Here is a 55,159-nt window from a genome sequence, read left to right as displayed (position 1 = left end):
GTTTTTCACGCCATTCCTGTGAATGGCGTGATCTGTCCTATCTTTGTCCGGCATCTACCTTTCGATCCGGTTTGTAAGGCGTAAATTCTCTCCTATATTCACACTGTAGGAGAACAAAAATGTCCGCTCAAGATACCGTTCTGCTTGTCGTCGATGCGCAGGAATCATTCCGGCACCAGCCTTACTATCGCGAGGCGGATGTGGCCGCCTATGTCGAACGCCAGCAAAAGCTGATTGATGGCGCAAAGCAGGCGGGCATTCCGGTTGTGCAGATTTTCCATACGGCGGATAGCGGCAACTTCGCTGAAGCGTCAGGCTATGTCCGCACGCTCGCACCGCTTTCCTTCACGCCAGACGCCGTATTTCGCAAGCGCCGTCACAGCGCGCTGGTCGGCACCGGTCTCGATGTCTGGCTGGTGGCAAACGGTATTCGCCATGTGATTGTCTCCGGCATTCGCACGGAACAGTGCTGCGAAACCACCACACGTCAGGCTTCGGACCTTGGCTATGCGGTTGATTTCGTGGGCGAGGCGACCCTGACCTTCCCGATGACCGACGCGACGGGTCGTGAATGGAGCGCCACTGAGATTCGGGCGCGCACCGAACTCGTGCTCGCCAATCGTTTCGCCCGTATCGCCACGGTGGAAGAAGCACTGGCTGGCCAAGCAGAACGGAAGGCCGCATGACCCAACCGACGGACGGCAAGCAAATCATTCCCGTCTATGTCATCGTTCCGCCACGTCTGCTTTTGCTGGACGTGGCGGGGCCGCTTGAAGTGTTGCGCAAGGCAAATCTCGATCAGGACAAGGTCGAGTTTGCGGTGCATTATGTCGGGCCGCTTGGCACGGTTCACAGTTCCATCGGTCTGGCGGTGACGGGTGTTAAGCCGTTGCCGGACGTGGTGCCGCAGGGATCGTTGGTGATTGTGTCCGGTTCCACGGATATGCCGCTTGGCGGGCTGGTCGCCAGCCGCGATGAAGATGCCGTCTTCGAGCATGAAATTATAGGCTGGCTGAAGCGCGTCGTCTGCCCCGGTGTCCGGCTGGTCACGATCTGTTCCGGCGCCTTGCTGGCGGCGCGCGCGGGGCTGCTCGACGGCTATGTGTGCACGACGCATCATCTGGCCATCGCAGAACTGGAGAAGTCTGCTCCCACTGCGAAAGTGCTGCAAAACCGACTTTTCGTCGAAGATGGCGAACGGCTGACCAGTGCGGGTATTACTGCCGGGATAGACCTGATGCTGCAAATTGTGGCCGATATTATCGGTCACGGGGTCGCCTTGTCGGTGGCGCGCTATCTGGTCGTTTATCTGAGACGCAGCGGTGGCGATCCGCAGCTTTCGCCCTGGCTGGAAGGGCGCAATCATATGAACCCCGTCGTGCATCGTGCGCAGGATGCCATTGCGGCAGACCCCGCCGGAGCGTGGCCTGTCGAAAAGCTGGCCGATGTCAGCGGGGCAAGTCCGCGCAATCTTTCGCGCTTGTTCAATGAACATGCGGGCATGAGCGTGACCGATTATGTCAACCGGCTGAAAGTCGGTCTGGCCCGTGAGATGCTGCTCAATTCTGGTCTCGATATCGAGAATGTGGCCGAAAGATCGGGCTTCGCCTCGGCGCGGCAGTTTCGCCGTGCCTGGCAACGCATCTATGATCAACCGCCAAGCCATGCGCGTGGGGCCGTTGGGTGATTACTCTCCGGCGGTGAAAAAGCGCCAGCTTCCATCGGGTGCAATGCCGATGCTGTAGAAAATATAACCGCCCGCCTTTTTCATATCCTCAAAGTCGCTGGCGGTGACGATCTGGAACAGTTCAACGGTCTGCGATGGCGTCAGCCTGTCGAGCGGCATGGCGTAGAAATAGGGCCAGACATAGACCTCGTCATCTGTTCCGGCATTCATATGCACATAGCCCGTACCGAGCAGATCGGCGATGATGGCGAGAATTTCGCGGCCTTCCACATCGCCAGCGAGCGATTTCAGAAACTCGATGACATCTTCTTCATGGTCTTCGAGCGAAAGCTGCGTGCTGTTGTCGGCTTCGCCCAATAGCGGGCGCAATTGCTCAATGTCGCCGGATTGTGCGGCAGCAAGCATTTTCTCGCGCATTTGCCGGACAGGCGGCGGCAGCCTGTCAAAATCGCGCAGCACTTCCGGCATGGGTTTGGCGGCGGGTGCAGGCATGATCGTTGACGGATTTTGCGGTGTTGCAGATGGCACCCGATGTGGCAGCGCATTGGGAAGCGGAATCGGCGACGATACCGGGTGCTCATCCGGTGCGGTGCGATAGGCCGGTAAAGTCAGGAATTCGGAGCGATCCACAAGCGCCAGTTGGTCCGCTGCCGCAAAGGCGGGCAGCGAAGCCAGCATCATGCCCGCGACGAGCGCGAGCGGTCGAACGGAATTCCAGATTGCAGGATGCATCGGTGTTGCCGGAGGACGACTGGTGGGAACGGCCGGTTCTTGCCCCGCAACCGGCGACGTTATGGTTCGGCTCGAGCATTTCCAGCAAAAGTGCGAAGCGGTTTTGCGTAGGATAATGCGTGAAAACAATTGGATAGAGCGGTTCCGACGATTCCGTTAAAATAGAAACCGCTCTATTGCAGAATACGTGCAGGAAGGAAGGCGCCAGCTTCGATCTGTTCGCGCATCTTTTCGAGCAGCTCAAGCGCGCAATCGTCACCAGCCTCACGGATAAGTTCCGTCAGTGCGGTTGTGAACGCGGCTTCTGCGAGTATTTCAGGCTCGATGCCTTCGGAAATACCGTCCGCCCAGGCCTCGTTCTGATATTCGATTGCCACGAGTTTCTTCTCGCGTGCGATCATCTCGTCCAGATCGGTCGGTGCATGTTCCATAGACTTCATCCTGGCTTTCGCCTTTCTGCCGTTTTGCGGATGTCTCACCGTGTTCCGGGAGCTCGATCCATTTGCGGCCTGCCTGCCTTCTTAAGACAGTGTTAACAGATTATAACGGATTTGAACGAGACTATTGTCCGCAATCCGCACAAGAGTGAATGATTGGTTAATTTCCATAGCGCGAGATGATTTCGTTCGACAAGCCTTCGCCTTCCTTCATGTAGCGGTCTATCGCCGCAAGTGCGGAAGGGGTGCAGCGGGTATAGTTGTCGCTGAAGACGCGATATCCGTGGTTGAAGCTCGAAACGATCCTCACCCTTTCGCCTTCCGATGGCTTCTCGGCGGCGATAATCGCATCCATGCGGTCGCGCCACTCGCTGCCTGCTTCTCCGCATAGGTTGCGCAGATAGTGCAGCGAACCAAGAACCTCGGCAAGCCGCAACATCTTGCCCTCATAAGGCGCATCCTGCGCAAAAGCCGGATTGGCTGCGCCTGCCCACATGAACAATGCGAACCGGAACAGTTTCATGCCTTTCAATCGGAAACCCTCTCACATGAAATGCACTTGTTGCGTGAAATAGGGGCTGCTTCAAGGCAGATTGTCAAATAGGTTTAATCGCCAATAGGTTTAATATCCCAAGGCATCTTCGCTTTCCGCGACAGAGCGGGCAACGTCCAGCGTGCTGTCCGTCACGCGCGCTTGCACCATTTCCTCAATCGTCAGCCAGTGGATCGCCGCAGCGTCATCGCCGGGTTGTTCGCGGCCTGAAACATCCAGCGCGCGAAAGACAGAGAGGAAATAGCTCTTCTCATAAGCTTTGCCTTCCAGCGCCAAATCCACGGTGATGACATGGGAGAGGGCGCTGACATCGAGCGCGGTTTCTTCCTTCAGCTCACGAATAGCAGCCTGTTCCGGCGTTTCCCCTGCTTCGATGCCCCCGCCGGGAAAAGCAAGCCAGCCCTTCCATGGCTCCTTGCCGCGCTGAACCAGCAGAAAGCGGCTTTCGCGGCGGCAGATCAGCGAAACGCCATGAACATGGAGCGGAACGGGAACAACAGGGATCGTAGGCATGGAATAGCTATGATCGGCTTGCAGCGATTTGGCAATCGCAAACCGGTCTTGACCGCCCGCACAAAAACCTGAACATGGCTGTCATGTGCGGACGCTTTTCATTGACGGCAAGCCGGGAAGAAATCGAGACCTTTCTGGCTGCCATGATCACGGAGGACTTTCCTCCTCGCTATAATATTGCCCCGACCCAGCCGATCCTCACCATAGTGGCCGGGGAGACTCCGCCTGTAGGCAGTAACCGCCCGGACCGGGTAGGTACGCTGGTGCGCTGGGGTTTTGTGCCATCCTGGGTGAAAGACCCGAATGACTGGCCCATGATGTTCAACATCCGTTCGGAAACAGCCGCCGAAAAGAACTCGTTTCGCGCTGCGCTGAACCATCGACGCGCGCTGGTTCCGGCTTCCGGTTTTTACGAATGGCGTCGCGAGGGGAAGAACAAGGCGCAAGCCTATTGGGTGCGCCCGCGCAATGGCGGTGTGGTGGCCTTTGGCGCACTGATTGAAACCTGGAGTAGTTCTGACGGATCGCAGATCGATACGGGCGGCATATTGACGACAAGCGCCAATGCGCTGCTGCGTCCGATCCACGAGCGCATGCCGGTGGTGGTACATCCGGAGGACTTTGCGCGCTGGCTGAACTGCAAGCGTTATTTGCCGCGCGAAGTGGCCGACATCATGCGACCGGTGCAGGAGGATTTTTTTGAGGCGATACCCGTCTCGGACAAGGTCAACAAGGTGAGCAACGCCACGCCAGACCTGCAAATGCGCGTCGAAGAAACGGTTGAAGCGCAGATAACACCACAAAAGCGCAAGGGTAAAACCGAACTGGATGACGGTTCCGGCGGTCAGCTTTCAATGTTCTGACCGCATGCGCGATTTGTACCGGTTGATACCGCTTACTTGGCGAGTTTTTTGGCGGCCAGAATCGAATGACGACGATTGTCGTTGCGGCCTGCGCTGCTGCGCTTTGCGGCTGTCATCAAGGCGGCGACGAGCGCTGCGGGGCCAATTTCACGATACTTGTCGACCAGACGGTCCTGACGCGGTTGCAGTTCACTCTTAGACATTTTTACTTCCTTTCCCCGAAGCGCCCGATTTCGAATGCTTCCAAAACCAACCGATCTCCGGTTACGCCTAAGTAAGCCATGCTCACTATTTTGTGATGGATTGAGACCGAATGAAGGCTGTTTGGGGCCGGTTTTGCGGTATTCCGGTTAATGCCCGTCAAGGATTGTCCGGGTTGCAGAAATGCAACATTTTGGCGGATGCCATGGTGTGAGACCTAGGTAGACGGTAGTTCGAAGCCGTTTGGCAGGGAAATCCAGATGACGGTTTGCGCTTCGGGGGAGTGACGCGACAGGTGACCCTTGCCGTGCGTATCCGCAACCAGCATAAAGCTGCCAGCCGAAACATGGCGGACTTCTCCATCGCTCGTTTCATATTCCACCGAACCATCCAGCCTGACAGTCAATACCGGTTCAGGCACGGTATGCCAGGCCACGGGCCGCATTCCTGCCGGGATATGGGTGAGGCGGACGCGTGATGCCGGATAGCTGGCCGTTACGTCGAATGGCACGGCATCGGGGTGTACGGACCTTTTTGTCGTCGGCAACTCGATTTCATCGAAATGCGATTCTCCATCCGCAGAGGCGTAGATGCGCAGGCATTTCATAGGGTCCGCTCCGCTGGTTGCTTGTATGAAGCCAAGCCTCACTACCATCATGATATGACCAAACTTCCGGTTTGCGCTCAAGACCCACAAAATGGCGCTCGGCGGAGTTGTGCGTCCTCCCGGCAAAATAATCGGTAACAAGCAAAAGCGCTTGACTGTGGTTCACGGGATAGGGATAAGTGCAACCATGAAAACGCCGACCACGAACATTTGTATTTGTGCGATCATTATTGGCTAGCAGCCTGCTGGCCCGGCCGTTTTCGTCTCCATTCCATAAAACAGGATGATAACGCCCCGGCCAGATGGCTGCGATCCGTCGTGCACTGAATTCATTTGGATTTCGCCGTCTTTCTGGAATGTTATTTTGGGGAATGGTTACAATGGCTGATGCGCCGCAATTGCGTCTTTACAATACGCTGACCCGCACGAAGGAGGATTTTTCCCCCATCGATGCCGACAATGTGCGCATGTATGTCTGTGGACCCACCGTCTATGATTTTGCCCATATCGGCAATGCACGCCCGGTCATCGTTTTCGACATTCTGTTCCGGCTTTTGCGCGAGGTTTATGGTGCCGAACACGTCACCTATGCGCGCAACATCACCGACGTTGACGACAAGATCAATGCGCGCGCCGTCCGCGATTATCCGGATTTGGCCTTCAACGAGGCCATCCGCCGCGTGACCGAAAGCACCAATGCGCAGTTTCAGGCCGATGTGACGGCACTGGGCAATCTGGCGCCGAGCTTTCAGCCGCGTGCGACCGAGCATTTGGACGAGATGCGTGCGATGATCGACCGTCTGGTTGCTATCGGCGTCGCTTATGTGGCCGAAGATCATGTGCTGTTTTCGCCCTCGGCTATGAACGAGCGCGTCAAGACATTTGGCGGCCCGCGCTATGGCGCGCTGGCGCGCCGTTCGCTCGACGAAATGCTGGCGGGGGCGCGTGTTGACGTTGCCTCCTACAAGCGCGACGAGATGGATTTCGTGCTGTGGAAGCCTTCGAAGGAAGGTGAGCCGGGCTGGCCGTCGCCGTCAGGCATCGAGACGCTTGGCCGTCCGGGCTGGCACATCGAATGCTCGGCCATGTCTATGGCCAAGCTTCTGGAGCCGTTTGGCGGCGGACTGAAATGCGATGATCCGGAAAAGAACCGCTTTGATATTCATGGCGGCGGCATTGATCTGGTCTTCCCGCACCACGAGAACGAAATCGCGCAGTCCTGCTGCGCATTCGGCACCGAGCGGATGGCCAATATCTGGATGCATAATGGCTTCCTGCAAGTCGAAGGGCAGAAAATGTCGAAATCGCTCGGCAATTTCATCACCATTCGTGACGTGCTGAATGAAGGCTTGCCGCAGCTGGGTGAGTGGGACGACAACGCAGCCCGTGACCGTTGGGTCGGTCTGGCTGCGCGTCTGTCGATGCTGCAAACCCATTATCGCGAGCCGATCAACTGGACGGCACAACGTCTGGCGGAATCGTCTGACGAACTGCGCCGCTGGTATGGTCTGCTGCGCGACGCCAAGTTTGTCGTGCCGGAAAAGCTGTCGGCAATTGGTGAAGTGACAGAGGCTCTGTCCGACGATCTGAACAGCTGGGTTGCGATTACCGCGTTGCGCAAGGCGTTCAAGAACAAGGATATTGCGACGCTGGGCGAGGGCATGGCGCTGATGGGCCTGCTCGATCCTTACTTCGTGACGGCTGAGGATGTGCCGGTATTTGCCAAGGCGAATGTCGATACGGATGCCATCGAGGCCCGTATTGCGGAACGCCTGCGCTTCATCAAGGAGAAGAACTTTGCGGAAGCCGATCGCATTCGCGATGCGCTTCTCTCTGAAGGCGTGCAGCTCAAGGACGGCAAGGATCCTGCCACCGGCGAGCGCATGACGACGTGGGATGTGGTAGGCTGACGACGATTTAAGCAGCGGTCGTTGATAAGGGAGGACGGCATGACGCTCGATAACAAGCCGATTTATACCGGGGGCTGCCAATGCGGCGCGGTGCGCTTCCGCATTGACGGCGCGTTGGGCTCGGCTTCCATCTGTCATTGTCGCATGTGCCAGAAGGCCTTCGGCAATTTCTATGCGCCGCTGGTTTCCGTCGACGAGGCGAAACTGGAATGGACGCGTGGCGAGCCGAAGCGTTTTCGCTCCTCCAACCATGTCCAGCGCGGGTTCTGCCCGGAATGCGGAACCCCGCTGACCTATGAAGCGCCCGATGGCGTTGCGCTCGCCATCGGTGCGTTCGACGCGCCGGAGGAAGTTGAGCCGACGGTTCAATGGGGGATTGAGAAGCAGCTTCCCTATGTGAGCGGACTTGCAGATCTTCCCGGCTATGCAACCGAACGCGATCCGGAGAGCATCGAATTCGTCAGAACGATGATCTCCTACCAGCATCCAGACTACGACACAGATAATTGGCCGCAACGGCAACGTTGAACCAACAGCAGACCCACCGACAGGCAGGCACTTATGGCACGCGAACGCATCTACATCTACGACACGACCTTGCGGGATGGACAACAAACCCCCGGCATTGATTTTTCTGTCGAAGACAAGAAGTCGATTGTCGCACTGCTTGAAGAATTGGGCGTCGATTATGTCGAGGGTGGTTATCCGGGCGCGAATCCGACCGATACGACTTTCTTCAAACGCCGTCAGACCGCGCGGTCCAAGTTCACCGCCTTCGGCATGACGAAACGCGCCGGTATCTCCGCGTCGAACGATCCGGGCCTGTCGAGCCTGTTGCAGGCGTCAGCCGATGCCGTCTGTTTCGTGGCCAAAAGCTGGGATTATCATGTGCGTCTGGCCCTTGGCTGCACCAATGAGGAAAATCTGGAATCGATCACCGCGTCGGTGACGGCTGCGCGCATGGCCGGCCGTGAAGCGTTGGTCGATTGCGAACACTTCTTCGACGGCTACAAGGCAAATCCCGATTATGCGCTGGAATGCGCCAAGGCGGCTTACACCGCTGGCGCACGCTGGGTTGTCCTGTGTGACACCAATGGCGGCACGCAGCCGCATGAGATTGCCGAAATCGTCAATGCGGTGAAAGCCGTAGTGCCCGGCGAGAGCCTTGGCATCCACGCCCATAATGATACCGAACAGGCTGTTGCGGTTTCGCTTGCCGCCATTGATGCCGGCGTGCGGCATGTGCAAGGCACGTTGAACGGTATTGGCGAACGCTGTGGCAATGCCAATCTGGTTTCGCTGATCCCGACGCTGCTGCTCAAGCCCTATTGGTCCGAGCGTTTCGAACTGGGCATCAAGCCTGCCTCGCTGAAGGCAATCACCCGCATCTCGCGCGCCTTCGACGACATTTTGAACCGGCCGCCGACCGAGCAGGCGCCTTATACCGGTACATCGGCTTTTGCGACGAAGGCGGGCATTCACGCTTCGGCCTTGCTCAAGGAACCGCAGACCTATGAACATGTGCCGCCGGAAACGGTCGGCAACAGCCGTCGTGTCATGGTGTCGGATCAGGGCGGCAAGTCGAATTTCATCGCCGAACTGGAGCGTCGCGGTATTCGCGTTGCCAAGGATGATGTGCGCCTCGATACGTTGATTACGCTGGTGAAGGAGCGCGAGGCCGAAGGCTATGCCTATGAGGGTGCGGATGCGAGCTTTGAGCTTTTGGCGCGCAACATGCTCAATCCGCAGCCGGAATTCTTCAAGGTCGACTCGTTCCGGTGCCTCGTTGAACGCCGGTTCGACGCCAACGGTATGCTGAAGACGGTGTCGGAAGCGGTGGTCAAGGTGGAAGTCGATGGCGAAGTGCGCATGTCCGTTGCCGAAGGCCACGGCCCTGTCAACGCGCTCGATATTGCACTGCGCAAGGATCTCGGCCGCTTTCAGGCGGAAATCGAAGATCTTGAACTGGTGGATTTCAAGGTGCGTATCCTCAATGGTGGTACGGCGGCTATCACCCGCGTGCTGATCGAGTCCGGTGATGCGACCGGTGCCCGCTGGCGTACGGTCGGGGTTTCGGACAATATCATCGATGCATCGTTTCAGGCTTTGATGGATTCCGTGAATTTCAAGCTCATGAAAAACCGCTCCATGGCCGGGCTCGCCGCTGCGGAATAAGACGCATCATTCACCAGGATTGATGCTTCAATCATTTTAATTGAATGGATTTTATGAGTTGAGAAGCGCATAGCAGTGGCTGATCAAGCCATCTGCTATGCGATTTACTCAAAAAGCGGCTGTGCTTTCGAGCGGAGAGAGACAATGACCGACCAGACCTTGTCCGACGCCCGTCTTTCGGATGGGGCCAAAGGTTTTCTCATGGCGTTCGGCGCTTATGCGCTTTGGGGCGCGCTGCCGTTTTATCTGAAAGCAGTAGCCCATATTCCGGCCATGGAAGTCGTGTCTCACCGCGTCATCTGGTCGGTGCCGGTGGCACTGTTGTTGCTGGTGGCGCTGGGGCAGTTCAAGGACATCCTCAATGCTGTTCGCCAGCCACGCATGCTTGCGATGGCGGGGCTGACTGCAGCACTGATCACGATCAACTGGACAATCTATGTCTGGGCAGTCGCGCATGATCAGGTCATGGGCGCGGCCCTCGGCTATTATATCAATCCGCTGTTCAATGTGGTGCTCGGTGGTCTTTTCCTTGGCGAGAGGTTGAGCAAAGTCCAGTATATTGCTGTTGGCTTTGCTGCGGCTGCCGTTCTGCTACTCACCTTCAATGCCGGTGGCTTGCCATGGGTATCGCTTGCTCTGCCAGTGTCCTTCGGTCTCTACGGGTTCTTCCGCAAGTCACTGCCGATGCCGCCTTTGCAGGGCTTCACGCTTGAAGTGCTGATCCTGTGCGTTCCCGCGCTCGCTTATCTGGCCTTCCTGAGTTCGCAAGGGCAGGGTCATTTCTTTGCTGGGCCGGTTTCTAATGTCTGGCTTCTGATGCTTGCCGGGCCGTTCACCGCCATCCCGCTGATCCTCTACGCGGGCGGTGCCAAGCTGCTGCGCTACACAACGCTCGGGCTGATGCAGTATATGACGCCCACCATGTTGTTTTTCTTTGCGATTTTCATCTTCAACGAACCGTTTTCGACCGTGCAGCTTGCCGCTTTCGTGCTGATTTGGGCAGGGCTCGCGCTCTACACCTGGTCGACACTTTTACAGCATCGCCGCAATCGGGCACGTGCCTGATAGGTAAATCGTAAATAATTTGTGATTCACCTCCGGTGGATAACCCGCCGGAGGTCTTATTTTAGCCGCTGTGTCAGCATCATTTCCGCCAATATTTATAAAGAACCTAGAGAATTGTCGGAATGGCCCCCAGGGCAGGATACTCCCATCGCAAGCGTGCGGTTGTGGCAACGGCCCCATCTGGGTCAAGTTTCGCATCCGCCGGCGCAAATTTGAAGACGGAACCACTCTCGCATCGTAGCCTTGGGCCCGTGCGCTGGGTCCGTTTTTCCTTGCGCACGCATTTGCGTTTCTGTCTGGCGCTTGCCTCTGCCACCGTCATTGCGGGTGGCGGTTTGGTACTGGCTACCGGCGGGCTGGTACGCCACGGCCATGCCGCACAGCCAGCCTTCACCAACCCGACAGCTTTGGTTCGCCAGCACCATGCCGCGGCCAAAGACGCGCGGCTGGTGCCTGCCGTGAACAATGATGTGAGCCATCGTGTGTCGCGTCGTATCGATATTGCGGAAGGCGTCGAGGATGGCGATCCGCGCCTCTACACCTACCAGCATGTGGTGCTGGACGTGAAAGGCCACGACACCAGACGACCCGCCATCGACGATGCAATGGACGCATCGACAATGGCGGCGAAATCTGTTGCGGTGGGGGAACCGACGCAGTCGCTATCCGAGCTGGAGCGGGGCGTTCCGGTCAATGTCAGCCTGGCCAAGCCCGCAGTCCACGAAAAGGCGGATGTGCATGAAATCATCGTCGCGCCGCAATCACGGGAACGCATAGAAGCGCTTCTGCAAGCAGCCGGTATCGCAGCCGAAGACAGTCAAAGGCTTGAAGAAGCACTGGCCCGTACCGAGCTGTTGCCCGGTGACAATCTGGAATTGCTGGTTGATAAGAAAGATGGCAGCGATGCCGCCGCCCATGTTTCGCTTGCCCGCTTCAACCACGGCAATGCCAACAAGGCCGTCTATGGACGAGCGGATGATGGTGTGTTTCACGCCACCGGTAATGAGCGCTTGTTCGCGCGTCTGTCCCGCGATGCGATGCTAAGCGCTTATCATCCGTCGGCTCCGGCCGTCAGCAGTGATGGCAGCATCGAAACGAGGCTGGTTCAGGCTGGTGCACCGCGCGATATCGTGCGCGATGTCGAGAAGCTTGCCGAGCAGAACGGCGTCGTGCTGGAGAAGGGCGCCAATTCTCCCGATCTGATCGATCTGCTTTTCAGGAAAAGTTCGGAGACGGACCCCGAGCTGGTATTCGTGGAATTTACCACGAATGGCAAAAGCAAGCGCCTCTACCGCCATGAGGGTGCGGGCGGAGCTACAGATTACTTCAACGAGGATGGCTCCTCGATGACCAAATATCTGATGCACAAGCCTTTGCCGAATGGACGTCTCAATGACGGTTTCGGCTGGCGTATCCACCCGGTTCTGCATGTCCGCAAGCATCACAACGGCGTCGACTATGACGCGCCGATCGGCTCGCCGATCGTGGCTGCGGGCGATGGTGTGGTCGAGGTGATCTCGTCCGAAAAGGGATATGGCAAATATGTCCGTATTCGCCATCAGGGCGGATACAGCACCACCTATGCCCATCTTTCTTCCGCCAAGTCGGGGCTACGCATCGGCCAGCATGTGAAGCAGGGCGAAGTCATAGCCTATGTCGGCTCAACCGGTTATTCGACAGGCCCGCATCTCTATTACGAGCTGAAGGTCGGTGATCAGTATGTCGATCCGCTGACCGCGCGCCTCAATGCCGGTGAAAAGCTCTCCGGTTCGTCACTGTCGAGTTTCCGCGAGGAAATCGACCATGTCGGTCAGATCGTCGATGAAATGGCGCTGCCTATCCTGAAAGATGGCTCAGACGCCAAGGATAAAGCTGAATCGCATGACCGGCTCGGTGGCCATCAGGGGGCAGGCCCAGCTGGTGGTGGCCACGGCCGCCATTAGTTAGACAGATTACGGACGATAGGCATTCGCCAGAGCGACAAATTCCTCGACGCTCAGCGTTTCGGCGCGGCGCGTTCCGTCAATGCCGGTCTTTTCAAGCAGGGTAGCGCCGCCGATTGGCTTCAGGCTTTGGCGCAGCATTTTCCGCCTTTGGCCGAAAGCAGCCTGAGTCACCTGACCGAGCGCTGCCGCGTTGCAGGGCAGCGGATTTTCCAACGGTACGATATGAACCACCGATGACATGACTTTCGGCGGCGGCGTAAAGGCCTGCGGGGGCACGTCGAAAGCGATCTTCGATTTTGTCCGCCAGCCTGCAAGCACGCCGAGACGGCCATAATGATCGCTGTCAGGCGCTGCCACGATGCGTTCCGCCACTTCGCGCTGGAACATCAGCGTCATGGAGGAATAGAAGGGCGGCCATGGCTCAGACAGAAGCCAGTTCAGCAGCAATTGCGTGCCGACATTATAGGGCAGATTGGCGACGATGCGTGGCTTTGGCCCGTCGGGAAACAGTGTCTTGAAATCCTGCTCCAGCGCATCGCCGGAAATAATCCGCAGGCGGCCTGGATAATGTGCTTCAATCTCCGCCAGTGCCTCAAGGCAGCGTTCGTCCCGCTCAATTGCTGTTACATGGGCGCCTTGCGCCAGAAGGGCGCGGGTCAGCCCACCGGGTCCGGGACCGACCTCGATGACGGGCTGGTCTTTAAGGTCACCTGCCTGACGAGCGATCTTGGACGTCAGATTGAGATCGAACAGAAAATTCTGCCCGAGCGACTTCTTCGGCATCAGATCATGCCGTTCGATGACTTCGCGAAGCGGGGGCAGGTTGTCGATGCTCATGCCTTGGTACCTGTTGTATTTTCTGCCAGCTCGTGGGCAAGCCGGATCGCCGCAATCAGGCTGTCCGGTCGCGCAATGCCCTGACCTGCAATGTCGAACGCTGTGCCGTGGTCCGGCGAGGTGCGGATAAAGGGCAGGCCGAGCGTCACATTGACGGTTTCGTCGAACGCCAGTGCCTTGGCCGGAATCAGCGCCTGATCGTGATACATGCAGATTGCAGCATCGTAAGCAGCCCGCGCTTGGCGGTGGAACATCGTATCGGCGGGCAGGGGGCCGCGCACATCAATGCCGTCGTGCAGCAGCTGTTCGACTGCCGGGCGAATGATGTCATCATCTTCCTTGCCGAGTGCTCCGCCTTCGCCCGCATGAGGGTTGAGGCCGGAAAGCGCCAGACGCGGCTTGGCAATGCCGAACCGCTCGCGGAGTTCGCGCGCCGTAATGCGCGACACTTCAAGAATATTCTCGGCCGTGAGTTGTCGCGGCACTTCGTCAAGCGGAATGTGAATGGTCACCGGCACTGCGCGCAATTGCGGTCCGGCCAGCATCATCACAGGCGTGATTTCGGTGCCAACGTGACGGCTAGCAAGCTCTGCCAGAAATTCCGTATGTCCAGGATGTCGGAAACCGGCTTCATAAAGCGGCTTCTTGGCAATCGGGCAAGTGACGACGGCGGATGTCTCACCAGCGAGCGTGAGAGCGACGGCGCGTTCAATTGCTTCAACTGTACCGGCTGCATTTTCCGCCAGCGGTTTGCCGGGGCTTTCCGTGTGCTTGTTGACGAGCGGTAAGACAGGCAAGGCACGCGCAAAAACGCTCCGCGATGCGGCGACATCTGCAACCGCCTCAATCTGAACGTCGAAATTGAGAAGCCGCGCACGCGCTTCCAATTGTGCTGGATCTGCCAGCAGTACGAAGGGCGGCAGGGACAGTTCATCCCGTTTGAGCCAGACGGCCAGCGCAATATCCGCGCCAACACCGGACGGGTCGCCGATCGTAACCGCGAGCGGAAGAACAGATTTTGCGCACATGGCTTTGATTCCAAAAATAAAAGCTGGCAACCGGAAGGACCGTGCCAGCTCATATCATTGCCTTATCCTGAACGACAGCGTTGCTGCCGCCGGAATTTTAGCGATTAACGATGGTGGCCTTCTTGCGCAGCTCATCCAGATATTTGGTGGAGAGCGCGTCAGCCTTCTTTTCCTGACCTTCCGGCGAGTCCGCTCCCTCCATGGAGAAAACGAGCTGGGCGACGCGGTCGTCCGACAGCTGGCGCGTGGCGCAGACTGCGAGGAACTCGACACCCTTTTCGGTATCGTGCGGCGGTGTCGTGCGTCCTACGCCGGCTGCCTTCACATCCTTGGCCCATTCGCCCGGCAGCTGCTGTTCGATAATACGTCCAAGATCGCGGACGGTCACATCGATGATGCCCTTAGCTTGCTGGCGCGTGGCGTCACAGCTCTGGAAGCGCGAACGAAGCGCATTGGCTTCCTGACGACGCTTCGCGAGAAGTGCAGGAGATCGCTTCGAGGTCGGGACAACGAAAATCACCTGCTGGAGATGATATTCGGTTGCGACTGGCTTCTTGCCGCCATCCTTCAGCATGCGCTGTACGGCATCCTGCTCACTGACCATGCCGGTTGCACGGAAGCGAGCGCTGACGAGGCGGCCCCAGCCCATCTGGACCATGATGTATTTCTTGAAGTGGTCCGGCGTAACGCCTGCCTGATTCAACACCTGGTTCATCTGGGCGAGGGTCATCTTGTTGCGGGACGCGAAGCCCGCATAGGCCTGATCGACTTCCTGATCAGAGACACTGATGTTGCGGCTCTTCATCTCGATTCGCTTCAGCATTTCGTCAGTCAGTTCCTGACGCGCGAGCTGGGCAAGATTACCGCCTTTGCGTTGCAGCTTCAAAAAAGCCACGCGGTGCTGGATATCACCATTGGTGATGGCATTGCCGGATACGACAACCTTAACCTCACCTTCCCCAGCGGCAAAAGCCGAAGAGGGAAGTGCAACCGTGCCGAGCGCCGTCAGGCAGACAGTCGCGCTTAACAGGGAGGCGAAAAGAGGTCTTGCAAACATCATCTTGTTTCCCGATTTCCTTGCGGTCGGCGAACGAAACCCGTCACCGGATGTGTTCATTCGGTTTCGGATATGCTTGTCATCGAGCCGCAAGAGTATCGGAAACCAACTATAGTGCTGTCTGTATAGAGGAGGCAGTGCGGCGAAACAATGACCCTCGCGCATTTTACAAGACGATTGAGGGCTGCTTACTGAACGAAATCGCAATTTCTTGGAGAAGACGATTTCTATGCGAAATGTCCCAGAGCACAGATGACCGGAAACAAAAGAATATGTTTCCGGTCATAAATTTTAGAAGGTCTGGTTGCCGCTGCCGATGTCGCCGAGCGTGCGCAGCGAGATATTGAACCCGATACCGTGCGATGCCTTGTCCTCACCCGGATTACGTGTCTGCGTGTAAGCCATCATATAGGTGAAGCACTCATCGTCATAGGCAAGGCCAGATGACGCACGGACCAGCGTGCTGGACACAAGGTCATAGGTACCAGATCCGAACACGCGCCAGTTGGCGTTGACCTTCGCCGAAGCCGTACCGGTCACTTCCTGACGCAGATCGTTATAGCCATAGGCCGGCTGCGGTGTGATGTAGGCATATTGCGCTGTCAGTGTCAGCTTTTTCCAGCTCTGCTGCACTTCAAGTTCGCCACGACGCACGGACAGGCTGTCCTTGTCGAAACGACCACGTGCGGCCAGTGCCAGACCGGTTGAATTGGACGTGCCGATCATCGCGACATAGTCAGAGCGAGCGCTGTCTAGGCCCGAATCTGCGCCAACATTTACGAAGTCGCTCGTGGCGTAGGAATTCAGACCGCCAAGCTGGAATGACTGGCCAGCCAAGGCATACAGCGACCAGTCGCTGTTGCTGAAGCTTCCAGAATAGCGGAAGCCAAGATTGGCGCGCGTGCCGCCTTCAACGCGGTCATAGCCAGAGAACTTGTCGCGCGAGAAAAGGTTCGTCGCGTCAAACACGAAGCTCTGAGCGTCTTCGTTTGGCAATTCACCGGCATAACGCTCATTGTTGCGCACATAGATCTGCGCAATAGGCTCAATGATATGCGTTGAACTGGTCGTCGAGAACAGGATCGGCCAGCGCAGTTCGAGACCCGCCGTGGCCATTGCCCGCAGCGCTTCGGAGCGTACCACGGCAGCCGTATACTCGCTCATATTGGTATCTAAACTGGTATTCGTGCCAATTGCATCAGCGCGCAAGGCGAGCAAGGGCGTGATAACCAAGCCGGACGGCGTAATATAAGTGCGCTTCCACTCCGCTTCACTGGTCAAACGAGCGCTTGTTCCAGCAAAACCGGGAATACGTGGATAGAATGTCTGATTACCCACACGCGTCGCGAAATTCGAATTCTCGCGATAAAGCGCTTGCAGATTGGTGTTGATGTTCAATTCGCCGCCATAGACAGGTTCAGGCAGCGTGTAGGAATAGTCCAGACTTGGGAAAACCCAAGGCTGCTTCGAATGAATCTCACTTTCGTTGTTAGGCAGGAGAGATTCCTGCACATTGAAGCGATAGAAATTCAGATCGAAGTAATTACGATTGTTGATGCCGGTCAGGTAAATTTTCGAAACCTGCGTTCCGGCATTGTATCCTTCGATACTATAGGTACGGCTGAAGTTGCGATCACTCTGGGCCATGACGTCCCAGCCGTAACGCCAGCGCGAATTGATCTCGAAATCGCCCTTCGAAGCGATCATACCGCGATTGTCGACATCGCGATCAACGGTCGCGACATCGAACTCGCCGGGCTTGGCCTGATGCATGCCTGCGATACGCAGATTATAGGTGCCGTTCTCCAGACGATGACGCCACTCGGCTTCGTTCAGGAAGCCCTGCTTCGTGTAATAGGTCGACGAAAGGGTCACGTCGTAATTCGGTGCAAGAGCCCAGAAATAGGAATTCTTGATGCCGAAGCCCAGATCGTCCTTGTAAGCAAAGCCGGGGAACAGGAAGCCGCTCTTGCGCTTGACCGTCGGGTCAGCCATTTCGAAGGCAGGGAACCATGCCAGCGGCATGCCGAGGAATTCGAATTGGCCGCGTTCGAAACGCACGGTCTTCGTGGTGCTGTTCCAGATGATCTTGCGGGCCTTGATCTGCCACAGAACAGGCCTGTCGGGGTCTTTTTTGCACGCTTCGCAAGCCGTGTAGACGCCATTATTGAATGTTGTGATTTCACCGTTGCTGCGCTCGGCGCTTTCAGCGGCAAAACGTGTATTGTCCGTCGTCTCGACGCGCAGGCCATTCACAAAGCCGTCGCGGAAACTATCGGTGACATCCATATGATCGGAATAGATCTTGTTGCCGTCACGTTCGACGACCTCAACATTCCCGGTCGCGGTCATGCGGCGGGTCTGCTGATTATAGGTCACCTTATCTGCGACAAGGCGATTGCCGTCATACTCGATCTTGACCCGACCTTGAGCGGTTACGGTGTTCACATCGCGATCATAGACAAGCTCATCGGCTTGCAGAAGCATCCGGGCATTCGGATCGCTCTTGTAATTGGCTCCGAGTGCCTCCTGCGCCAAAGCGGGCGAGGGCATGACTGCGACAGAAATGAAAGGCAAAGCAAGGACGCACGCCAACGCCGTCCCACGCGAGAAGCGTGAGAGCAGATGGGGCAATACCATGCGGGTGTTACTCAAACCCACTAACCATCCTCCTTATGCAACAAAAAGGAGACACCAAAGAATGTCGCAATAATCACAGGAACCCAGGCAGCTACAAACGGCGGAACGAATCCCGCATTGCCGAATGCTTTGACCAGTACCGAAACGACATAAAGCATGAAGCCAGCAACAACGCCACCCAGAATCATCGCACCGGACTGACCGAAGCGCACAAATTTCAGGGACACTGTTGCAGCAATGAGAGTCATCGCCATCAGCAGCGCAGGCAATGCCAGAAGTGATTGGTATTGCATGTCAAATGCGTTTGCCGAATAGCCGAATGAACGCGCAACTTCGATCTTGTGTCGTAATTCAGTGAAGGGAATCGTATCGGGAGAAGCGAGCTTCTCTTCGACATATTCCGGACGCAGCTGCGTAGGGATAGCAAAGCTGGCCATTTTCTTGGGCTCTTCGCCGCGCGCGAATCGCGTCACGTCGTTGAGCTGCCAATGACCATCCATCAGCTGTGCGGTGCGGGCGTCGTAGCGCACGCTGATATTCTTTTGGCTGTCGAACTGGATGAAAGTCGCGTCGGCCAGCGTCGCGCCCTGATCCAGAATGCTCTTTGCGCCAATGATGGTTTCACCTTCATCGGTCTTCTGGCGAAGCCAGGGATCGCGCAGTGCCGAAACGTCGGTAGTCTTGCCGTTTTTCCACGTTGCCGCGATTTCTTCAGCCTTGGAGAAACCATAAGCGGCGAGCGGATTGAGCACGAAAATCGTTGCGACACCGAATAGCAGCGCGCCGAGGCAGGCTGGCAGCAGAAACTGCCAGGCTGAAACGCCGACTGAACGCGCAACGACCAGCTCATATTTGCGGTTCAGCGAAATCAGTGTCGCCATGGCCGAGAACAGCGCCACGAAAGGAATCATCTGCTGCATGATGAACGGCACGCGCATGGCCGAAATGCCAAGCGCTGCCCAAACCGTGTAATCAGGCAGATTTGAAAGTTTGCTGGCGTTCTCGGTAAAGTCGAGAAGCATCGAAAGCGCGAAAATGCCCAGCAGAAAATAGAAGGTGATCTGCACGTAACGCGTGAAGAAGTAGCGACCAAGTGTCCAGCCGATCATGCCTGACCTCCCGCATTGCCGCGGAAGCGGCCCATCACGCGATCATAAAGATCGGAAATGATCTGCTTGAGGCGATCGAAATTGTCGAGAATCCGGTCGTTCCACTTGCTGGGCAGCCCGATGCTGCGCCCGGTCGCCAGCGCAAAGCCGGTTACGAGCATGACGGCGATGGGCACCAGATACATGACGAGTATATAGGCTTCTTCCTTGTCGGCGCGGTCGGAGGCGAAATACCCGGCCCAATAGACGAGCAAAGCAGTACTGATGGCCGAAAAGGATGCAGAAACGCGCGCTTCACGATGCGAACGGGAATCGCCAGCAAAAGCCAGCGCGATCATGGCGAAGACCACCGGATAGAGCCATTGTGTCAAACGACGATGCAACTCCGCCTTGTAACGGAGCGGGCGCGTTTGCAGGATCGGATCGTTTGGATCTGGATTGAGCAGATAAGACAGCGGACGGTCTTTCGCATAGATCACGAAATCGTCGCCAGCGGACGCAAACTGGCTGAGATCGAATGCGTAGGAATCGAATTTGATGATCGAAACCGTGCCATCGGAAACGCTGCGGCGCTGCACTTCACCATTCTGCATCAGAAGCATATTGGCGCCGGTATCCGTCGTGGCGATGCCGCCATCGGCTGCGTAGTAGATGAGATCAAGCGACGGATCGCGGGAATCGGCGATGAAAAGACCGCCGATGCTGCCATCGGCACGGCGCTCAGCCACCTGAATATAGAGATTATCGGCAAGCTTGCGGAAGCTGCCTTCCTGCACGATCAGATTGACGAGGTCTGCGCTGGCATTGGCGATCATGGCGCGCATGTTCATGCGCGCATAGGGATCGACATAATTGGCGACCAGAAACGAAACGATGGAAATAACGGCGGCCAGCATCAGGATCGGGCGCATCACCGCACTGCGGGGCGCACCGGATGCATTGATGACGACAAGCTCGGAATCCTGGTTCATCGTCGAAAGTGTCTGCGTGATGGCGATGATCAGCGCAAAGGGCATCACCAGCGGAATGGCAGACGGGATCAAAAGCGAACTGAACTGAATGATCGTCTGAAAAGTCTGGCCGCTGGTTGTCAGAAAGTCGATGCGCTGAAGCACCTGCACCGTCCACGTAATGCCCACCGCTGCGCCCAGCACAGCGAGGAACATGATCGCCACGCGGCGCAGGATGTACAACTCTATCAATCGCATAGGTGGAGTCTACATCCCGGTTCCGTTGAAGGAGCCCGTTCACAATTATGGAACGGCACTCCCAATAATGAACTTAATCTAATGCCGCTTGGCTAAGATTGCCCGAATAAACGCAGTTAACAGATTACTAAAAGCGAAGCGCTGGCGCTAGCTCCCGTCTGTTAAAAGGATTGAACTGCCTGAGGCAACATGTTTCTGCGCAACTGCTGAATGAAAAGACCGAGGTGTGACCAGGATATCGATTGCATTTGATGACGGTTCGCCCAAGTTAACGCAAAACTGATAAGGAAGGGCTTGCACCCTTGCTGTTTCGCCATATTCGTCTCACATGAGTGGGGAAAAGTCGCGACACAATCGTGTCATTTATCAATGGGCCATCGGTTTGGAGTTATCATGTCTAAACGTCCTTCGATTTCTTTCGGCGAGTTTGAAGCACCGGAAAAAGGCGTAGCCATCGTTCTGGTTGCCAAAGGCGGAGGCTTCGCTGAAGAAGCGGCAAAGGCCGTCGGCGGAGCGGAAAAGATTGCGCGCATCCTCGAAATCTCCGATTTCACCGGCGCATTGGGCAAAACCGCTGAAGCAATCGAAACGACGGCTGGCGGCATCGACAAGATCGTTCTGGTCGGCGTCGGCGAGCCCGGCAAGCTTGGAAATGACGACTGGCTGAAGATCGGCGGCGCGGCATTTTCGCGAATCGGCAAATCAGAACGCGCGACGGTCACGCTGGCCCTGCCGGAAACGACGATTGCCGGTGATGAAGCGGCTGACGTCGCGCTGGGCATGATCCTGCGCTCCTACAAGTTCGACCGTTACAAGACGCGCAAGAACGAGGAAAACGCAGAACCGAAACACGCTGCGAAGATCACCATCAATGTTGCTGATACGCACAGCGCGAAGAAGGCCTTCGAAGTAGCGGAAGCCATCTCAGAGGGCGTCATTCAGGCACGCAATCTGGTCAATGAACCGGCCAATGTGCTGGGACCAGTGGAATTTGCCGAAGAAGCGGAAAAGCTTGAGAAGCTCGGTGTTAAAATCGAGATCCTCGGCGAAAAGGAAATGAAGAAGCTCGGCATGGGCGCGCTTCTCGGTGTTGCGCAGGGTTCGGTGCGTCCGCCACGTCTCGTCATCATGGAATGGCAGGGTGCAAAGGGCAAAGAAAAGCCGGTCGCCTTTGTCGGCAAGGGCGTCGTGTTCGACACGGGCGGCATTTCCATCAAGCCGGCTGGCGGCATGGAAGACATGAAGGGCGACATGGGCGGCGCTGCTGCCGTGACGGGCCTGATGCGTGCGCTTGCCGGACGCAAGGCCAAGGTCAATGCGATTGGCGTGATCGGCCTTGTGGAAAACATGCCCGATGGCAATGCACAGCGCCCGGGAGACATCGTCACGACTATGTCTGGCCAGACCATCGAGGTTATCAACACCGATGCCGAGGGCCGTCTGGTTCTGGCCGATGCGCTGCATTACACCAATGATCGCTTCAAGCCGCGTTTCATTATCAATCTGGCTACGCTGACCGGCGCGGTCATGGTGGCGCTTGGCCAGTATCATGCAGGCCTGTTCTCGAACGATGATGAGCTGGCAGACCAGCTTTACGATGCCGGTCAGGCAACGGGCGAGAAGCTGTGGCGTCTGCCACTTGGCGCCGAATACGACAAGATGATCGATTCGAAATTCGCCGATATGAAGAACAGTGCCGGTCGTTACGGGGGCTCGATCACTGCTGCGCAGTTTTTGAAGCGCTTCGTGGGCGAAACGCCTTGGGCGCATCTCGACGTGGCAGGCACGGCAATGGGATCACCCGCAAACGAATATAGCCAGACCTGGGCGTCCGGCTATGGCGTGCGTTTGCTCGACCGCCTTGTCCGCGATCATTTCGAGAGCTAAACTCTTTTGGAAACAAGAAGATGGGGCGGAAATGTGAATCATTTTCTCCGCCCCGCTTCCCAAACAGTTCTGGGACGTGCATGGCGGAAATCCTGTTCTACCATCTGACGGAATCGACACTCGACGAAGCCCTGCCGGGTCTCGTCGAGCGGTCGCTTGGGCGCGGCTGGCGCGTGACGGTGCAGACCGTCAGCGAAGAGAGACGCGATGCGCTGGATAATCTGTTGTGGACCTTTTCCGACACGTCCTTCGTTGCCCACGGCACCGATGCGGAACCACACCCGGACCAGCAGCCTGTCCTGCTGACGACGACCGAAAACAATGCCAATGGCGCAACTGTCCGCTTTCTGGTGGAAGGCGCGGGGCTGGAGCAGGTCGGCAATTATGAACGGCTTGTGGTCATGTTCGACGGTCACGATCAGGACCAGCTCGATATTGCACGCGGACAATGGAAAGCCTTCAAGGCGGAGAATCACGATTTGACTTACTGGCAGCAGACGCCTGATCGCCGCTGGGAGCGGAAAGCCTGATGCGTCCGGTTTTTGTTGCGATGATCGTGGCGGGCGTCGGGCTCGGTCTGGGCTATCCCTGGTATATGCGCCATTTCACCGGCAGCGAGATCGGCCGCTGGACGATGCTGGAAAATCGCCAGAGCGGCTTCAAGGTGCAGCAAGTGCGACTTGAGGCTGGCGATGCGCCGGTGCGCGTTTTCATTGATGCCACGCCTTTGCCCGGCTATGTCCCGGCGGAACGTCGGTCCGCGCTGACGCTTGCCGTCAGCCGCGATGGCCAGCCGGTTCTGTCGCAGGGGCTCGATTTCGTGTCCAACAGCAGCTCGATCAATACGGATCGCCCGCAGGATGGAACGCCGCTGCGCCAGAGTGCAGGCGATATCGATCCGGTCATTCCGGGCCAATATGCGTTTCGTCTCGTGCAGGGCAATACGGACGGCCTGCAGATATCGAAGGCCGATCTGGTTCTGCGCCGTGGGGCGGAAACGCCGGATGAAACCTTTACGACCATCGGTCTGGTTCTGGGCGTGCTGGGCGTTTACGGCCTGATGCGCACCCGACTGCGCCGACAGAGCTGAGCCATGCAGTTCGTTCGCACCGTTACAGACCGCTTGCTTCTGCTTCTTCTGTCGGCTGTGCTGGCATTTATCGCCTTGTTTCCGCTTGAGCGGCTGGGCGTTTTCGGTTCGTCTTTTGAAGGATCGAGCGGTTACGCCGCAATCTATTTCGGGTTCCCGATCCTGACCATTATTTTCGCGGTTCTGGTGGTTCGGTTCGCGCCAAGGCCATTGCCAGTCTGGGCACGCATCGTCGGATGGGTGCTGCTGGCGATTGTGTTCGCTCTTGGGTTTCTCGGTTGAGTGATGGCGGGTTTAGAGCGCGTTTCGATCTGATTGCATCAGATCGGCGCTCTAATTCTCTGTTTGACGCTCATCTTTTCCGAAAACCGTTTCACACTTTTCGGGATGTGCGTTAATCCGCCATCGCCTCTTCATATTCCGATGAAAGCTCCAGCCATTTTTCTTCCGCACTCGCGAGTGCGGATTTCGCATCACTCATATCCTTGTTGATGCGAATGGCTTTCTGAGGCTCTTTCTCATAAAGCGCCGGGTCTTCCAGCTGATTGGCGAAAGCTTGAATCTGTTTCTGCAGTTTCTGCATCAAGCTCTCGGTTTCCTTGATCTTTTTCTGCAAAGGCGCCATGGCTTCGCGCTTCTGCGCGGCAAGCTTGCGCTGCTCCGCTTTATTGACCTTCGGGCCTTCGTCGCGTTCGGAAGCCGGTTCGCCCTTGGCGTCGGCCAGAACGATCTGGCGATATTCATCGAGATCGCCTTCAAACGCCTTCACACCGCCTTCGCGCACCAGCCAAAGCCGCTCCATGGTGGCTTCGATCAGATGGCGGTCGTGCGCGATCAGGATGACAGCGCCGTTGAAGGCGTTGAGCGCGTGGACCAGTTCTTCACGACTATCGATATCGAGATGGTTGGTCGGTTCGTCGAGGATCAGAAGGTTCGGGCCGTGGAAGGTCGCAAGCCCCATCAGCAGACGCGCTTTCTCACCGCCGGAAAGGTCCTTTGCAGGCGTCAGCATCTTTTCCGTCGAAAGCCCCATCCGCGCCACGCGAGAGCGAACTTTCGCTTCCGGCTCGGTCGGCATCAGCTTGCGCACATGCTCGATGGCGTTGTCTTCCGGCACCAGATCGTCCATCTGGTGCTGTGCGAAAAAGGCCACTTTCAGATTGGGCGAGATGGTCAGCGTGCCGTTTTCTGGCTTCAACCGTCCCGCAATCAGCTTGGCCAGTGTGGACTTACCATTGCCGTTTGAACCGAGCAGCGCGATGCGGTCATCATTGTCGATGCGCAGTGTCACATTGCGCAGCACCGGCTCGCCCGGCACATAGCCGACATCGGCGTGGTCCAGCGCAATGATGGGCGAGGCGGCCTTCTTTTCCGCATCCGGAAAACTGAAGGGCTGCACATGGCTGTCGACATAAAGCTCGATGGGTTTCAGCTTCTGCAATGCCTTGAGGCGGGATTGCGCCTGCCGGGCTTTGGTGGCCTTGGCACGGAACCGCTCGACAAAGGATTCCATATGCTTGCGGTGCGCTTCCTGCTTGGCATGCGCCTTCTGCTGCAATTCCAGCATTTCGTGCCGCTGACGCTCGAACTGATCATAATTGCCGCGCCAGAAGCTGATTTTCTTCTGGTCGAGATGCATGATCGACGATGTGGCCGAATTCAGCAGGTCGCGATCATGGCTGATGATGATGACGGTGTGCGGATAACGCTTCACATAGTCGACCAGCCACAGCACGCCTTCAAGATCGAGATAGTTGGTCGGTTCGTCGAGCAGCAGCAGGTCCGGTTCGGAAAACAGAACCGCAGCGAGCGCTACGCGCATGCGCCAGCCGCCGGAGAAGGCGGAGGCCGGACGCCGTTGCGCTTCGGCATTGAAACCGAGACCAGACAGGATCGCGCCTGCGCGCGCTTCCGCCGAATGGGCGTCAATATCGGCAAGCCGCGTGTGGATTTCCGCAATGCGATGCGGGTCGGTCGCCGTTTCGGCTTCGTCGAGAAGCGCCGCGCGCTCCTTGTCCGCTTTCATGACGATTTCGATCAGCGGTTCTTCCGTGCCGGGCGCTTCCTGTGCCACCTGACCGATGCGGGTGTTCTTCGGCACCGACACGCTGCCCGTTTCAGGCGCGAGATCACCGGTGATGACCCGGAACAGGGTGGACTTTCCCGTGCCGTTGCGACCGACGAAACCGGTCTTCGATCCGGCAGGCAGCGTCACGCTGGCATGATCGATCAGAAGGCGTCCGGCGATGCGGACGGAAATGTCATCGAGAATAAGCATGGACTGGCTTTTGCACGGCTCTGCGCATTTCCGCAAGTATCAACATCAATCAGGCGAAGCGACGGCCGCCTTCCGTGCGCTGGAATTGCGAAAGGTCGAGCGAAGGGGCGTCTGTGCCGAGCCGCGTCAAGGCTGCGTGGATCTGGCCGCGATGGTGGGTCTGGTGATTAAACAGATGCGCCAGCGACGGTGCAAGCCGTTGGCTCATCGTGCGCATGTCCGAGACGGTTGTATAGGTAAAGCGCCCCGCAAGCTTGTCGGCGTTTAATCCGTCGGTATAGCGACAGATGCGTTCATCCTCTGCGTGGCGCAGATCGCGCAGCGTGATGAAATTGTCGGTGATGATAGCGTCGAGCTGCTTTGGATGGTCGCCTTCGCCGGTAAACCGCTTCATCCAGATGCGGTCTGTAACCAGAAGATGGTTGAGCGTGCGATGGATCGAGCCGAAAAACAGGCCGAGATCGAGCCGGTATTCCTCGTCGCTCAGATCGGCGGCGGCGGCATAGAGCAGTTCATTGGCCCAGCGATTATACCACGCAAACATTTGAAAATGCTGTTCCATACAATTCCCCGCTACCCGACAGCCTGAATCAGAATGGCATTATCTATGCCTTCAAATTTCTGCCGTCTCAAGCTGCTAGGCGATACCGGATGTGCTCTAAAGCATAATCCGACTGGAGTGAGACGAGGATCGATAAGATTATGCTCGAAACGGCGCGGCCTCTTGGCAATTAAGCCTATCGACGGTATAGAGCCTCACTTTTCTAAAATTTCCCAGCAAACAAGGTGTCATAATGGCAATCGAACGTACCTTCTCCATGATCAAGCCCGACGCGACCCGCCGCAACCTGACCGGCGCAATCACCGCCAAGCTTGAAGAAGCTGGTCTGCGTGTTGTCGCTTCGAAGCGCGTCTGGATGAGCCTGCGTGAAGCACAGGGCTTCTACGCTGTTCACAAGGACCGTCCTTTCTTCGGCGAACTGACCGAATTCATGTCTTCGGGCCCGACGATCGTTCAGGTTCTCGAAGGTGAAAACGCAATCGCCAAGAACCGCGAAGTCATGGGCGCAACCAACCCTGCAAATGCAGACGCTGGTACGATCCGCAAGGAATTCGCTCTGTCGATCGGCGAAAACTCGGTTCACGGTTCGGACGCACCGGAAACCGCTGCCGAAGAAATCGCTTACTGGTTCTCGGGCACCGAAATCGTCGGCTAATCCGATCCGCATGCATGAAAAAAGCCGGGCTCGCGCCCGGCTTTTTTGTATCTTCTCGTAAATTAAATCAGAGATTCTGCGCCAGTGTCGCGATCTCTTTGCCGTCCTGATCAAGAAGGACGAGTTTACCCACGGTATCGATCTTGTAGGACCGCGTTTTCGTCAATGTATCGAGAAATTTACGTTCCTGATTCATGAGTGCTGGCGGGCATTGCATGTAGGTCGAACCGACATCGGCAAAGGAAATCGTTTCGCCCGTCACCGTCGCTTTACTGAAATAGCGATTGCAGCCGCCGGAACCACTGACAGAGCCGTCGGGGGTAACCGTCAGTGTGGTCTGGGCATTGTCAATGACGCCGCCGCCCTGAATGTCTTCCGCCAGCCAGTCCTTGCCTTCAATGCCGATGGATACGGTCTCGTCTGCACTCTTGCGCACCATGACGACGCGCATTTCAATCGGAGTGCCGGGATTGGTGGGATCGATGGTGTAATTCTGGTCGTTGACGAACCAGAGTGTATCGCCAGCAGTGATGCGGGCCTGCAGGGCATAGGTATGGCCCGGCTGAATCTTGTCTGTGTCAAAATTGATCGCGAAGGGGATCGGCGATCCTTGTGCGGATTCGATGCGGGTTTCGGCAATCGTCTGGGACGGCGCATCGGCAAGCGAGATATCTGCAAGCTGTACCGTCAGCTTGGCTTCCGGCGGCAGAGCGATGCGTTCGCGATACATGACCTTGCCACTGACTGTTTTTTCAGCGGCAATGCTGCTCGTCGGCATGGACGTGGTCAGGAACAAGGCTGCGCCACCAAGCGCGCCAAGGCCGACCACGAGTGCCGTGGCAATTGAAAGAGTGCTCTTCAGTAGTTTTCGCATTCTTAAAGTCCGAAACCTCATTCCTGCACAACCAGGAATATTGCCCTATTGTGGCAGTGTTGCCGTGCCCGTCGCTCCGTCCGCGTTCCGCGTCCGACAGGAGCTTGATTCAATCCGCAGACAATAATGAAATCTTCATGTGAAAATTGTGGCAGCACAAGTAAGTGCCACCCAAATTACACTGTATTTTAGGGGTTTAAATAGTTAATTCTTGCTTAAAGAGAAACAGAGTTTTCTGCAAATAGATCAAGGCGCTGATCGGACGGATCAAGTATTTTGCGATTTGTCCCATCGCTTTCGACTTAAGTCGTCGTCATCCTTGGCCGCGACCCAGCCATCGGGGGCGCCGTCAGTGAGATGTTCGCGCTTCCAGAACGGCGCACCGGTCTTCATGAAATCCATCAGAAAAGAGGCTGCCTCAAAAGCGGCAAGACGGTGCGCCGATGCGGTCGCAACGAGCACGATATTGTCGCCGGGCCTGATCAGCCCGTAACGGTGGATGACGGATATGCCCAGAAGCGGCCAGCGCGCCATCGCCTGTTCGGCAATGCGCCTGATCTCGGCTTCCGCCATTCCGGGATAATGTTCGAGTTCTAGCGCGGAAAGGCGCCCATTTTCATCCCGGCAAAGCCCGGAGAAGGTGACTATGGCGCCGATATCCTTGCGTCCGCCACGAAGTTTTTCCACTTCCGCCGTCGCGTCGAAATCATCTTCGCGAACGCTGACGAACAGCGGGCAAATCGGCTGCCCGCCCATCTCAGCCACCCGTCATGGGCGGGAAAAGAGCGACCTCGTCCCCGTCCTGGATGAATTCATTATGTTCGGCATGTTCCTGATTGATTGCCGCGCGGATAACGTCGCCATGCTCGAAAGCGGCTTCATATTCTTCGCCACGGGTTTTCAGCTGGCTAATGAGTTCGCCGACCGTCACTTTCGGGGCGGGTAGGACGATGAGGTCTTCACCCTTGCCGATTTTCTCCCGCACCCAGGCGAAATAGACGACTTTGACGCTCACGAGCTTAATCCATCACGTGCTTGAGGCCTGCCTTGAAGTAATCCCAGCCCGTATAGAGCGTGAGGATCGCCGAGATCCAGAGCAGGACAATGCCCAGTTCCGTTACATAGGGCATGATTTTATCACCGGCAGGGCCGGCCAGCAAAAAGGCCAGCGCAACCATCTGCGCTGTGGTCTTCCACTTCGCAAGACGTGAGACGGGCACGCTGACTTTGAGTTCCGCGAGATATTCACGCAGGCCCGAAACCAGAATTTCGCGGCACAGAATGATGATTGCCGCCCACAGGGTCCAACCGGCAATAGTGCCATCGGCAGCCAGAAGCAGCAGAATGGCAGATACGAGAAGCTTGTCTGCGATCGGGTCAAGCATGCGCCCGATCGTCGAGGTCTGCTTCCAGATACGCGCAAGATAGCCGTCGAAGAAATCGGTGATGCTGGCGACGATAAACAGGCCAAGAGCGGTCCAGCGGGCGAAGTCGCTGGATTCGAGACGCCCCTCCACAAAGAAGCACAACACCACAAGCGGCACGGCGACAATCCGTCCGTAAGTGAGAATGTTGGGCAAGGAGAGGGTATGTTTGTTCTGCATTGTTCCGCCGTAACCGTTATTTTGTGCACATCAACAGGGATGATCAATAAAATCAACACTTGTGCAGGTGTTCTGCTCGGACCTTATGACGCTGGCGCGCAAAAGCGCATCAAAATTGCGTCACCGGTCACGAAAATGATCGTGAATGGTGCGTGCCATTGCCTCCGATATGCCGTCGATCTGCATCAGGTCCTCCATAGCTGCACGCGAAACCGCTTTTGCCGTTCCGAAATGATGGAGCAAAGCGCGTTTGCGCGACGGACCGATTCCCGCAATTTCATCGAGCGGGTTCTTGACCATCTCCTTCTTGCGCCGCGCGCGGTGCGTGCCGATGGCAAAGCGGTGCGCTTCATCGCGCATCCGCTGGATGAAATAAAGAACAGGATCGCGCGGGGGCAGGGTGAAAGGCTGCTTGCCCTCCACAAAAAACCGCTCGCGTCCCGCTTCACGGTCCACGCCCTTGGCGATGCCGATTGCATTGACGAGATTGGCGATACCCATCTCATTGAGAATCTGACGCGCAGCCCCCACTTGCCCCTGTCCACCATCAATGAGAATCACATCGGGCCAGGCCGGGAAACTGTCATTCACTTCAGGCACTTCAGAGGTTTCAAGGTTTTCCGGATCGGGCGCTTCATCCGGCGCGCCGTGCTCCTTCACCAGTCTTGAGAAGCGACGCTCGATCACTTCGCGCATCATACCAAAATCGTCGCCCGGCGTGATATCGGTCGAGCGGATATTGAACTTGCGATACTGGTTTTTGACGAAGCCTTCCGGTCCGGCGACGATCATGCCGCCGACAGCGTTCGTGCCCATAATATGCGAGTTATCGTAGACCTCGATGCGGCGCGGTGTGCGTGCAAGACCGAATGTCTCCGCCATGCCTTGCAACAGACGCGCCTGTGATGAGGTTTCGGCGAGCCTGCGGCCCAGTGCTTCACGCGCATTGGTCAGCGCGTGATCGACAAGATCTTTTTTCTCGCCGCGTTGGGGCACATTGACCTGCACCTTATGACCGGCGCGGGTGGAAAGCGCCTCGGCGATTAGCGCTTGTTCTTCCACGGCCTCGGACAAAAGCACAAGGCGCGGGCAGGGCTTGTCGTCGTAGAACTGCGACAGGAATGCGCCCAGAACTTCCGCCGGTCCAAGCGAGCTGTCGGCCTTCGGATAATAAGCGCGGTTGCCCCAGTTTTGGCCGGTGCGGAAGAAGAAGACCTGAATACAGGTCATGCCGCCTTCCTGATGGATGGCGAAAACATCGGCTTCTTCGACTGTCTGCGGATTGATGCCTTGATGCGACTGGACATGCGAAAGTGCTGCCAGACGATCGCGATAGACCGCAGCATGTTCGAAATCGAGATCGGCAGACGCCGCCTGCATGGCGGTGGCCAGATGGTCTTTCACCGACTGGCTCTTGCCGGACAGGAATGCTTTGGCCTCGGAGACCAGCTCTCCATAATCCGCATCGCTGATTTCGTGCGTGCAGGGACCGGAGCAGCGCTTGATCTGAAACAGCAAACAAGGGCGGGTGCGGCTTTCGAACACCGAATCCGTACAGGTGCGCAACAGGAAGGCGCGTTGCAGCGCGTTGATCGTGCGTCCCACCGCGCCCGCCGAGGCGAAGGGGCCGAAATAATCGCCCTTGCGCGAGCGTGCACCGCGATGCTTGAAAATGCCGGGCGCACGATGGTCGCCGGTCAGAAGAATATAGGGAAACGACTTGTCGTCGCGCATCAGCACGTTGAAGCGCGGGCGCAATCTTTTGATCAGATTCGCTTCGAGCAGCAGCGCTTCGGTTTCCGTGCGCGTCACGACGAATTCCATCATCGCAGTCTCGCGGATCATCCGCACGATGCGATTCGAATGGGCTATGCCGCGTGCATAATTGGAAACGCGCTTTTTGAGATTCCGCGCCTTGCCGACATAAAGAACGTCGCCATCGCTGTTGAACATGCGATAGACGCCGGGATTGTTCGGCAGGCGTTTGACGAAGGCGTTGATGATATCCTGGCCGCTAAGACCTGCCGTATCCGGCAGCCCGTCCGACGAATCCCACTGGATCTGGTCGGCCATGGAAGGCGCAGCAACAATTTCGGAACCCGTGTCGTCGCTGTCTTCATCATCGTCGGCTTCCGCATCGCCAATGATAATACCGGCCACGTCCTGCTCGTCGTCGGACGGCAAGTTCGTACTGGTATCGTCATGGTTTTTGCGGTTGCCGCTCATTCCGTGATTCCTGCGATGTCGGGGGTTTCCCATGCCAGATGCTGCCCGCCATCGAGCGCAATCATCTGGCCGGTAATGGAACGATTCTCCCAGAAGTAACGCACTGTACGACCAAATTCCGGCAATTCTGGCGCACGCTGCAAGGCCACCTTGCTGACTTGCCGTTCAAAATCGCCTGGGCGCTGCCGTTCGCTTGGCAGGGTCGGCCCCGGTGCAATCGCATTCACGCGAATGCGCGGCGCCAGTGCCTGCGCAAGCGTGCGGGTCGCATTCCAAAGCGCTGTCTTGGACAGCGTATAAGAGAAGAAGTTCGGATTGAGCTTCCAGACGCGCTGGTCGATCACATTGACGATCAACCCATCGGTTGTTTCAGGTAAGGCCTTGGCCATGGCTTCCGAAAGAATGACCGGCGCTTTGAGATGAATCGCGAAATGCCTGTCCCACAACGCCATGTCGAGATCACCAACCCGATCATCCTCAAACAAGGACGCATTGTTGATGAGCAGGCGGATCGGCCCAAGCTGGCGCTCGGCTTTCGCAATAAGACCGCGCACATCCTGTTCGGATGCGAGGTCAGCCTGAACGACACAGGCGTTGCCGCCGCCAGCAAGAATGGCGTCGGCCAGAGTCTGTCCTTCGTCAACCGACCGATTGCAGTGGATCGCTACAGGAAAGCCATGGGCAGCGAGGTCTTCGACAATCGCCTTTCCGATGCGCCGCGCGCCGCCCGTCACAAGAACCGGACATTTTGCAAGCGGGCTGACTTCCTGATCGTTCAACACGGTAAACACTTTCTTATCGAGATTCTCTCGTGATTTTCATGCCATTTTGCTCATGAAATTGCATCCATTAATAGCGCCAAGCGGGTCGGCTGCTGACAAAATAGTAGCAATTTCAGGTGCTTCTCGTGGCGAGGGTGCGAGTTGATTGCCCCGCAACAATCCGCACCCGCTTATATAGTCACAAAAGGTTGGCGTTGCGAGAATGCAACATCGCATTTTTGCCATTTTCTCGTCAGGTTTTCTTCACAGAAGCGGGCATTTCGTGCCGCAATTACCGACGATACCTCCTCCCCATCAGCACGGCATGGGCGGTTTCAACTCCCAACATGCTGCCCGCCCGATAAGGGACCGTGTCAAACGTAATTTGTGTAAGGAGAATGCTATGCGCACTCTTAAGTCTCTCGTAATCGCCTCGGCTGCGCTGCTGCCGTTCTCTGCGACTGCCTTTGCTGCTGACGCCATTCAGGAACAGCCTCCTGTTCCGGCTCCGGTCGAAATGGCTCCTCAGAACACCTGGGCTGGCGGCTACACCGGTCTGTACCTCGGCTACGGCTGGAACAAGGCCAAGACCGACGCTGTTGGCACCGTAAAGCCTGACGACTGGAAGGCTGGCGCATACGCTGGCTGGAACTTCCAGCAGGACCAGTTCGTATACGGTGTTGAAGGTGACGCCGGTTACTCCTGGGCCAAGAAGTCCAAGGACGGTCTGGAAGTTAAGCAGGGCTTCGAAGGCTCGCTGCGTGCACGTCTCGGCTACGACCTGAACCCGATCATGCCTTACATCACCGGTGGTGTTGCCGGTTCGCAGGTTAAGCTCAGCGGCAATGGCGACGACGAAAGCAAGTTCCGCGTTGGTTGGACTGCTGGTGCCGGTATGGAAGCCAAGCTGACCGAAAACATCCTGGGCCGCGTCGAATATCGCTACACCCAGTTCGGTAACAAGGACTACGACCTTGGCGGCGCTTCCGTCAGCAACAAGCTCGACACCCACGACATCCGCGTCGGCGTTGGCTACAAGTTCTAATTATCTGATAATTGAACACGGAAAACCGGGCAGGCAACTGCCCGGTTTTTTGTTGTCTAAAGTGCTCTTTGCCGAAAGCTCGTCCGGTCAATAACCTTCCTGCCGTGCCATATCGACCAGCCATTTGCGGAAGGAGGCCATGGCGTTTGTTTCCGGGCGAGATTGAAGCCTCGCCAGCCAATAGCTGCCCATCGTCACTGTTTGCTGGAAGGGCTGAACAATTGTTTCAGCATGAAGCTGCCGGGTAAACATTGACGGCGGTGCAAGTGCTATGCCCGCGCCCTGTATCGCGGCCTCCATCATCGCCAGCGATGAATCGAACATGATGCTTTTCGGCAGCGGCATGTCTCCAGTGACGCCTGCAGCAGCAAACCATTGCGACCATTCATCAGCCCGGTAAGATCTGAGCAGCGTTTGTCGTGTCAGATCCGATGGTGTTTTCAGCTGGTTTGCTATGTCTGAAATGCACAAGGGCGAAAGCGGCGCTTCCAGCAGCCGGATCGCATCGACGCCATGCCAGGCGCCGGACCCAAATCGAATCGCAAAATCCAGTCCTTCAGCCGCGATGTCGACGCGATTATTGTTGGTTGAAAGCCGCAAATCGATGAATGGATGCGTGGTCTGAAAATCGCGCAGGCGAGGGATGAGCCAGCCGACCGCCAGCGTTCCCACAACGCCGACGCGCAGAACCTCGCGGTAATGTCCGCCCTCGAAACGTTCCAGTGTCCCGGCGATATTGTCAAAGGCCTCGCGCAAGGTGGGCAGCAGCGTTTCCCCTTCATGGGTCAGCAACAATCCACGCGGCAGGCGCTCGAACAGGGTGACATTGAGGCGATGCTCAAGGCTTTTCACCTGATGGCTGACGGCGGCCTGTGTCACGCACAATTCGATTGCCGCCTTGGTGAAACTCAAATGGCGAGCGGAAGCTTCGAAGGCGCGTAGTGCATTGAGCGGAAGATGAGGCCGGACCATCGCTATACCCAAATTTTTCTAATGTCAGAGCCAAGATAACGTCGTTTGTTTCGGACGTATAGCTCGCTTATATCGAGAGTGCCGGATAGACGGGTTTTGATTTCAATTCACCCGCATCAGGGCTAACGCGCGTTATTTCACATGAGAAAACAATGATTTCCACCGCATGCCCCCAGAGCAGTGGAAAAATCGCTTCACGATGAGGATGGCGTATAAGTCATGAGAAAAATTACCGTTTCCGCTTTGAGCATGGTCACCGTCGCCAGCCTGTTGTCCGGTGTATCTGCACAGGCTGCGGGCGCATTGAGCGAGAAAGAAATCAGGCATCTGGTCGATGAAACGATCAAGCCTGTCATGGCTGAGCACAAGATTCCCGGCATGGCCGTGGCCGTGACGGCTGGCGGTGAGACCTACATTTTCAGCTATGGCGTCGCCTCGAAAGAAAGTGGACAGAAGGTGACCGAAGACACGATCTTCGAGATCGGTTCCGTCTCCAAGACCTTTACCGCCACGCTTGGCGGATTGGGACTTGCGGAAGGCGCGTTCAAATCAGGCGACGTGGCGACGAAATACGCTTCTGAATTGCAGGGCAGCAGCTTCTATAAGGTCTCGATGCTTGATCTTGGCACTTATACGGCTGGCGGTTTGCCCTTGCAGTTTCCAGACAGTGTCACCGATCACCAGACGATGATCGACTATTTCAAGAACTGGAAGCCGGATTATCCGGCGGGAACACAACGACGTTATTCGAATCCGAGTATCGGTCTGTTCGGTTATCTTGCAGCCCAAAGCATGGGTGAGACCTTCGACAAGGTGATGGAAAACAAGCTTATTCCGGCATTTGGCCTGAAGCACACATTCATTCATGTGCCTGAAAGCCAGATGAAGAATTACGCTTATGGCTATTCGAAAGCCAACAAGCCGATCCGCGTGTCTCCCGGTGCATTCGACGCGCAGGCCTATGGAATCAAAACCACCGCACCGGATTTGATTCGTTTTGTGCAATTGAATATGGACAGCGCATCGCTTGATCAGCCGATGCAAAAGGCCGTAGCGGCCACACATACCGGCTACTACAAGGTCGGTGACATGACACAGAGCCTCGGCTGGGAGCGGTACACCTATCCGCTGAGCCTGAAAACGCTACTTGGTGGCAACACCTCCGACATGGCGATGAAATCGCACAAAATCGAAAAGCTCGATCCGCCAATGCAGCCGTCAGACGACATGCTGCTCAATAAGACCGGTTCGACCGGCGGCTTTGGTGCCTATGTGGCCTTTGTGCCGGCTAAGAAGATCGGCATTGTGATGCTTGCAAACCGCAACTATCCGAATGAAGAACGGATCAAGGCCGGTTACCGCATCCTGAAGGCCCTGGACGGCAACCACTAGAGCGGTTCCGTTTAAAACGGAATCGTGGAACCGCTCTATCTATTTGTTTCTACGCATTATCCTACGCAAAACCGCTACGCACTTTTGCTGGAAATGCTCTAATCGCCAAAAACGCAAACGCCCCGGATAGCGGCTGCCGTCCGGGGCGTTCTTGTTTTCATAAAGAAGGCTTAGCCATGAACTCAGCCTTGCGGCAGCAGGGCCGTGAGTTCCGGATGCAGTTCCTGAAAACGCTTGACCCAGCGCTTGAGCTTCGGACGTCCGCGCTCCCATTTGCCGTCAAAGCGCAGCGCAAGATAGCCAAGCGTTGCAGCGACGGCGATATGGCCCGCATGGAGCTTGCCCGCCAGACGGGGCGGAGCTTCATTGAGCAGGTCGAGCGCGCGCTCTGCCTTGCGCCATTGCAGATCCAGCCAAGGCTGGTGGATTTTCTCTTCCGGGCGCATGCGGCGTTCGTAGACATGTGCGAGGAGAACGTCAGCCAGACCATCAGCAATGGCTTCATAACGCTCGGCATCGGTGCGCTTTTCCGCATTACGTGGGAAGAGCTTGTTGCCGGAAACGCGGTTCAGATATTGCGTGATGGCGCGGCTGTCGAAAACTGCCTTGCCGTCGTCCGTGACGAGGGTTGGAATCTTGCCGAGCGGATTGGCGGTGACGAGATTCTCCGGCTCTGCCGACGTGTTCACGACCACGCTTTCAAAAGGGACGCCTGCATAATGCGCGGCCATACGCACCTTCGCGCTATAAGGCGAAGCGGGTGAATAGAGAATCTGCGTCATGTTTGATTCCTGAGAATGAAGATTATTGGGTTGCCGGCATCATGACCGAACGGCTGCGGCAGGAGTTGTTGTTGACCTCCTGGCAGGCGCGAAACTGAAGATCCTTCGTCATGCAGATGCGCACTTCCTGAAGATAGTTGCGCTGGCACGTGACGGAAATGCCGTTGGCCTTCATGCCCGGATTGGCAGCGATGAAAGCGTTTTCGACGAGCATCGGGTCAACCCGGCGATTGCCGCTCACACTGCGCAGGCTCGGTGGGATATTGACCTGATCATAGGCTTTGCGAAGCGTGCCGAAATAGTCGGTCTGCGACAGGCCGGAACAGCTTCCGTGCTTGCGCCATTCATGCCCGATCAATCCGGCAGCAGGCATGATGTCTGAAAGGCTGGAAATGATCTGGCGCGGGACATAGCCGCCGCGGCTGCGATCATTGTCGAGCTGGCAATTGGCCGGATAGCCCCATTCATTCTGCGGCCACAGACCGTGCGCCACAAAGCCAAAAGGCCGCTGCGTGTTGCACTGCTGCTTGTTGGCGCGGCGGCCCTCCGACGCGCAATAGCTCGGCGACCACGAAAGCGACAGCACATAGAAGTCGAAATCGCCGGGCACATCGCCGCTGTCGCGGTCGTCAGCGAAGGCTGCACCCGACAAGATTGTCGTTGCCATCAGGGCAACCGAAAGCAAAGCGCTTGGGACAGCCGCCAGTCTTCGCAGCATGGGACCTCCGGTCAGGTCAGCGGAGGACGCGGCAGCTTGGCGCGTCGTAGACATACCAGCGGTCAAAGCCTTCAACGCAGAATTCCACGTTGCGGCCGACAGAGGCAAAACCCTGACCTTCTTCGATCAGATACCAGACCGAACGATACTGGCCGTCGCTCAATACGGCGGTGGCCTTGCAATAGGTGCGTTCGATCTCAGCCGGGTTTGTCTTCGGTTCAAAGCGGGTCAGGCGCACATCGCTCATGGCAGAAATGCCAACCTGCGGCAGTTCGGGCACATGGCGCACCTGATAGCCGAAACGCGAGACCACCGAGCGCAGCACGCTCTGCTGGTTGCAGACGGTGTTGTCGACAACAGCTGGGGCGGACTGAAGGTAATCCGCAGCGCTGGCGGGCAGGGCTGCAAAGGTTAGCGGCAGGACGGAGGCGGCGAAGAGGGCGGCCCGCGAAAAGCGTCCGAAGCGATCCAGTTTGCCCGAGGTAAGTTGCATGTCTCTATCCTGTCCCAAAATGCGAACGCGAAGCGCGCGCTTATGTCTGTGATAGCCGAAGCTTTGCTTCGCGCAGTTTCTTTCAGCAGGCCGCAGCGGTCAAGTGCGATCCGTCTCGCCGCGTATCCACCGAACACTGAAATTGCTTCCCTTTTCTTCGGCTAGCAGTTTCGTAAGGGTGGGAAGCAGCGTTTGCATCTCACTTTCGAGTGTATAGGGCGGATTCACGACGATCATGCCGGTGCCATCAAGGCGCGGTTCGGATGATGGCGCGCGAATCGCCAGCTCGATCTGCATGATTTTCGGGATACCGGTTTCATAAAGTCGTTTGGCGAAACGCTCGGTTTCCTTGCGATCCTTTACGGGATACCAGAGTGCATAAGTGCCGCCGCCGAAGCGCTTGTGCGCTTTCGCGAGACCATCCACCATACGGTCGAACTCGCCTTCTATCTCGAAAGGCGGATCGACCAGCACGAGGCCGCGCTTTTCCTTGGGCGGCAGATGCGCGCCCATTGCCAGCCAGCCGTCGAGTTCAATGACGCGCACCTGATAATCGCCGTCGAAACGCTTTGCCAGTTTGGCCGCGTCCTGCGGATGCAGTTCCAGCGCCGACAGACGGTCCTGCTTGCGCAACAGATGTCGCGTCACATAAGGCGAGCCGGGATAATGGCGGAGCTTGCCGTCCGCATTTACCGCGCGCACTGCATCGAGATACGGCGCGAGCAGTTCCAGCGCTGCCGGTTCGATCTGGCCCTTGTCGACCGCATCGACAAGGCGGTGAATGCCGCCCGTCCATTCGCCGGTCTTGCCCGCTTCCACACCTTTCAGGTCGTAAAGCCCGATGCCCGCATGGGTATCGATGACGCGAAAGGCCTGATCCTTGCGCTTCAGATAATCAATGATACGGGCGAGGATGACGTGCTTGACGACATCCGCGAAATTTCCGGCGTGATAGGCGTGACGATAGTTCATGATCGCGCTTGTTTCACGGCTTGTGGTTTTCGGCAAGAGCGATGCGAATTTCCGATTCGCCTTGGCTGTCATAAATGTGACATACAGCGGTCACCAACCGCATCTTCACCTGAGTCGAGCTTGCAATGTCCGGTGGCGTCCTTCTGATCGTCCTCTTTGGCGCGTTTCTTCACGCGAGTTGGAACGCTATCGTCAAAAGCAGCGGCGACAAGTTTTTCGCAGCCGCCAGCGTAACCGGCGCTGCCGGTTTCATCGCTCTGTTCATCGTGCCATTTCTGCCGATGCCGAACTCGGTGAGCTGGGTCTATATCCTGATGTCCACCGTCACCCAGACTTTCTATATGTCACTGGTGGCGGCGGCCTATAAATCCGGCGATATGAGCGAGGCCTACCCGATCATGCGTGGCACGCCGCCCTTGCTCGTCGCGCTGGTCAGTGCGCCGCTGGTCGGCGAGGTCATGGGCTGGAAAAGCTGGCTCGGAATTGTGTTCATTTGCTCGGGTGTGCTGGCCATGGCGCTGGAAGCAAGGCGGCGCAATCGGGGCACCTCCAGCCGCACGGCCATTCTGGCATTGACCAATGCTGGCTTTATTGCCGGTTACACCATCATCGATGGTCTTGGCGTGCGGGCGTCCGGTGCGCCACTTTCCTATACATTGTGGTTGTTTGTCATCAATGCTGTGCCGCTTGCCGGTTGGGCGCTCTATCGCGAACCGGACCGTTTCATCAGCTATATGCGCAATCGCTGGCGTCCGGCGTTGATCGGCGGTGTCGGGACTCTCGGCTCCTACGGGCTTGCGCTCTGGGCAATGACTATGGCACCGATAGCCGTAGTGGCCGCCTTGCGCGAAACCGCCATTCTTTTCGGCATGATCATTTCTGCGGTTGTGCTGAAGGAAAAAGTGGGGCTACCGCGTTTTGCCGCAGCGGCGCTCATCGTTCTGGGTGCCATCACGCTTCGCCTGTCTTAACGATTCTGCGTCGAAAACATATTTCGCCGTGTGAGCGCTTGCGGTAATAAAGAAATATGAACGAGCAAGTTTCCAAATCCAATATCAAGATCGGCCATTCGGCTTGCCCGCATGACTGCCCGTCCACCTGTGCGCTCGATATCGAGCTTCTGGACGAGCGCACCATCGGTCGTGTGCGTGGCGCGAAGGACAATAGCTATACGGCTGGCGTGATCTGCGCCAAGGTCGCGCGCTATGCCGAACGCGTTCATCACCCAGACCGTCTGAAGCACCCGCTGGTGCGCTCTGGCGCTAAGGGCGCAGGCGAATGGAAACAGGCTTCCTGGGAAGCAGCGCTTGATCTGATTGCCGAACGGTTTTTGAAAGCCGAAGCCGAATATGGCAGTGAAAGCGTCTGGCCCTATTATTATGCGGGCACGATGGGGCTTGTTCAGCGCGATTCCATCAATCGTCTTCGCTTTGCCAAGCGCTACTCCAATCAGTTCGACAGCTTCTGCACCAATATGGCCTGGACGGGCTATTTCGCCGGAACAGGAAGCCTGATCGGCCCCGACCCGCGTGAGATGAGCAAGGCCGATGTGGTGGTGATCTGGGGCACCAATGCCGCCGCCACGCAGGTCAATGTCATGACCCACGCCGTGCGTGCGCGTAAAGAGCGCGGTGCGAAGATCGTCGTCATCGACATCTATGCCAATGCGACCGTGCGGCAGGCCGATATGGGCATCGTGCTCAAGCCCGGCACCGATGGCGCTTTCGCCTGTGCGGTGATGCATGTTCTGTTCCGCGATGGCCTTGCCGACTGTGATTATCTGGAACGTTACACCGACGATCCGAAGGGGCTGGAGGCGCATCTCGGTTCCCGCACGCCGGAATGGGCGTCGGCGATTACAGGGCTGACGGTTGAGGAAATCGAAGCCTTTGCGCATCTGGTCGGCAAGACCAAGCGGACCTATTTCCGCCTCGGCTATGGCTTCACCCGGCAGCGCAATGGCGCAGTGAACATGCATGCCGCGGCGTCGATTGCCTGCGTCACCGGCGCTTTTCTTCATGAAGGCGGTGGCGCGTTTCACTCGAACGCCAACATCTTCAAATTCGACAAGCGCGAGATTGAAGGCCGGGCGATGCAGGACAAGACCATCCGCTTCCTCGACCAGTCGAAGATCGGACGCATCCTCACCGGCGATCGCGAGGCGCTTTATGACGGCCCGCCCGTCATGGCTATGCTGATCCAGAACACCAATCCGATGAATGTGACGCCTGAACAGCGTCTCGTCCGCAAAGGTTTTGCGCGCGAGGACCTGTTTGTCACGGTGCACGAGCAGTTCATGACCGATACGGCCAAAATGGCCGATGTCGTGCTGCCTGCCACCACATTCCTCGAACACGACGATATTTATCGCGGCGGCGGCCAGCAGCATGTCGTGCTCGGACCAAAGCTGATCGAACCTTATGCTGAGGCGCGACCGAATATTTTCGTCATCAACGAACTGGCCAACCGGCTGGGCGTTGGTCATCTTCCGGGCTTTTCTGTCGATGAGCGCACGCTGATCGACAATATGAACGCCAATAGTGATTTGCCGCATTTCGACGAACTGAAAGAGCGACGCTTCATCGACAAGCAGCCGCCTTTTGAGGAAGCGCATTACATCAAGGGCTTCAAATGGCCCGATGGCAAATTCCGCTTCCGCCCCGATTGGACAGGAAGCCCCGCACCGGACCGCCCGCCGGAAGTCATGGGCCTGCAAGGTCCGTTCGAGTCGATCCCGGAATTCCCGGATTACTGGGAAGTGATCGAGATGGCAGATGCCGAGCATCCGTACCGGCTCGCGACATCACCGGCGCATAATTTTCTGAACTCGACCTTTGCTGAAACGCCAACTTCGCTTGCCAAGGAAATCCGGCCTGAAGTGCTGATCCATCCGGATGATGCGGCGGAATTGGGCATTGCCGATGGTGAGCGGATCGAGATCGGCAATCATCGCGGCGAAGTGGTGTTGCATGCTGTGCTGCGCGCTGGTCAAAAACGCGGCGTGGTGGTGTCGGAAGGCATTTTCCCCAATGCGTCGTTCGAGCGCGGTGAGGGGATCAACACACTGATCGGCGCCGAGCCTGCCGCTCCCTATGGCGGTCTGGCTGTGCATGACACCAAGATCTGGATTAGAAAATTGGGCTGAGGAGCAATGGTCTAAGCTGCCACTCAATCTTTTCCCTCATCCTGAGGAGCCGTTGAAAACGGCGTCTCGAAGGGCGAGGGAAAACGCACAGCGCTTGTCTTCGTCCTTCGACAAGTTCAGGATGAGGGGGAAGCGTGGTGACCGGATCATGTTAAAGGTCACCAAATTCCAATTAAAAAGCCGCGCCGAATGTCTTCGGCGCGGCTTTTTCATAAAGCAGGCTAACGATTAACCGGCGTAGTTCAGGCGCAGGCGGGAAACGCCGACTGCTGCATTGAGGCCGCGCTGGCCCTGAACCGAAATCGGCTGCAGCGAAATCGTCTTCCACGAACCGCCGGTCAGGATGTTCGTGCCGAAGCCGATACCGATGGCTGCATTGGCCGAAGCGCCGACATAACGACCCTTGAGCGCGCCTTCCGGACGAACGGTCGGAGCCCAGACGGCCCAGGCAACAGTGCCGCCATTGATGAAGCCGACGTCAACGCCGAGCTTGGTGATGGTGCCGGTGTAGTGTTCCAAAGGACCACGACCGCGCACAGGGCGGAACACACAATCAACATCCTGCTGGCTGCCGATGATCACACCGATCGCCGGGGAAATGTCGCAGGTCAGAGTGCCGACTTCCGAACGCGGCTGCGTGCGACCCGAAGCGGGAGGAGCTACGAAGTCTGCCGCGATGGCGGGAGCGGTGACAGCAATGCCGGAAATGACGGCCATTGCGGACAGGAAGGAAGTCGAAAAACGGAGAGACATGATCTTGTCCTCTTCTTGAACACATATTGAAAGAGACGGGTCTGAATGGGCTCGTCTCAATAACGGGGATTGCCGAAGCAAGTTCCGTTACAATCAAGAATTAGAGCTTTTTGCGGGAAATTAAAGTTTTATTAACAAAAAACTTGGGGTGTGATGAATTTGTCGCGCATAAGCGCCGTCAGGCGCTCACAATCATGGCGTCGGGAAGAGACGCATCGACATCCTTCCGGCCGTTTGCAAATTGCCGCAGAACGAGCGGATAGATCCGGTGTTCAGCTTTCAAAACGCGTCCGGCCAGCGTGTCGGCGGTGTCGCCTTCGATGACCGGCACGGCGGCCTGGGCCAGAATGGGGCCTTCATCCATGCCTTCCGTCACCAGATGCACGGTGCAGCCCGCAAGCTTTACACCGGCGTCGATGGCCCGCTGATGCGTGTGCAAGCCGGGGAACAGCGGCAACAGGGAAGGGTGAATGTTGAGGATGCGTCCTTCATAAGGCGCGATAAAGCGCCCCGATAGAAGCCGCATATAGCCAGCAAGACAGAGAAGGTCCGGCTTCAATGCGGCCAATGCGGCGAGGATGGCATCTTCATGCTCGTCCTTCGATGCAAAATCCTTGCGTTTGAAAACCTGCGTGGCAATGCCAGCGGCTTGCGCCTTGGCAAGGCCGCCTGCTTCTGCCTTGTCGGAAAAGACCGCGACGATTTCCGCCGGAAAATCGGGTGTCTGTGCAGCCCGCATCAGCGCCTCCATATTGGAGCCGCTGCCGGAGATGAAGATGACGACCCGTTTACGGCTCATAGCGCCAGCGTGCCCTTGTAGACGACGCCGTCCTTTTCGCGTGCGATCATGCGACCGAGGGTGACGACCTGTTCACCTTCAGCAACGAGGGCCGCGACCACTTCGTCAACCTTTTCAGGCGTGACGACGGCGATCATGCCGATGCCGCAATTGAAGGTGCGCAGCATTTCGACAGGCTCCACGCCGCCAGTTTTGGCAAGCCAGGAGAAGACCGGCGGTACGGCAATTGCTGTCAGATTGACTTCGGCAGCCAGACCTTCCGGCAGAACGCGCGGAATATTGTCGGGGAAACCACCGCCGGTGATATGCGCCAGCGCCTTGATGCCATCGGAAGCGCGGATGGCTGCAAGCAGCGGCTTCACATAGATGCGGGTCGGAGTGAGAAGCGCTTCGCCCAGCGTCGACCCCGGCTGGAATGGCGCATCGGATTTCCAGCCGAGGCCGGATAGTTCAACGATGCGACGCACCAGTGAGAAGCCATTGGAATGAACGCCGGAAGAGGCGAGGCCGAGAATGATATCGCCTTCGGCAATATCGCCGCGCGGCAACAGCCGGTCGCGCTCTGCCGCACCCACGGCGAAACCGGCCAGATCGTAATCGCCATCGCGATACATGCCGGGCATTTCAGCGGTTTCGCCGCCGATCAGTGCAGAGCCTGCCTGACGGCAGCCTTCTGCAATGCCTGCAACGATGTCTACGCCCTGATCGGGGGACAGCTTGCCGGTTGCATAATAATCGAGGAAGAAAAGCGGCTCTGCGCCCTGTACGACCAGATCGTTCACGCACATGGCGACAAGGTCGATGCCCACTGTGTCGTGCTTGTCGGCGTCAATGGCGATCTTCAGCTTGGTGCCCACGCCATCATTGGCGGCAACCAGAACGGGATCTTTGAAGCCAGCCGCTTTCAGATCGAAGAGGCCGCCAAAACCGCCGATTTCGCCATCCGCACCGGGACGGCGCGTCGAACGGACGAGCGGCTTGATCTTTTCAACCATCAGGTTTCCGGCATCGATATCGACACCTGCCTGCGCATAGGTCAGGCCATTGTGGCCGGCGAGCTTGTTTTCCGAGGTCATGGCCTGCTCCTGAAACTGGGTGCTATCCACCTGCGCGCAATGACACGAGATGGCTTTGCCCGCAAGGTCAAGAAGCGGGAAAAGCGCAAAACTCCGCTGGAATCTGCCCAGTTTTTCGCAGGACCGGTCATGTCCGCGTCAATATAGACGGCTGTTGCACTGGCTTTGCATTTCGCACAGCCCGGTCTACTCTTATCTAAAGAATGAGCCGTGCATCAGCGATAAGGTGACGGTAATGCAATTCTGATATTGTTTTGCCAGCAGGTCTTTGCAGAGAACGGAACCATATGGTCAAGAAACCGACGCCGACACGCCAGACGAGCACCAAGACGGGTACGAACAGAACTGGCGCCGCTGTTTCGGCTGATAGCGGCAGCAAAGTCATTCGTCAAAAGGATGCCATCGCCTCGGACGGCAATATCCACGTCAATGTCGAGGTTGGCGGTTTTACGGGCACGACGGTACGGCGTCAGGCGATGTTCTGGGTCGCGACAATGGCCGTGTTCGTGCTGTTTCTGGTGGTTTTCAGCTCGGTTCTGCTGCCCTTTGTGGCTGGCATGGCGCTGGCTTACTTCCTCGACCCGGTGGCTGACCGGCTTCAGCGCTTCGGCCTGTCGCGCATGACGGCAACCGTCGTCATCCTGCTGGTTTTCCTGATTGCACTTGTCGTTGGCCTGATGATCATCGTGCCCATTCTGGCTACCCAGCTTGCTGATTTCATTTCCAAAGTGCCGGGCTATATCACCCAGTTGCAGTCGTTGCTCGCCAATGAAAACTCGCAATGGCTGAAGAAATATATCGGTATCGACAGTTCGGTCATTCAGCAAAATCTCAGCGCGCTGCTTCAGCAGGGTGCTGGTTTCATGACCACGCTGCTCCAATCCCTGTGGAATTCGGGGAAATCGTTGATCGATATTGCAGGGCTTTTCGTGGTCACGCCAGTGGTTGCCTTTTACATGCTTCTCGACTGGGACCGCATGGTCAACCGCATTGATTCCTGGGTGCCGCGCGCGCAGCTTCATACGGTGCGCCAGATCGCGCGCGAAATGAATGCAGCGGTTGCAGGCTTCATTCGCGGGCAGGGCACGCTCTGCCTCATTCTGGGTACTTATTATGCTCTCGGCCTGACCCTCACAGGGCTCAATTTCGGCCTGTTGATCGGCTTTTTTGCCGGTCTGATCTCCTTCATTCCCTATATCGGTTCTTTTGTCGGTCTGGCACTCGCTATTGGTGTGGCGCTGGTGCAGTTCTGGCCTGACTGGATCATGATCTGCGCCGTCGCGGCGGTGTTCTTCATCGGCCAGTTCGTGGAAGGAAACATCCTCCAGCCCAAGCTGGTCGGCTCGTCGGTGGGCCTCCATCCGGTGTGGCTCATGTTCGCTCTGTTCGCGTTCGGTTCACTGTTCGGCTTTACCGGAATGCTGGTCGCGGTACCCGCTGCGGCGGCAGTCGGGGTGCTTGTGCGTTTTGCCTTGAATCGCTATCTCAATTCACCGATGTACGATCCTGCCTTTCGTCGTCGCGACCCGGATGCGGGACCGCTGATCGAGGCAGGCGAGAATGCAGGCCCGAATGCAGGCAAGGACAAATGAGACTGAACCGCAATCTGGACGGGTGTGCGGGAGGCAGCGATGCGTGACGCCCCGCGTCAGATTCCGCTGAATCTCGAACACCAGCCCGGTTATCACCGCGAGGATCTGATCGTCACGGGTTCAAACCGTGCAGCGGTCGACCTTATCGACCGCTGGCCGAACTGGGTGTCGCCGGTGACGATTCTGGCCGGGCCTACCGGCGCGGGCAAAACGCATCTGGCCGAAATCTGGCGCGCGGGCACGGACGCGCTTCTGGTCGATCCAACACGCATTACGGATGAAATCGTTCAGGCTGCGGCGGAGCGTGCCGTGCTGATCGACGATATTGGTGGCGCGCCCTTTGATGAAACGGGTCTGTTTCATCTGATCAACAGCGTTCGTCAACATGCAGCGCAGGGTTTCGGGCCGTCACTTTTGATGACGTCGCGCCTGTGGCCCGCGAACTGGAACGTAAAGCTGCCTGATCTCGCATCGCGGCTGAAAGCGGCAACCGTGGTTGAAATCGCCGAGCCGGACGATTTGCTGTTGTCGGGTGTTATTCATAAGCTGTTTGCGGACCGTCAGGTGAGCGTCGAGCCGCATGTCGTGACCTATCTGGTCAGCCGGATTGAGCGTTCGCTCCTGTCTGCAATCCAGATCGTCGACAAGCTCGACCGGGCGGCACTGGAACAAAAGACCCGCATCACACGGGCGCTGGCGGCACAGGTTCTGGCCGATGCAGACGGCCAGCCGAGCGGCCAAACAGGCGACAAGGCAGGCTGACGGTGAAAATAGTCGTCACGGGGGCAGGCGGGTATATCGGCAGCGCGGTTACGCGGCAGCTGCATGACGATGGGCATCAGGTCACGCCCCTCTCTCGCAACGATCTGGCAGATGCGGATTTTTCAGGCATTGAGACCGTCGTGCATTGCGCAGCCCTTGCGCATCGCACGGGCGCGGAACGACCCGATGCCGATGCCTTCGACGCGGTCAATCATCGGCTGACCGTCGAACTCGCCGAAAAGGCAAAGCAGGCGGGCCTAAAACGCTTCATTTTCGTTTCGACCATCTACACGATTGCCGGAAACCCGTCACCGCTCACGCCCGAAATGCCGCTGGCTCCGAGGGCAGATGATGACTATGGACGCGCCAAGGCAAAAGCGGAAGCGGCTTTGCTGGCAATGACCGGCATCGAGATTGTGATTGCACGTCCCGTGCTCGTTTACGGTCCCGGCGCGCGCGCCAATCTCAGGGCTCTGATGAAACTCTGCGACAGCGCATTTCCGCTGCCTTTCGGTATGGCGAACAACCAGCGCAGCTTCGTGTCCTTGCAGAATGCCGCCCGCGCACTTGTATTCCTGTCGCAAGCTCCTGCCGAGACAGTCGCGGGACGGGTGTTCCATCTCGCAGAACCTAAACCACGTTCAACACGCGAGCTGGTAACCATCGCCCGCCGCGCCATGGGGCGTCCGACGCGGCTTGTCTCTGTTCCGCCAGTGCTGATGCGCTTGCTGCTGACGGGTCTCGGCAAAAAAGGGCTTTATGAGCAGCTATTCGGCGATCTGACGGCGGATACGTCGTCGCTGATCGCAGCCGGGTTTAAATATCTCCCCGGCGACCCGCAGATTGAAGCCATGGCTATCGAGGCCCAAAAAGCTTAGTTCTTGTCCCCAACCGCCTTGGGCGGGACGATGCGGGACTGCGTCTGCACTGGCGCGCTTTTCGCTATTTCCGGCTTCTTGGTCACTGAACCGGTAATCAGCGTTGCACTGTCCGGCTTGTTGCGACCGCCGACAAGCTGATCCTCATGCACCCAGCCGATCATATTGGTCTTCGGAACAATGATGCGATGCCAGCGACCGGTTTTACCGTAGGAGCGCATCTCGCGCCCTTTTTCCACCGTACCGATAGCTGCCGATTTATCCCACGCGTTTTTGTGAATGGTCAGTTGCGTCCGGGCATAGACCACCGAAGGTGAATGCGCAGGCGTGTTGACGCCGCGCGGCGGCATCATATGTGGGCCGGTCGGCGCTGACGCGACGACCTGATTGGCCGGACGTGGAGGCTTTGGCGCCTGAACGGTCACTTGAGTGGGGGCGTGCACTGCTGCCTGCTGAACGGGCTTCTGCACGACAGGTGCAACGGGTGCAGACGGACGCGGCACAGGACCAACGGCAGCACCGTAATCCTTGTCCTTTGACGCCGTGGCCGTTTCTGGAGCCTTGGCGCTAAGGGTCGGCTTGCTCTCTGTACGGGGCGAGGTCGAGGCGAATGGATTGGTCGCGGAACGCTGGAACAGAGCGACCAGCGCGTCCTGCGGGCTCTTGTGCTGCGATGTGGCCCACAGGCTGAAAGCGCCGAGACCGAGGATCGCTGCCAGCGCCAGAACGGGCGCAGACGAACCAGATCCGCCCTTGGCAGTGCGGGACCTCTTTTTCGGTGCAGCCTTTCGGGCGGGCTTCCGTGCAGCCATATGTCTGACCCCTGTTCGAATCGCGATGGCTAGACGCTAACAAGTCTTCCTTCGCATTTCGTTACCTGGGGATGATCGGGCGATGGCTGGGCCACCAAATAGAAAACGCCGCTGGCGCGGCGTCTCTAATTCATTGTGAAGAAGCTAATCAGTGTCCGGACGTCTTGCCGTCACAGGAAGTTTCACCGGAAACCTTATCCTGTTGTTTCTGGTTCGATTCCTGCTCTTCAACTGCGTCGCGCCACTGGGCCCATTCGCGTTCGTGACGACGATAAAGTTCATCGGAAACAGTCTGGATACTCATTTCGATCCTCCGTTCATCTGGCGAAGCAAATAACACGGAGCTGTCCAGAACGTTGCATCACAAAGCGTAAGCGTTTGAAATCTAAATCGGTTTATATGTTTATAACCTTTTCAGACCTCAATTTTCCTGAACGGAAACACCACCTTCTCCGATTTTCAACTCAATCCCGGCGGGTTTTGTTTCTTCGCGATAGACGTAGAAAGCCAGACCAGCCGCAACGACGATCAACGCGCCGATAATCAGATAAAGCCCGTTTCTGTTCACGTGTAACTCCTCATAATGATCGATAAGGATGGAACGTCTGAAAATGGCATCGGTTCCGATAAAGAAAACCCACGCAAGCTGATGCTTGCGTGGGCTGTTGATGGTCTGACCGTATGATCAGTGAGTTACGGCGGGCAGGGTTTCTGCCGGAACCATATGGGTAAATGGTGGCAGATAGGCCTGTGCCATCACGAGAAGGCCGATGAGCGATGCCAGTGCAATCGAGTGGAAAAACACATAGCGCAGGATTTTCGACTCATGGCCGTACCACTGGGTTGCCGTGGAGGCGACGACGATAGACTGCGCATCGATCATCTTACCCATGACGCCGCCCGACGAGTTGGACGCAGCCATCAGCACCGGCGACAGCCCAAGTTGCTCGGCGGTAATCTTCTGCAATCCGCCGAAAAGCACGTTTGATGCCGTGTCCGAACCGGTGAGCGCAACACCGAGCCAACCAAGCATTGCGCCGAAGAACGGATAGACCCAGCCGGTCTGCGCGAAAGCAAGGCCAAGCGTGGCGTCTGTGCCGGAATAGCGCGTGACATAGCCAAGCGCCAGCATGGCCGCGATGGTGATGAGCGAGAAGCGCACCACATAGGCGGTCTTGCCATATTCCCTGAGAAGCTTGAACGGATTGAAGCCGAGAACCAGTCCCGCCACGATGGCAGAGAGCAGAATGCCAGATCCGGTGGCCGATAGCAGGTTGAGCGTATAGACCGCCGCCTCTGCATGGGCTTCGGCGACGACGGGCGGCACCTTGAACACCAGATTATGCAGATAAGGCACCTGAACCTTCAGCACCCAGAGCGAGTCGAGCCATGTGCGGAACTGCGGCGTTCCCCATAGAAACACGAAGACCGACAGGATCAACCATGGCAGCCATGCGCGGAAGACGGTGCCGCTCGCATGTTGCTGGGGCGGTGTATAGGGCGCGGCGACTTCATCCGCATCGAGGCTGGTGGACGTCCAGATGCGTTTCGGCTGCCATATCCGCAGAAATCCGGCGAGCGCTGCCATGGAACAGACGGCGGCAATCACATCGACCAGCCACGGACCATGGAAGTTTGAAACCAGATATTGCGGAACTGCAAAGGCGACACCGGCAACCAGCAAGGCAGGCCAGACTTCCAGCATGCCTCTACGCCCGGCAAAAGCCCATATCAGCCAGAAGGGCACGATAACCGAGAAGAATGGCAATTGCCGCCCGATCATGCCGGATAGCTGCAGGAGGTCGATGCCGGTCACGGCGGAAAGCGCAATGACCGGTGTTCCAAGTGCGCCATAGGCGACGGGGGCGGTGTTCGCAATCAGCGACAGGCCTGCCGCCGGGAGAGGGGCAAAGCCCAGCCCCATGAGCATGGCGGCGGTGACGGCCACTGGCGTGCCGAAGCCCGCCGCACCTTCAAAGAAGGCGCCGAAGGAAAAGGCGATGAACAGAAGCTGGAGCCGACGATCCGGCGTGATCCCGGCGATTGAATCACGCAGGATGTTGAATTGCCCGGTCTGTTCGGTGAGGCGATAGAGAAAAATGACGTTCAGAATGATCCAGCCGATGGGCAGCAGGCCGTAGGCTGCGCCATAGACGGCTGTTGCACCGGCCTTGTCGGCGGGCATTCCAAATCCAATGACGGCGATGACGAGAGCGGTCAGAAGACCGAGTATTGCTGCAGTATGGGCCTTCATATGGAGAAAGCCGATGCCGCCCAGCAGGACGACAATTGGCAAAGCGGCGAGCAATGTTGACCAAAACATGCTGCCCAAAGGGTCATATACTTGATTCCAGGGCATGGTTCCTCCCTTCCTGGACTGAAAACGTTCCTCTCTTCAATGCAAAATGCTTCATCGGTCTGCGTGCCGATGCATAGGCAATGGACAGCCATCCTCTCCCCGGAGGTGCCTATTGCCGATCGTTGACTTATGCTGACGATTGATTGGTAAACTTACTTTACCAGGGCTGTCAATTCTACGGTGTCTGCTACTTTAGGCATGGAGATGCTATTCAAGCGCGAAACAAGACTGTGTTTCATGTTCTGACGTAACGTCAGAACTGTGTTTTGTCGGGGCATTACAGGCTGTTAGCAGCCGCTTTTTCGTCGTTATTCCAGCGCATAATAAAAGGCCTCTTTGAGAGGAGGCTGTCATGGTCACGCGCGCATTGCCGCCGAAGGAATTCGAGGCACAGAATGTTCGTCAGGGCAGGCAGGGAACCCAGGTTCTTACCGTGTTGATTGCCAGTCTGATGGCATCCATCGTCGTTTGGATGTTTGTCGGGCTGTTTGGATAGAACCGGGTAGACAGAGCGTATAGTCCTTCGCCGCTGGTCGCCGATGCAGCGGCGTGACGGGCTTTTTTGCTGACGCGAATGGCGCGCGAAGCTTCGGTCTGATCGATACTGAAGCCTTCGCACGAAAAGACATTGTCCAGATTTCAAAGAAACATCTATTGATAGGGCGGGGGAAGGCACTGCGAGTCGTCAATTTGCATTGACTGTTGTGAACACCCTGCCGGCGGCTGGGTCGGCACATCAATAAGGGAACCAGTCAACGTAAATTGGGAGAACTTTTATGCGTGTCTTGAAACGTATCGTTTTGGCTGCATCAATTGCGACCATGGCAACTGCGATCGGCGGGATGGCAATGACTGCCGCAAATGCCGAAACGCCACTGAAACTCATCATCGGCACAGAAGGCGCCTATCCTCCGTTCAATTTCATCAACCCCGATGGCACCCTGTCAGGCTTCGACGTGGACATCGCGAAAGCGCTTTGCGATGAGATGAAAGCTGAATGCACTTTCATCACGCAGGAATGGGACGGGACGATCCCGGCGCTACAGGCCGATAAATTCGATGCCTATGTGTCGTCCATGTCGATCACGGAAGAACGCAAGAAGCAGGTCGACTTCTCCAACAAATATTACAACACGCCTCCAGGCATTGCCGTTCCGAAGGATAGCGATATCAAGGGCGTGACCAAGGCGGACCTGGCAGGCAAGACGGTCGGCGTTCAGGTTTCCACCACACATGCCAATTATGCCGAGCATGCCTTTACCGACAGCACGATCAAGGCTTATCCGACGGCGGAAGAATATCGCCTCGATCTCGCCAATGGTCGTTTGGATGCCGCCAATGACGACAGCGTCACGCTTGCCGAATGGCTGAAGACGCCGGATGGCGCGTGCTGCAAGATGGTGGGCACTTATCCGCCGGACCCGGAAATTCATGGTGTGGGCGTGGGCGTCGCCTTGAAGAAGGGGCGGCCGGAATTGGTTGAAAAGTTCAATGCCGCCATCAAGGCTATCCGTGCGAACGGAAAATACAAGGAAATCAACGACAAATATTTCGACTTCGACGCTTACGGCTCCGAAGACTGATTTTATCCACGAATCTGCACCGGTCTTGCGAGTCGCAGGCCGGTGCGTTCAAAGGGAGGTTTGCACCTGTGAACCTCCCTTTGCCATTTGTGTTTTGGACCCGCTGCGGGCGCTGGTCGCGGCATTACGGGGACTTTTAGGGGTGTCTGGTCCTGTTATGTGTCAACCCGTCGATTTTTTTATGAAAGTTTGAAAATAGCTCTTGCCTTAGGAAAGCGAATTCTCTAGGGAACTCAACGTCCGAAAGGGCCACGGAGCGTAGCGCAGTCTGGTAGCGCACCTGATTTGGGATCAGGGGGTCGCAGGTTCGAATCCTGCCGCTCCGACCATTTTTTCCCCACCATGATTGATCTGAAAAACCGAGCTATCCTGTGCTTGGCTTGAACCGCGCGTCTTTATCGCGTTGACATGGATTGGTGGGTCTACTATTGCCTTGTTGAAATTCAGAGCCCTCACGGGGCGACAAGAGCATAGTCCAAGGTTCTTCAAATGGTTGCACGCATTTTTCGTCCAGCTAAGACTGCAATGCAGTCCGGTCAGGCCAAGACAGATCAATGGATCCTCGAATACGAGCCGGAAAGCCCGCGCAAGGTCGAGCCATTGATGGGCTACACGTCGTCAGGCGACATGAGAAGCCAGATCCGTCTCGCTTTCGATAGCCAGGAAGACGCTATTGCCTATGCAAAGCGCTATGGCATTGCCTATCGCGTTTCCGAGCCGAATGAACCGAAGCGCCGCAAAGTGTCCTATTCGGACAATTTCCGCTTCGACCGCACGATGCCCTGGACGCATTGACAGCTTTCCCGGCCTTGTGGTTCACGCTAAGGCCGGGTTACCACCGCTCTGGATTTCGCTGAAACCCGGATCGCTGCAAATGTCTTCGACTTTTAAAAGACGAGGTCCCGTAGCTCAGCTGGATAGAGCACCGGCCTTCTAAGCCGTAGGTCGCAGGTTCGAATCCTGCCGGGATCGCCACTCTTTCTTTTTCCCCTTGTAACCAACTGAAAAAGCTCAACCTTTTTTAAGGTGTGGGGCTTTGGTTTCTAGGTGAGGGGATGGCATGTTCTTCTTTAGTTTCTTTGCGCCTGATTGAGCCAGCTTTTTTGCGTTCGCATTCTTGATGTAATGTGCCGCCATGGCATCGGTCGTCCAGCCAAAAAGCGCCTTCAGTTCGGCATTGCTGCCGCCGCTTTCCGCCACGATCTGAGCCAGTAGCTTGCGTAAGCCATGGGCGCGACCTGATACCCCCGCCTCGTCGCACACTTCAGCAAACCAGTTGCCGAACGATGATTCGCTCTTGAACGGTCGGCCTTGTACTGGCGTGGTCAGGAACGCCATGTGACTTATCGAGCAAGCATCTATCGACTTTTGAAGACTAGGGTGCACCGGGATGAAAAGCGGCTCATCGTTTTTTTGCGCCCTAAACTCGATCACAGCATTCCGGATGTGTTGCGGACCAAGGCGATAAACGTCTGATCGACGCAGGCCTGTAAACAGAAGCAAATCCATCGCGAGGCGCGCCATCGATCCCGGCTTGTGCTTATCGTAGAACTTGGCAACGTCTTCGTATGTCCACGGTGTATGACCTACGACCTTCGCTTTCGGTCGCTTCACATCCCTTACCGGATTGGCGCGGGCATATCCTGCATCCACCGCCCATTCGAAAAGGTAGCCCATCACCTTCATGAAATTTATCGCGGCGAATGGGGTGTCGGCGCGCCTGTCGCGCCCGGCAGCGATCGTATTGCGGGTTACCTGAGAAACCAGCATTTTGCCGCCCGTTTCACAAACTGCTTTCAGGATATTGGACCGCATGCGCTGAGTGCTTGGCGCTAGCGCCTTAAACGCAGCCGAAGCCTCGTACTTGGTCACAAGCCATTGAAGTGTGAATTTCGATGGTGCGCTAGCCGTTCCGGCCTCTTCACCTGCAATTAACCCACGCCACTGAGAAACGAACTCCGGCGAGCCGTAATCGCCAACCATTCGAGTGCGTGGCCCTTCACCAATACGGAAGTACCAGACAACGCGCCCGTGTCTGGTCGTCTGTTTCTGAACGTATTGGTATCGGTGACGCGCCATGTTCTCCATCAGAGATACCCGTTCGCTCCTTCAATATACTGTTGTTCAGAGAAATCCCCGTTATCCCCGTTAATCACAACGGCTCCGTTGGGTTCAACTCGAATAGATTTTATTTCTACGCCTCCCTTTTTCGCGCCTTTGATGGCCCGCGAAATAAGGTCAACCGAGGCTGCAACCGCTCTACGGCTCATAGCTTACCTCCATAAAGAATGTGATTTGTTTCCGTTTCGTTCTTACTGTAATCCGTGCCGCCTTGGAGGCTGTCATGGGTACATTCAGCACGAACGCTACATTGGGTGACTGCCTGCGCTGCGGTGAGATCATCACGGCATGGTGTTTGACGTGCGTGTTGATTTGTACTGAGAAGTGACCCGGCATTTGCGCCGAGAATTGACCCGCCTGTTAGTTATGTTTCGGGTCGATAGTAGTGGTCAAGTTCCTA

At 57.0% G+C, this 55,159-nt stretch carries 56 protein-coding genes and 2 tRNA genes; 25 read left to right on the top strand and 33 right to left on the bottom strand.

Going from position 1 to position 55,159, the window contains the following annotated elements; translation table 11 throughout:
* The first annotated feature begins 119 nt into the window (after positions 1-119).
* Positions 120-686: an isochorismatase family protein gene (locus FHW00_RS17080; RefSeq protein ID WP_078340719.1), complete on the top strand. Its 567-nt coding sequence runs from the start codon at positions 120-122 to the stop codon at positions 684-686.
* A complete protein-coding gene (locus tag FHW00_RS17075) occupies positions 683-1,687 on the top strand; it encodes a GlxA family transcriptional regulator (protein ID WP_078340720.1) in 1,005 nt (334 codons plus the stop codon). The genes FHW00_RS17080 and FHW00_RS17075 overlap by 4 nt, the downstream gene beginning before the upstream one ends.
* On the opposite strand, the gene FHW00_RS17070 is transcribed toward FHW00_RS17075, so the two are convergent.
* The 4 genes from FHW00_RS17070 to FHW00_RS17055 all read right to left on the bottom strand — a co-directional run bounded on the left by FHW00_RS17070 (position 1,688) and on the right by FHW00_RS17055 (position 3,922).
* Positions 1,688-2,482 carry a hypothetical protein gene (locus FHW00_RS17070; RefSeq protein WP_445558003.1) on the bottom strand — a complete coding sequence of 265 codons (795 nt, stop codon included), beginning with the start codon at positions 2,480-2,482 and terminating at the stop codon, positions 1,688-1,690.
* A gap of 110 nt (positions 2,483-2,592) precedes the next feature.
* A complete protein-coding gene (locus tag FHW00_RS17065; RefSeq protein WP_171058775.1) occupies positions 2,593-2,850 on the bottom strand; it encodes a hypothetical protein in 258 nt (85 codons plus the stop codon).
* 166 nt (positions 2,851-3,016) lie between these two features.
* On the bottom strand, positions 3,017-3,379 hold the full coding sequence (locus tag FHW00_RS17060) for a TIGR02301 family protein (RefSeq protein ID WP_318282849.1): 363 nt from the start codon (positions 3,377-3,379) through the stop codon (positions 3,017-3,019).
* A 99-nt stretch (positions 3,380-3,478) separates the two neighbouring features.
* Complete coding sequence (locus FHW00_RS17055) at positions 3,479-3,922, bottom strand: NUDIX hydrolase (RefSeq protein WP_139364439.1); 444 nt, start codon at positions 3,920-3,922, stop codon at positions 3,479-3,481.
* A gap of 83 nt (positions 3,923-4,005) precedes the next feature.
* Between FHW00_RS17055 and FHW00_RS17050 the strand changes: the two genes are divergently transcribed.
* On the top strand, positions 4,006-4,785 hold the full coding sequence (locus FHW00_RS17050) for an SOS response-associated peptidase (RefSeq protein ID WP_078340723.1): 780 nt from the start codon (positions 4,006-4,008) through the stop codon (positions 4,783-4,785).
* Positions 4,786-4,817: 32 nt separating this feature from the next.
* On the opposite strand, the gene FHW00_RS17045 is transcribed toward FHW00_RS17050, so the two are convergent.
* Positions 4,818-4,988 (bottom strand): hydrolase, encoded by a 171-nt coding sequence (locus FHW00_RS17045; RefSeq protein ID WP_078340724.1) that lies wholly within the window; start codon positions 4,986-4,988, stop codon positions 4,818-4,820.
* A gap of 215 nt (positions 4,989-5,203) precedes the next feature.
* Positions 5,204-5,593, bottom strand: a complete 390-nt coding sequence (locus FHW00_RS17040) for a hypothetical protein (RefSeq protein WP_078340725.1) — start codon at positions 5,591-5,593, stop codon at positions 5,204-5,206.
* Positions 5,594-5,973: 380 nt separating this feature from the next.
* On the opposite strand from FHW00_RS17040, the gene cysS reads away from it, so the two are divergent.
* The 5 genes from cysS to FHW00_RS17015 all read left to right on the top strand — a co-directional run bounded on the left by cysS (position 5,974) and on the right by FHW00_RS17015 (position 12,686).
* On the top strand, positions 5,974-7,503 hold the full coding sequence (gene cysS, locus FHW00_RS17035; RefSeq protein WP_078340726.1) for a cysteine--tRNA ligase: 1,530 nt from the start codon (positions 5,974-5,976) through the stop codon (positions 7,501-7,503).
* A gap of 39 nt (positions 7,504-7,542) precedes the next feature.
* Positions 7,543-8,031: a GFA family protein gene (locus FHW00_RS17030; RefSeq protein ID WP_078340727.1), complete on the top strand. Its 489-nt coding sequence runs from the start codon at positions 7,543-7,545 to the stop codon at positions 8,029-8,031.
* Positions 8,032-8,064: 33 nt separating this feature from the next.
* Positions 8,065-9,678, top strand: coding sequence for a citramalate synthase (gene cimA / locus FHW00_RS17025; protein WP_078340728.1), 1,614 nt, complete (start codon positions 8,065-8,067; stop codon positions 9,676-9,678).
* Positions 9,679-9,822: 144 nt separating this feature from the next.
* Positions 9,823-10,743 carry an EamA family transporter RarD gene (rarD, locus tag FHW00_RS17020; protein WP_078340729.1) on the top strand — a complete coding sequence of 307 codons (921 nt, stop codon included), beginning with the start codon at positions 9,823-9,825 and terminating at the stop codon, positions 10,741-10,743.
* Positions 10,744-10,865: 122 nt separating this feature from the next.
* The gene (locus FHW00_RS17015) at positions 10,866-12,686 is read left to right on the top strand and encodes a M23 family metallopeptidase (protein ID WP_078340730.1); all 1,821 of its coding nucleotides are present in this window, start codon (positions 10,866-10,868) and stop codon (positions 12,684-12,686) included.
* A gap of 9 nt (positions 12,687-12,695) precedes the next feature.
* Here FHW00_RS17015 and rsmA read toward each other — a convergent pair whose 3' ends face one another.
* From rsmA to lptF, 6 genes are all read right to left on the bottom strand, one after another.
* Complete coding sequence (rsmA, locus tag FHW00_RS17010) at positions 12,696-13,526, bottom strand: 16S rRNA (adenine(1518)-N(6)/adenine(1519)-N(6))-dimethyltransferase RsmA (protein ID WP_078340731.1); 831 nt, start codon at positions 13,524-13,526, stop codon at positions 12,696-12,698.
* Positions 13,523-14,554, bottom strand: coding sequence for a 4-hydroxythreonine-4-phosphate dehydrogenase PdxA (gene pdxA, locus FHW00_RS17005; RefSeq protein WP_078340732.1), 1,032 nt, complete (start codon positions 14,552-14,554; stop codon positions 13,523-13,525). Before pdxA ends, rsmA begins: the two co-directional genes overlap by 4 nt.
* Positions 14,555-14,651: 97 nt before the next feature.
* Complete coding sequence (locus FHW00_RS17000; protein WP_078340733.1) at positions 14,652-15,614, bottom strand: peptidylprolyl isomerase; 963 nt, start codon at positions 15,612-15,614, stop codon at positions 14,652-14,654.
* 288 nt (positions 15,615-15,902) lie between these two features.
* The gene (locus tag FHW00_RS16995) at positions 15,903-18,251 is read right to left on the bottom strand and encodes an LPS-assembly protein LptD (RefSeq protein WP_078340734.1); all 2,349 of its coding nucleotides are present in this window, start codon (positions 18,249-18,251) and stop codon (positions 15,903-15,905) included.
* Positions 18,252-18,271: 20 nt separating this feature from the next.
* A complete protein-coding gene (lptG, locus tag FHW00_RS16990; protein WP_078340735.1) occupies positions 18,272-19,360 on the bottom strand; it encodes an LPS export ABC transporter permease LptG in 1,089 nt (362 codons plus the stop codon).
* Positions 19,357-20,568 carry an LPS export ABC transporter permease LptF gene (gene lptF / locus FHW00_RS16985; protein ID WP_078340736.1) on the bottom strand — a complete coding sequence of 404 codons (1,212 nt, stop codon included), beginning with the start codon at positions 20,566-20,568 and terminating at the stop codon, positions 19,357-19,359. Before lptF ends, lptG begins: the two co-directional genes overlap by 4 nt.
* 393 nt (positions 20,569-20,961) lie before the next feature.
* Here lptF and FHW00_RS16980 point away from each other — a divergent pair, with 393 nt between their 5' ends.
* The 4 genes from FHW00_RS16980 (at position 20,962) to FHW00_RS16965 (ending at position 23,827) form a co-directional block, all read left to right on the top strand.
* On the top strand, positions 20,962-22,455 hold the full coding sequence (locus FHW00_RS16980; RefSeq protein WP_078340769.1) for a leucyl aminopeptidase: 1,494 nt from the start codon (positions 20,962-20,964) through the stop codon (positions 22,453-22,455).
* An 80-nt stretch (positions 22,456-22,535) separates the two neighbouring features.
* Positions 22,536-22,985, top strand: coding sequence for a DNA polymerase III subunit chi (locus FHW00_RS16975; protein WP_078340737.1), 450 nt, complete (start codon positions 22,536-22,538; stop codon positions 22,983-22,985).
* Positions 22,985-23,545 (top strand): type IV secretion system effector BspB, encoded by a 561-nt coding sequence (bspB, locus tag FHW00_RS16970; protein WP_078340738.1) that lies wholly within the window; start codon positions 22,985-22,987, stop codon positions 23,543-23,545. Before FHW00_RS16975 ends, bspB begins: the two co-directional genes overlap by 1 nt.
* Positions 23,546-23,548: 3 nt before the next feature.
* A complete protein-coding gene (locus FHW00_RS16965; protein ID WP_078340739.1) occupies positions 23,549-23,827 on the top strand; it encodes a hypothetical protein in 279 nt (92 codons plus the stop codon).
* Between the two features lie 112 nt (positions 23,828-23,939).
* Here FHW00_RS16965 and FHW00_RS16960 read toward each other — a convergent pair whose 3' ends face one another.
* On the bottom strand, positions 23,940-25,823 hold the full coding sequence (locus tag FHW00_RS16960) for an ABC-F family ATP-binding cassette domain-containing protein (protein WP_078340740.1): 1,884 nt from the start codon (positions 25,821-25,823) through the stop codon (positions 23,940-23,942).
* Positions 25,824-25,872: 49 nt separating this feature from the next.
* Positions 25,873-26,385 carry a DinB family protein gene (locus FHW00_RS16955; RefSeq protein ID WP_078340741.1) on the bottom strand — a complete coding sequence of 171 codons (513 nt, stop codon included), beginning with the start codon at positions 26,383-26,385 and terminating at the stop codon, positions 25,873-25,875.
* 232 nt (positions 26,386-26,617) lie between these two features.
* Between FHW00_RS16955 and ndk the strand changes: the two genes are divergently transcribed.
* Positions 26,618-27,040, top strand: coding sequence for a nucleoside-diphosphate kinase (ndk, locus tag FHW00_RS16950; RefSeq protein WP_109368676.1), 423 nt, complete (start codon positions 26,618-26,620; stop codon positions 27,038-27,040).
* 67 nt (positions 27,041-27,107) lie between these two features.
* Here ndk and FHW00_RS16945 read toward each other — a convergent pair whose 3' ends face one another.
* The 6 genes from FHW00_RS16945 to FHW00_RS16920 form a co-directional block, all read right to left on the bottom strand.
* A complete protein-coding gene (locus FHW00_RS16945; RefSeq protein ID WP_078340742.1) occupies positions 27,108-27,914 on the bottom strand; it encodes a YbaY family lipoprotein in 807 nt (268 codons plus the stop codon).
* 267 nt (positions 27,915-28,181) lie between these two features.
* Positions 28,182-28,670: a molybdenum cofactor biosynthesis protein MoaE gene (locus FHW00_RS16940; protein WP_078340743.1), complete on the bottom strand. Its 489-nt coding sequence runs from the start codon at positions 28,668-28,670 to the stop codon at positions 28,182-28,184.
* A gap of 1 nt (position 28,671) precedes the next feature.
* Complete coding sequence (moaD, locus tag FHW00_RS16935) at positions 28,672-28,929, bottom strand: molybdopterin converting factor subunit 1 (protein ID WP_078340744.1); 258 nt, start codon at positions 28,927-28,929, stop codon at positions 28,672-28,674.
* A 4-nt stretch (positions 28,930-28,933) separates the two neighbouring features.
* Positions 28,934-29,518 carry a CDP-diacylglycerol--glycerol-3-phosphate 3-phosphatidyltransferase gene (pgsA, locus tag FHW00_RS16930; protein WP_078340745.1) on the bottom strand — a complete coding sequence of 195 codons (585 nt, stop codon included), beginning with the start codon at positions 29,516-29,518 and terminating at the stop codon, positions 28,934-28,936.
* 120 nt (positions 29,519-29,638) lie between these two features.
* Entirely contained in the window at positions 29,639-31,744 is a 2,106-nt protein-coding gene (uvrC, locus tag FHW00_RS16925; protein WP_078340746.1) for an excinuclease ABC subunit UvrC, read from the bottom strand.
* Positions 31,741-32,526: an SDR family oxidoreductase gene (locus tag FHW00_RS16920; RefSeq protein WP_078340747.1), complete on the bottom strand. Its 786-nt coding sequence runs from the start codon at positions 32,524-32,526 to the stop codon at positions 31,741-31,743. The genes uvrC and FHW00_RS16920 overlap by 4 nt, the downstream gene beginning before the upstream one ends.
* Positions 32,527-32,908: 382 nt before the next feature.
* Between FHW00_RS16920 and omp25 the strand changes: the two genes are divergently transcribed.
* Positions 32,909-33,550, top strand: a complete 642-nt coding sequence (gene omp25, locus FHW00_RS16915; protein ID WP_078340748.1) for an outer membrane protein Omp25 — start codon at positions 32,909-32,911, stop codon at positions 33,548-33,550.
* A gap of 87 nt (positions 33,551-33,637) precedes the next feature.
* Here omp25 and FHW00_RS16910 read toward each other — a convergent pair whose 3' ends face one another.
* Complete coding sequence (locus FHW00_RS16910) at positions 33,638-34,522, bottom strand: LysR family transcriptional regulator (RefSeq protein ID WP_078340749.1); 885 nt, start codon at positions 34,520-34,522, stop codon at positions 33,638-33,640.
* 219 nt (positions 34,523-34,741) lie between these two features.
* Here FHW00_RS16910 and ampC point away from each other — a divergent pair, with 219 nt between their 5' ends.
* A complete protein-coding gene (gene ampC / locus FHW00_RS16905) occupies positions 34,742-35,914 on the top strand; it encodes a class C beta-lactamase (RefSeq protein ID WP_078340750.1) in 1,173 nt (390 codons plus the stop codon).
* Between the two features lie 182 nt (positions 35,915-36,096).
* Here the strand turns inward: ampC and FHW00_RS16900 are convergent, their stop codons facing one another.
* The 4 genes from FHW00_RS16900 to FHW00_RS16885 form a co-directional block, all read right to left on the bottom strand.
* Complete coding sequence (locus FHW00_RS16900) at positions 36,097-36,696, bottom strand: glutathione S-transferase (protein WP_078340751.1); 600 nt, start codon at positions 36,694-36,696, stop codon at positions 36,097-36,099.
* Between the two features lie 22 nt (positions 36,697-36,718).
* Positions 36,719-37,414 (bottom strand): ribonuclease T2 family protein, encoded by a 696-nt coding sequence (locus tag FHW00_RS16895; protein WP_078340752.1) that lies wholly within the window; start codon positions 37,412-37,414, stop codon positions 36,719-36,721.
* Positions 37,415-37,430: 16 nt separating this feature from the next.
* The gene (locus FHW00_RS16890) at positions 37,431-37,907 is read right to left on the bottom strand and encodes a hypothetical protein (RefSeq protein WP_078340753.1); all 477 of its coding nucleotides are present in this window, start codon (positions 37,905-37,907) and stop codon (positions 37,431-37,433) included.
* A 99-nt stretch (positions 37,908-38,006) separates the two neighbouring features.
* Positions 38,007-38,879 (bottom strand): 23S rRNA (adenine(2030)-N(6))-methyltransferase RlmJ, encoded by an 873-nt coding sequence (locus FHW00_RS16885; protein ID WP_078340770.1) that lies wholly within the window; start codon positions 38,877-38,879, stop codon positions 38,007-38,009.
* Between the two features lie 125 nt (positions 38,880-39,004).
* Here FHW00_RS16885 and FHW00_RS16880 point away from each other — a divergent pair, with 125 nt between their 5' ends.
* Both FHW00_RS16880 and FHW00_RS16875 read left to right on the top strand, forming a co-directional pair.
* On the top strand, positions 39,005-39,850 hold the full coding sequence (locus tag FHW00_RS16880) for a DMT family transporter (protein ID WP_078340754.1): 846 nt from the start codon (positions 39,005-39,007) through the stop codon (positions 39,848-39,850).
* Positions 39,851-39,906: 56 nt separating this feature from the next.
* Positions 39,907-42,024 (top strand): molybdopterin oxidoreductase family protein, encoded by a 2,118-nt coding sequence (locus FHW00_RS16875; RefSeq protein WP_078340755.1) that lies wholly within the window; start codon positions 39,907-39,909, stop codon positions 42,022-42,024.
* 228 nt (positions 42,025-42,252) lie between these two features.
* Here the strand turns inward: FHW00_RS16875 and FHW00_RS16870 are convergent, their stop codons facing one another.
* From FHW00_RS16870 to purM, 3 genes are all read right to left on the bottom strand, one after another.
* Entirely contained in the window at positions 42,253-42,777 is a 525-nt protein-coding gene (locus FHW00_RS16870) for a DUF992 domain-containing protein (RefSeq protein ID WP_078340756.1), read from the bottom strand.
* 178 nt (positions 42,778-42,955) lie between these two features.
* Positions 42,956-43,576 carry a phosphoribosylglycinamide formyltransferase gene (gene purN, locus FHW00_RS16865; protein WP_078340757.1) on the bottom strand — a complete coding sequence of 207 codons (621 nt, stop codon included), beginning with the start codon at positions 43,574-43,576 and terminating at the stop codon, positions 42,956-42,958.
* On the bottom strand, positions 43,573-44,652 hold the full coding sequence (gene purM, locus FHW00_RS16860; RefSeq protein WP_078340758.1) for a phosphoribosylformylglycinamidine cyclo-ligase: 1,080 nt from the start codon (positions 44,650-44,652) through the stop codon (positions 43,573-43,575). Before purM ends, purN begins: the two co-directional genes overlap by 4 nt.
* Before the next feature lie 287 nt (positions 44,653-44,939).
* Between purM and FHW00_RS24570 the strand changes: the two genes are divergently transcribed.
* Genes FHW00_RS24570 through FHW00_RS16850 form a run of 3 tightly spaced genes read left to right on the top strand, consistent with a single transcriptional unit; the run spans position 44,940 to position 47,884 of the window.
* Positions 44,940-46,244 (top strand): AI-2E family transporter, encoded by a 1,305-nt coding sequence (locus tag FHW00_RS24570; protein WP_078340759.1) that lies wholly within the window; start codon positions 44,940-44,942, stop codon positions 46,242-46,244.
* A 39-nt stretch (positions 46,245-46,283) separates the two neighbouring features.
* The gene (gene hdaA, locus FHW00_RS24565; RefSeq protein ID WP_078340760.1) at positions 46,284-47,006 is read left to right on the top strand and encodes a DnaA regulatory inactivator HdaA; all 723 of its coding nucleotides are present in this window, start codon (positions 46,284-46,286) and stop codon (positions 47,004-47,006) included.
* A 2-nt stretch (positions 47,007-47,008) separates the two neighbouring features.
* Complete coding sequence (locus FHW00_RS16850; RefSeq protein WP_078340761.1) at positions 47,009-47,884, top strand: NAD-dependent epimerase/dehydratase family protein; 876 nt, start codon at positions 47,009-47,011, stop codon at positions 47,882-47,884.
* On the opposite strand, the gene FHW00_RS16845 is transcribed toward FHW00_RS16850, so the two are convergent.
* The 4 genes from FHW00_RS16845 to FHW00_RS16830 all read right to left on the bottom strand — a co-directional run bounded on the left by FHW00_RS16845 (position 47,881) and on the right by FHW00_RS16830 (position 51,055).
* Positions 47,881-48,696 (bottom strand): hypothetical protein, encoded by an 816-nt coding sequence (locus tag FHW00_RS16845; RefSeq protein ID WP_078340762.1) that lies wholly within the window; start codon positions 48,694-48,696, stop codon positions 47,881-47,883. The genes FHW00_RS16850 and FHW00_RS16845 overlap by 4 nt on opposite strands.
* Before the next feature lie 148 nt (positions 48,697-48,844).
* A complete protein-coding gene (locus FHW00_RS16840) occupies positions 48,845-49,000 on the bottom strand; it encodes a hypothetical protein (RefSeq protein WP_167836021.1) in 156 nt (51 codons plus the stop codon).
* A gap of 117 nt (positions 49,001-49,117) precedes the next feature.
* Positions 49,118-49,264, bottom strand: coding sequence for a hypothetical protein (locus FHW00_RS16835; RefSeq protein WP_113533966.1), 147 nt, complete (start codon positions 49,262-49,264; stop codon positions 49,118-49,120).
* A 117-nt stretch (positions 49,265-49,381) separates the two neighbouring features.
* On the bottom strand, positions 49,382-51,055 hold the full coding sequence (locus FHW00_RS16830) for an L-lactate permease (RefSeq protein WP_078340763.1): 1,674 nt from the start codon (positions 51,053-51,055) through the stop codon (positions 49,382-49,384).
* A 352-nt stretch (positions 51,056-51,407) separates the two neighbouring features.
* Between FHW00_RS16830 and FHW00_RS16825 the strand changes: the two genes are divergently transcribed.
* The 5 genes from FHW00_RS16825 to FHW00_RS16805 all read left to right on the top strand — a co-directional run bounded on the left by FHW00_RS16825 (position 51,408) and on the right by FHW00_RS16805 (position 53,613).
* Positions 51,408-51,551 carry a hypothetical protein gene (locus FHW00_RS16825; RefSeq protein ID WP_162762641.1) on the top strand — a complete coding sequence of 48 codons (144 nt, stop codon included), beginning with the start codon at positions 51,408-51,410 and terminating at the stop codon, positions 51,549-51,551.
* A 280-nt stretch (positions 51,552-51,831) separates the two neighbouring features.
* A complete protein-coding gene (locus tag FHW00_RS16820; protein ID WP_078340764.1) occupies positions 51,832-52,638 on the top strand; it encodes an ABC transporter substrate-binding protein in 807 nt (268 codons plus the stop codon).
* 252 nt (positions 52,639-52,890) lie between these two features.
* Positions 52,891-52,967 (top strand) — tRNA-Pro (locus tag FHW00_RS16815).
* Positions 52,968-53,127: 160 nt separating this feature from the next.
* Entirely contained in the window at positions 53,128-53,433 is a 306-nt protein-coding gene (locus FHW00_RS16810) for an ETC complex I subunit (protein WP_078340765.1), read from the top strand.
* A gap of 103 nt (positions 53,434-53,536) precedes the next feature.
* A tRNA-Arg gene (locus FHW00_RS16805) sits at positions 53,537-53,613 on the top strand.
* Positions 53,614-53,649: 36 nt separating this feature from the next.
* On the opposite strand, the gene FHW00_RS16800 is transcribed toward FHW00_RS16805, so the two are convergent.
* Positions 53,650-54,726, bottom strand: a complete 1,077-nt coding sequence (locus FHW00_RS16800) for a tyrosine-type recombinase/integrase (protein WP_078340766.1) — start codon at positions 54,724-54,726, stop codon at positions 53,650-53,652.
* Positions 54,727-55,159 lie beyond the last annotated feature (433 nt).

Source organism: Ochrobactrum sp. P6BSIII, from assembly GCF_014138065.1.
Classification (GTDB): Bacteria; Pseudomonadota; Alphaproteobacteria; order Rhizobiales; family Rhizobiaceae; genus Brucella.
The sequence above is the reverse complement of the archived record's forward strand: the minus strand, read 5'-3'. Positions and strand labels throughout refer to the sequence as shown.

What these genes read in the sequence shown, in the direction of transcription:
- FHW00_RS17080 (WP_078340719.1), top strand. Translation starts at nt 120, where the DNA reads ATGTCCGCTCAAGATACCGTTCTGCTTGTCGTCGATGCGCAGGAATCA.
- FHW00_RS17075 (WP_078340720.1), top strand. Translation starts at nt 683, where the DNA reads ATGACCCAACCGACGGACGGCAAGCAAATCATTCCCGTCTATGTCATC.
- FHW00_RS17065 (WP_171058775.1), bottom strand. Translation starts at nt 2,850, where the DNA reads ATGGAACATGCACCGACCGATCTGGACGAGATGATCGCACGCGAGAAG.
- FHW00_RS17060 (WP_318282849.1), bottom strand. Translation starts at nt 3,379, where the DNA reads ATGAAACTGTTCCGGTTCGCATTGTTCATGTGGGCAGGCGCAGCCAAT.
- FHW00_RS17055 (WP_139364439.1), bottom strand. Translation starts at nt 3,922, where the DNA reads ATGCCTACGATCCCTGTTGTTCCCGTTCCGCTCCATGTTCATGGCGTT.
- FHW00_RS17050 (WP_078340723.1), top strand. Translation starts at nt 4,006, where the DNA reads ATGTGCGGACGCTTTTCATTGACGGCAAGCCGGGAAGAAATCGAGACC.
- FHW00_RS17045 (WP_078340724.1), bottom strand. Translation starts at nt 4,988, where the DNA reads ATGTCTAAGAGTGAACTGCAACCGCGTCAGGACCGTCTGGTCGACAAG.
- FHW00_RS17040 (WP_078340725.1), bottom strand. Translation starts at nt 5,593, where the DNA reads ATGAAATGCCTGCGCATCTACGCCTCTGCGGATGGAGAATCGCATTTC.
- cysS (WP_078340726.1), top strand. Translation starts at nt 5,974, where the DNA reads ATGGCTGATGCGCCGCAATTGCGTCTTTACAATACGCTGACCCGCACG.
- FHW00_RS17030 (WP_078340727.1), top strand. Translation starts at nt 7,543, where the DNA reads ATGACGCTCGATAACAAGCCGATTTATACCGGGGGCTGCCAATGCGGC.
- cimA (WP_078340728.1), top strand. Translation starts at nt 8,065, where the DNA reads ATGGCACGCGAACGCATCTACATCTACGACACGACCTTGCGGGATGGA.
- rarD (WP_078340729.1), top strand. Translation starts at nt 9,823, where the DNA reads ATGACCGACCAGACCTTGTCCGACGCCCGTCTTTCGGATGGGGCCAAA.
- FHW00_RS17015 (WP_078340730.1), top strand. Translation starts at nt 10,866, where the DNA reads ATGGCCCCCAGGGCAGGATACTCCCATCGCAAGCGTGCGGTTGTGGCA.
- rsmA (WP_078340731.1), bottom strand. Translation starts at nt 13,526, where the DNA reads ATGAGCATCGACAACCTGCCCCCGCTTCGCGAAGTCATCGAACGGCAT.
- pdxA (WP_078340732.1), bottom strand. Translation starts at nt 14,554, where the DNA reads ATGTGCGCAAAATCTGTTCTTCCGCTCGCGGTTACGATCGGCGACCCG.
- FHW00_RS17000 (WP_078340733.1), bottom strand. Translation starts at nt 15,614, where the DNA reads ATGATGTTTGCAAGACCTCTTTTCGCCTCCCTGTTAAGCGCGACTGTC.
- FHW00_RS16995 (WP_078340734.1), bottom strand. Translation starts at nt 18,251, where the DNA reads ATGGTATTGCCCCATCTGCTCTCACGCTTCTCGCGTGGGACGGCGTTG.
- lptG (WP_078340735.1), bottom strand. Translation starts at nt 19,360, where the DNA reads ATGATCGGCTGGACACTTGGTCGCTACTTCTTCACGCGTTACGTGCAG.
- lptF (WP_078340736.1), bottom strand. Translation starts at nt 20,568, where the DNA reads ATGCGATTGATAGAGTTGTACATCCTGCGCCGCGTGGCGATCATGTTC.
- FHW00_RS16980 (WP_078340769.1), top strand. Translation starts at nt 20,962, where the DNA reads ATGTCTAAACGTCCTTCGATTTCTTTCGGCGAGTTTGAAGCACCGGAA.
- FHW00_RS16975 (WP_078340737.1), top strand. Translation starts at nt 22,536, where the DNA reads ATGGCGGAAATCCTGTTCTACCATCTGACGGAATCGACACTCGACGAA.
- bspB (WP_078340738.1), top strand. Translation starts at nt 22,985, where the DNA reads ATGCGTCCGGTTTTTGTTGCGATGATCGTGGCGGGCGTCGGGCTCGGT.
- FHW00_RS16965 (WP_078340739.1), top strand. Translation starts at nt 23,549, where the DNA reads ATGCAGTTCGTTCGCACCGTTACAGACCGCTTGCTTCTGCTTCTTCTG.
- FHW00_RS16960 (WP_078340740.1), bottom strand. Translation starts at nt 25,823, where the DNA reads ATGCTTATTCTCGATGACATTTCCGTCCGCATCGCCGGACGCCTTCTG.
- FHW00_RS16955 (WP_078340741.1), bottom strand. Translation starts at nt 26,385, where the DNA reads ATGGAACAGCATTTTCAAATGTTTGCGTGGTATAATCGCTGGGCCAAT.
- ndk (WP_109368676.1), top strand. Translation starts at nt 26,618, where the DNA reads ATGGCAATCGAACGTACCTTCTCCATGATCAAGCCCGACGCGACCCGC.
- FHW00_RS16945 (WP_078340742.1), bottom strand. Translation starts at nt 27,914, where the DNA reads ATGCGAAAACTACTGAAGAGCACTCTTTCAATTGCCACGGCACTCGTG.
- FHW00_RS16940 (WP_078340743.1), bottom strand. Translation starts at nt 28,670, where the DNA reads ATGGGCGGGCAGCCGATTTGCCCGCTGTTCGTCAGCGTTCGCGAAGAT.
- pgsA (WP_078340745.1), bottom strand. Translation starts at nt 29,518, where the DNA reads ATGCAGAACAAACATACCCTCTCCTTGCCCAACATTCTCACTTACGGA.
- uvrC (WP_078340746.1), bottom strand. Translation starts at nt 31,744, where the DNA reads ATGAGCGGCAACCGCAAAAACCATGACGATACCAGTACGAACTTGCCG.
- omp25 (WP_078340748.1), top strand. Translation starts at nt 32,909, where the DNA reads ATGCGCACTCTTAAGTCTCTCGTAATCGCCTCGGCTGCGCTGCTGCCG.
- FHW00_RS16910 (WP_078340749.1), bottom strand. Translation starts at nt 34,522, where the DNA reads ATGGTCCGGCCTCATCTTCCGCTCAATGCACTACGCGCCTTCGAAGCT.
- ampC (WP_078340750.1), top strand. Translation starts at nt 34,742, where the DNA reads ATGAGAAAAATTACCGTTTCCGCTTTGAGCATGGTCACCGTCGCCAGC.
- FHW00_RS16900 (WP_078340751.1), bottom strand. Translation starts at nt 36,696, where the DNA reads ATGACGCAGATTCTCTATTCACCCGCTTCGCCTTATAGCGCGAAGGTG.
- FHW00_RS16895 (WP_078340752.1), bottom strand. Translation starts at nt 37,414, where the DNA reads ATGCTGCGAAGACTGGCGGCTGTCCCAAGCGCTTTGCTTTCGGTTGCC.
- FHW00_RS16890 (WP_078340753.1), bottom strand. Translation starts at nt 37,907, where the DNA reads ATGCAACTTACCTCGGGCAAACTGGATCGCTTCGGACGCTTTTCGCGG.
- FHW00_RS16885 (WP_078340770.1), bottom strand. Translation starts at nt 38,879, where the DNA reads ATGAACTATCGTCACGCCTATCACGCCGGAAATTTCGCGGATGTCGTC.
- FHW00_RS16880 (WP_078340754.1), top strand. Translation starts at nt 39,005, where the DNA reads ATGTCCGGTGGCGTCCTTCTGATCGTCCTCTTTGGCGCGTTTCTTCAC.
- FHW00_RS16875 (WP_078340755.1), top strand. Translation starts at nt 39,907, where the DNA reads ATGAACGAGCAAGTTTCCAAATCCAATATCAAGATCGGCCATTCGGCT.
- FHW00_RS16870 (WP_078340756.1), bottom strand. Translation starts at nt 42,777, where the DNA reads ATGTCTCTCCGTTTTTCGACTTCCTTCCTGTCCGCAATGGCCGTCATT.
- purN (WP_078340757.1), bottom strand. Translation starts at nt 43,576, where the DNA reads ATGAGCCGTAAACGGGTCGTCATCTTCATCTCCGGCAGCGGCTCCAAT.
- purM (WP_078340758.1), bottom strand. Translation starts at nt 44,652, where the DNA reads ATGACCTCGGAAAACAAGCTCGCCGGCCACAATGGCCTGACCTATGCG.
- FHW00_RS24570 (WP_078340759.1), top strand. Translation starts at nt 44,940, where the DNA reads ATGGTCAAGAAACCGACGCCGACACGCCAGACGAGCACCAAGACGGGT.
- hdaA (WP_078340760.1), top strand. Translation starts at nt 46,284, where the DNA reads ATGCGTGACGCCCCGCGTCAGATTCCGCTGAATCTCGAACACCAGCCC.
- FHW00_RS16845 (WP_078340762.1), bottom strand. Translation starts at nt 48,696, where the DNA reads ATGGCTGCACGGAAGCCCGCCCGAAAGGCTGCACCGAAAAAGAGGTCC.
- FHW00_RS16840 (WP_167836021.1), bottom strand. Translation starts at nt 49,000, where the DNA reads ATGAGTATCCAGACTGTTTCCGATGAACTTTATCGTCGTCACGAACGC.
- FHW00_RS16830 (WP_078340763.1), bottom strand. Translation starts at nt 51,055, where the DNA reads ATGCCCTGGAATCAAGTATATGACCCTTTGGGCAGCATGTTTTGGTCA.
- FHW00_RS16825 (WP_162762641.1), top strand. Translation starts at nt 51,408, where the DNA reads ATGGTCACGCGCGCATTGCCGCCGAAGGAATTCGAGGCACAGAATGTT.
- FHW00_RS16820 (WP_078340764.1), top strand. Translation starts at nt 51,832, where the DNA reads ATGCGTGTCTTGAAACGTATCGTTTTGGCTGCATCAATTGCGACCATG.
- FHW00_RS16810 (WP_078340765.1), top strand. Translation starts at nt 53,128, where the DNA reads ATGGTTGCACGCATTTTTCGTCCAGCTAAGACTGCAATGCAGTCCGGT.
- FHW00_RS16800 (WP_078340766.1), bottom strand. Translation starts at nt 54,726, where the DNA reads ATGGAGAACATGGCGCGTCACCGATACCAATACGTTCAGAAACAGACG.